The following is a 57,671-nucleotide window of genomic DNA, read 5'->3' as shown; positions in this document are numbered from 1 at the left end:
AGGAGCTCTCCCGGATGCAGCGCCGCTTCGTCTCGGACGTCTCGCACGAGCTGCGCACCCCGCTGACGACCGTGCGGATGGCCGCCGACGTCATCCACGACGCCCGCGTCGACTTCGACCCCGTGACCGCGCGCTCGGCGGAGCTGCTCGCCGGGCAGCTGGACCGCTTCGAGTCGCTGCTCGCGGACCTGCTGGAGATCAGCCGCTTCGACGCCGGCGCCGCCGACCTCCAGGCCGAGCCCATCGACCTGCGGGACGTCGTACGCCGCGTCATCGACGGCGCCGAACCGCTGGCCGAGCACAAGGGGACCCGGATCCGGGTCCTCGGCGACACCCAGCCCGTCATCGCCGAGGCCGACGCCCGGCGCGTGGAGCGGGTGCTGCGCAACCTCGTCGTCAACGCCGTGGAGCACGGCGAGGGCCGGGACGTGGTGGTACGGCTCGCGTCCGCGGGCGGGGCCGTCGCCGTGGCCGTACGGGACTACGGCGTCGGGCTCAAGCCCGGCGAGGCCACCCGCGTCTTCAACCGCTTCTGGCGGGCCGACCCGGCGCGGGCCCGCACGACCGGCGGTACCGGCCTCGGCCTGTCCATCGCCGTCGAGGACGCCCGGCTGCACGGCGGCTGGCTCCAGGCGTGGGGCGAGCCGGGCGGCGGGTCGCAGTTCCGCCTGACCCTGCCGCGCACGGCGGACGAGCCGCTGCGCGGGTCGCCGATCCCGCTGGAGCCCGAGGACTCCCGGGCCAACCGGGCCAGGGCCGCCGCCGAGGCGGCCGGCAGCGCGGCGCCCGCCCGGCCCGCGGAGGGCGGCGACCGGTCGGGCATACCGCCCAGGTCGCCGATGGCCGGGGCGATGCCCGTACCGGCCGATCCGACCGCCCTGCCGGGGAACGGAGCCCGCGTCGTGGCCCGGCCCGCCGAAGACGCGCCCGCCGTGCAGGCGGAGATGGAGGACGGACCCGATGGACGCTGAGCCCACGAGCGCGCGCATCGCACGGGCGCTCGCCCTCGGCGGGGTCGCCCTGCTGCTGGCCGGCTGCGCCACGATGCCCACCCACGGCGAGATCCGTTCCGTGCAGGGCTCGCAGGGGGTCGACTCGCAGGTGCGGGTGTTCGGCGTGCCGCCCGCCGACAAGGCCATGCCGGACGAGATCGTCAAGGGCTTCCTGGAGGCCATGACCAGCGACGACCCTCAGCTGGAGACGGCTCGCAAGTACCTCACCGAAAGTGCCGCGAAGGGCTGGAAGCCCGGCTCCACGGTCACCGTGCTCAAGTCGGGCCTCGGCCGCTCGCAGGTCACCAGCGAGAAGGACCCCGACGGGCCCCGCTCGAAGGTGACCGGCGAGAAGCTCGCCACCGTCGACGAACGCAGCGCGTACCAGCCGGAGATCGGCGGCGCGAAGTACGAGTGGGTGCTCCAGCTCGTCCAGGAGAACAAGCAGTGGCGGATCGCGAACCCGCCCCAGAGCCTCGTGCTCAGCGAGTCCGACTTCCAACGCATCTACATGCCCGTCAACAAGTACTACTTCGCGGGCGGCGCGCTCGTCGCCGACCCCGTCTACGTGCGCCAGCGCGCCGACCCGGACTCGCGCATGGACCCGACCACGCAGACCGTGCAGTCGCTGCTCTCCGGGCCCTCCAACTGGCTCGGCCCGGTCGTCGAGTCCAGCTTCCCGACGGGCACGGAACTGCGCGAGGGCACCAAGTCCCTTTCGTACGACGGCCAGAACACGCTGCGCGTGCCGCTCAACGAGAAGGCGGAGCACGTCACGCAGCCGCAGTGCAAGAAGATGGCCACCCAACTCCTGTACTCCGTCAAGGACCTGACAGGCTCCCGGCTCGACCAGGTCGAACTGCTGCACTCCGACGGCAAGTCCTCGCTGTGCTCGGTGAACGACTCGACGGCGGCCACGATCGCCGGGCGGCCCAGGGCCCCCGAGTACCAGTACTTCGTCGACAACGAGAAGCGACTGGTCCGCATGAAGATCGAGAACGCGAGCGAGGACCAGCAGCCGAAGGCCGAGCCGGTGCCGGGGCCGCTGAGCACCCCCGCCCCGTTCTCGATCAGCTCGGCCGCCGTGACGTACGACGAGAGGCGCGCGGCCGTGGTGTCGGAGGACGGGCACGGCCTGTACGTGGTGCCGATGTCCGGGGTCGGACCCATGCCGCAGGTGCCGGTCGTCACGAGCAAGGGGGCCAAGGCAACGGACACCCTGACCGCGCCCAGCTGGGACGCGGCGGGCGATCTGTGGGTCGCGGACCGGGATCCGCAGCACCCCGGGCTGTGGCGGGTGCCGGGCGGGGTCGGGACCCCGGAGAAGGTGCAGGTGGCGGGGCTCAACGAGCGGAGGATCACCGCGCTGAAGGCTTCCGCCGACGGGGTGCGGATCGCGCTCCTGCTGGAGGAGAACGGTCGCCACACCCTGTGGGTGGGGCGGATCGAGCGGCCCGACGCCAAGACGAACGCGGAGTCGGTGTCGGTGCGCGAGCTGCGCCCGGCGGCCCCGCAGATGGCGGACGTGACGGCGATGAGCTGGGCACCGCGCGGCCGGCTGCTGGTGGTGGGCCGGGAGAGCCGCGGGGTCGTGCAGGCGCGTTACATGCTGGCCGACGGTTCGATGGTCGCGGCGACTCTGCCCGGGGCCGCGGGGCTGGCGGCGGTCGCGGCTGCCGTCTCCGAGGAGGAGTCGAAGCCCAAGCCGGTGGTGGGCTACTCCAGCGACGGCATCGTGTGGCTGCCGCCGGGGGCGCAGTGGCGCACGGTGGCGGCCGGCGGCCAGGCTCCGGTGTACCCGGGCTGATCGACCGCCGGACCTCGTACGACCCGCCTTTTCGTGGTCGTCCACAGGGGTGGCGGGGGTGGGTGGGGTCGGGCAGGGTGGAGCCATGCGGGGGTGGTGGCAGGAGCTGGCCGGGCTGGTCCTGCCGGACGACTGCGCGGGCTGTGGCGCCGCCCGGGTGCTGCTGTGCGAGCGCTGCCGGGAGGCGCTGAGCGGGGCCGGGGCGGGGCTTGTACGGCCCTCGCCGGCGCCCGAGGGTCTGCCGGTGGTGCACGCGGCCGCCGTCTACGAGGGTCCCGTACGGGCGGTGCTCCTGGCCCACAAGGAGCGCGGGGCGCTGCCGCTGGCCGGGGCGCTGGGCCGCGCCCTGGCGGCGGCGGTCCTCGCGGGCGCGGAAGGGCCCGGGGAGGGGTTAGGCGGGAGGCCTGGCGAGGGGGAGCTGGTCCTGGTGCCCGTTCCCTCGGCGCGGCGGCGGGTCCGGGCGCGCGGGCACGACCCGGCGCGCAGGATCGCGCTGGCCGCGGCGGGGCGGCTGCGGCGGGCCGGTGTGCCCGCGCACGTGGCGCCCGTACTGCGGCTGCGGCGGGCGGTGGCGGACCAGGCGGGGCTGGGGGCCCGGCAGCGCCGGGAGAACCTCGCGGGGGCGCTGGAGGTGCGCCGGGACGGGGTGCGCGCGGTGGCGGGCGCGGCCGTCGTACTGGTCGACGACCTGGTCACCACCGGGGCCACCCTGGCGGAGGCGGCCAGGGCCCTGCGCGCGGCGGATCGGGGGGCGACCGGAGGCGCCCCGAGGGCCGCCGTGGTCGCCGCGACCTCCGGCTACTCGAAGAGAGCAAAAGTCTCGTGAATACATTTGGAACTGCTGGGGAAGGCCCATCGTTGCAGGTAGTAAGAGAGATCAGTGACGGGATCGGAAGAACGTCCCGGTAGCGGGTGCCGACAACCGCCATAGAGGGATATGTTCGGTTGTAAGGACTGGCGAGCCTAGGGCCCACGCATCGCGGTCTCTCGACTCCGAAGTCGGTGGGGTGTAGATCTTGCCGATGGGGGAGGAGGAGGTGGAAGTCGCCAAGTCCGTGGCTCCGGCCTTCACCGGAGCCTGGTGCGAAAGGGAGACGCTTCGCCCCATGAGGCGGAGCTATCCGGGAACGGAGTTCTGCGTGGACATCGTCGTCAAGGGCCGTAAGACCGAAGTGCCCGAGCGGTTCCGCAAGCACGTGGCCGAGAAGCTGAATCCTGAGCGGATCACCAAGTACGACGGCAAGGTGATCAGCGTGGACGTCGAGGTGTCCAAGGAGCACAACCCGCGTCAGGCCGACCGTTCCGACCGCGTGGAGATCACCCTCCGCACGCGGGGCCCGGTGATCCGTGCCGAGGCTGCGGCCACCGACCCGTACGCGGCGCTGGACCTGGCTCAGGACAAGCTGGAGGCCCGGCTGCGCAAGCAGCACGACAAGCGCTACACGCGCCGCGGCAGCGGACGTCTCTCGGCGGCGGAGGTCGCCGACGTCGTACCGGGTGCCGCAACACTCAACGGCAGTGGCCAGCCGGTCGGCGAGGAGAAGACGAACGGGGTACCGATCACCCGGATCGGATCCATCGAGGTGCAGGGCGAAGGCCCCCTCATCGTCCGCGAGAAGACCCACTCGGCCGCACCCATGTCGCTCGACCAGGCCCTTTACGAGATGGAACTGGTCGGCCACGACTTTTATCTGTTCGTCGACGCCGAGACCAAGCTGCCCAGCGTCGTCTACCGCCGTCATGCATACGACTACGGCGTCATCCACGTGAACCCCGACGGAGCCTCCAGCTCGGAGGAACCGCGAGGCGGCGCCGGCGGCGCGCTCGGCGGCTGACACCGACCATTCGTTGCCCCTGCGGTTCGCTCATGCGTCCGCAGGGGCACCTGTGCGACGGGTATGCGCCATGCCTGGCCGTCGGACGCCCCCGTGTCGTGGTGCGGGCATGGAATCATGGCGGTCAGTCAACCGATGGCGGTGTTCGTCCGGTTGGTCCGGCGGTTGGGCACATGCAGGGGGAGGAACGATGGCGGACAGCTTCGGGCCGGTACGCGGTGACGGCGGCGCGGACTGTCGTGACGCGGACGGGGCGGCTTCGGGGGAAGCGGCCGGTTCGCGGGGCGGGGAACCCATCCGGGTGCTCGTGGTCGACGACCACGCGCTGTTCCGGCGCGGGCTGGAGATCGTCCTCGCGCAGGAGGAGGACATCCAGGTCGTCGGCGAGGCCGGGGACGGGGCGGAGGCCGTGGACAAGGCGGCCGATCTGCTCCCGGACATCGTGCTGATGGACGTGCGGATGCCCAGGCGCGGCGGGATCGAAGCGTGCACCTCGATCAAGGAGGTGGCACCCTCCGCGAAGATCATCATGCTGACGATCAGCGACGAGGAGGCCGACCTCTACGACGCGATCAAGGCGGGCGCGACCGGGTACCTCCTGAAGGAGATCTCGACCGACGAGGTGGCGACGGCGATCCGCGCGGTCGCGGACGGGCAGTCGCAGATCAGCCCGTCGATGGCGTCGAAGCTGCTCACCGAGTTCAAGTCGATGATCCAGCGGACCGACGAGCGCCGGCTGGTGCCGGCGCCGAGGCTGACGGACCGGGAGCTGGAGGTCCTGAAGCTGGTCGCCACCGGCATGAACAACCGGGACATCGCCAAGGAGTTGTTCATCTCCGAGAACACCGTGAAGAACCACGTCCGCAACATCCTGGAGAAGCTGCAGCTGCACTCCAGGATGGAGGCCGTGGTCTACGCGATGCGGGAGAAGATCCTCGAGATCCGTTGACCTACCGGAGCGCGGCCAGTTCCGCCGTGACGGCCGCCGCCTCCGCGGGGGTGCCGGCCCGCTCCACGCGGACCGCCTCGCAACCCACCCACTCCGCGGCCTCCCGCAGGGCCTGCGCCATGGCGGGGGCCGCCTTGGGCGTGGTCAGGGAGAGCTGCCGGGCGACCAGGGTGCGGCCCTCGCGGGCCGGGTCGACGCGGCCCTGGAGCAGGCCGCCGGCCAGCAGCGGCATCGCGAAGTACCCGTGTATCCGCTTCGGCTTGGGGACGTACGCCTCCAGGCGGTGGGTGAAGCCGAAGATCCTCTCCGTGCGCGGCCGGTCCCACACCAGGGAGTCGAACGGCGAGAGCAGCGTGGTGCGGTGGCGGCCCCGGGGGACGGTGGCCAGCGCCGCCGGGTCGGCCCAGGCCGGCTTCCCCCAGCCCTCCACCTCGACGGGGACCAGCCCGGAATCCGCGACCACCGCGTCGAACTCCTCGCCCTTCAGGCGGTGGTAGTCGGCGATGTCGGCGCGGGTGCCGACGCCGAGGGACCGCCCGGCCAGCGCGACGAGGCGGCGCAGGCACTCGCGGTCGTCGAGGTCGTCGTGGAGCAGGGCGTCGGGGACGGCGCGCTCGGGCAGGTCGTACACCCGCTTCCAACCACGGCGCTCACTGCACACCACCTCGCCGGTGTCGAGCAGCCACTCCACCGCGATCTTGGTCTCGGACCATTCGAACCACTCGCCGCCGTTCTTGGCGCCGCCGAGTTCCGTGGAGGTCAGCGGGCCGTCGACCTTCAGGCGGTCCAGGACCGCCTTCGTCGAGCGTTCCTTGTCCTGGAGGACGTGCCAGCGGTGACCGCGGGCCCGGCGGGCGCGGCGCCGGAAGGCGAAATGCGGCCATTCCTCGATGGGCAGGATGCAGGCGGCGTGCGACCAGTACTCGAAGGCGTGGCGGTCCGACCAGTACGCCTTCTCGACCGTGTCCCGGCCGACCGCGCCCAGGCGCGCGTACGGGATCAGCTCGTGCGAGCGGGCCAGGACGGAGATGGTGTCGAGCTGTACGGCGCCCAGGTGGCGCAGGACGCCGCGGACCCCGCCGCGGCGGTCGGGCGCCCCGAGGAAGCCCTGCGCGCGCAGCGCGATCCGGCGGGCCTCGTCGGCGGAGAGGGACAGGGTCGGCGGCGGCAGGCTGGTCATGCGCCGAAGCCTAGGGCCCGGCACTGACAGCGGGCCCGTACGGCAGCCGGGAGGGCAGGCCGAGGTCGGACGGGAGCAGCGCGCCGGCCCAGCAGTCCATCAGCGCGCCGTCGTGTTCCATTCCGGCGCGCTGGACGCCCTCGATCACGAATCCCGCACGCTCGGCGACGGCGCGGGAGCCGTCGTTGCCGACCCCGGCGCGCCAGACCAGTCGTACGACGCCCGCCTCGGTGAAGGCCCAGCGGGCGACGGCCCTCAGGGCCTCGGTCATGTAGCCGCGGCCCCGGTGACCGGCGACGGTCCAGTACCCGACCTCGTGGGTGTACGTACCCGTCTTGTGCACGGCGACCGTGGCGACGAGCGGGCCGTCGGCCCCGAGCCGGACGGCGAAGTCGTAGGCGTTGTCCTCGCGCCACCCGGCCGGGACGCGCTGCGTCACGTACGTCTCCGCGTGTGCGGGCTCGTAGGGGACGGGCACCGAGATCCAGCGCTGGATCTCGGGGTCCTGGCAGGCTGCGTGCACCTCGGCGGCGTCCCCGGGCACGTGGGGGCGCAGCACGAGGCGGTCGGTGCACAGGGTGATCGGTTCCATGACCTGCGATCCGTGGAGGGCTAGCGGGCGGAGGACGGCAGGTAGGGCAGCGCCGGGGTCAGGCCGAGGTCCGACGGCAGCAGGGCGCCCACCCAGGAGTCGCGCACGGTGCCGGAGCGGTGCAGGGAGGCCCGCAGGAGCCCCTCGATGCGGAAACCCGCCTTCTCGGCGACGGCCCGCGAGCCGGCGTTGCCGACCTCGGCGCGCCACTCCAGGCGTACGGCGCCCAGCTCGGTGAAGGCCCAGCGGGCGACGGCGGTGACGGCCTCGGTCATGTAGCCGTGGCCGCGGTGCTCCTTGGTCGCCCAGTAGCCGATCTCGTACGACTTCTCCCCGAAGGTCTCGTGGACGTGGACGCCGACGGCGGCGACCAGCGGGCCGCCCTCGCCGAGGCGGACGGCGAAGGAATAGCCCGTGTCGGCGCGCCAGCCGTTCGGCACCAGCTCGCCGACGAAGGCGCGGGCGTGCTCGCGCGCGTAGGGGGAGGGCACCATCGTCCAGCGCTGGATGTCCGGGTCCTGGACGGCCGCGAACACCTCGTCCTCGTCGGCGGGGGTGAACGGCCGCAGGTCGAGCCGGTCCGTGGTCAGTGTCGTGGGCTCCATGAGCGGATTCTGCTGCCATGGCGTGTCGCCGGGCGAACACTTTTCGGGAATCTCGCGGAGGAAGCGGCACCTTCCGTGTCACCCGTACGTTCTCAATACGGGCACCCGCGCCCTCGCGGCTACGGCGGACCTCCCGGCGCGACCACGTCCTCGCTTACGATGGCCGTTACGGTGGGGCCCACCTGCCGTGCCCGTGTACGTAAAGTGCCCAGGCCCGACCGGCAAGGAGACAAACCTCGGTGTCCGTCTTCAACAAGCTCATGCGTGCAGGCGAAGGCAAGATCCTGCGCAAACTGCACCGCATCGCGGACCAGGTCAACTCCATCGAAGAGGACTTCGTCAACCTCTCCGACGCCGAGTTGCGGGCGCTCACTGACGAGTACAAGCAGCGCTACCAGGACGGCGAGAGCCTGGACGACCTGCTGCCCGAGGCCTTCGCCACGGTGCGCGAGGCCGCGAAGCGCGTGCTCGGCCAGCGTCACTACGACGTACAGATCATGGGTGGCGCGGCGCTGCACCTCGGCTACGTGGCCGAGATGAAGACCGGTGAGGGCAAGACCCTCGTCGGCACGCTGCCCGCCTACCTGAACGCGCTGTCCGGCGAGGGCGTCCACCTGATCACGGTGAACGACTACCTGGCCGAGCGCGACTCCGAGATGATGGGCCGCGTCCACAAGTTCCTGGGCCTGTCCATCGGCTGCATCCTGGCGAACATGTCGCCGGCGCAGCGCCGCGAGCAGTACGCCTGCGACATCACCTACGGCACGAACAACGAGTTCGGCTTCGACTACCTGCGCGACAACATGGCCTGGTCGCAGGACGAGCTCGTCCAGCGCGGCCACAACTTCGCCGTGGTCGACGAGGTCGACTCGATCCTCGTCGACGAGGCCCGCACCCCGCTGATCATCTCCGGTCCGGCGGACCAGGCCACGAAGTGGTACGCGGACTTCGCCAAGCTCGTGACCCGCCTGACCAAGGGCGAGGCCGGTCAGCCGCTCAAGGGCATCGAGGAGACCGGCGACTACGAGGTCGACGAGAAGAAGCGCACGGTCGGCATCCACGAGGCCGGTGTCGCCAAGGTCGAGGACTGGCTCGGCATCGAGAACCTCTACGAGTCGGTGAACACCCCGCTCGTCGGCTACCTGAACAACGCCATCAAGGCGAAGGAACTGTTCAAGAAGGACAAGGACTACGTCGTCATCGACGGCGAAGTCATGATCGTCGACGAGCACACCGGCCGTATCCTCGCCGGCCGCCGCTACAACGAGGGCATGCACCAGGCGATCGAGGCGAAGGAAGGGGTGGACATCAAGGACGAGAACCAGACCCTCGCCACGATCACCCTGCAGAACTTCTTCCGCCTGTACTCGAAGCTGTCGGGCATGACCGGTACGGCCATGACCGAGGCCGCCGAGTTCCACCAGATCTACAAGCTCGGCGTCGTCCCGATCCCGACGAACCGGCCGATGCAGCGCGTGGACCAGGCCGACCTGATCTACCGCACCGAGGTCGCCAAGTTCGCCGCCGTCGTCGACGACATCGCGGAGAAGCACGAGAAGGGCCAGCCGATCCTCGTCGGCACGACGTCGGTCGAGAAGTCCGAGTACCTCTCCCAGCAGCTGTCCAAGCGCGGCATCCCGCACGAGGTCCTCAACGCCAAGCAGCACGAGCGCGAGGCCGTGATCGTGGCCCAGGCCGGTCGCCGCGGCGCCGTCACCGTCGCCACGAACATGGCCGGCCGCGGTACCGACATCAAGCTCGGCGGCAACCCGGACGACCTCGCCGAGGCCGAGCTGCGCCAGCAGGGCCTGGACCCGGAGGAGCACATCGAGGAGTGGGCGCACGCCCTCCCCGCGGCGCTCACCCGGGCCGAGGCCGCCGTGAAGGCCGAGTTCGAGGACGTCAAGGCCCTCGGCGGGCTGTACGTGCTGGGCACCGAGCGTCACGAGTCGCGCCGTATCGACAACCAGCTGCGCGGCCGCTCCGGCCGACAGGGCGACCCGGGCGAGTCCCGCTTCTACCTGTCGCTGGGCGACGACCTGATGCGCCTGTTCAAGGCCCAGATGGTCGAGCGCGTCATGGCCATGGCGAACGTGCCGGACGACGTGCCGATCGAGAACAAGATGGTGACGCGCGCGATCGCGTCGGCCCAGTCGCAGGTCGAGACCCAGAACTTCGAGACGCGCAAGAACGTCCTGAAGTACGACGAGGTCCTCAACAGCCAGCGTGAGGTTATCTACCGCGAGCGCCGCCGCGTCCTGGAGGGCGAGGACCTCCAGGACCAGGTCCGCTTCATGATGGACGACACGATCGACGCGTACATCGCGGCCGAGACGGTCGAGGGCTTCGCCGAGGAGTGGGACCTGGAGCGCCTGTGGGGCGCCTTCAAGCAGCTCTACCCGGTGAAGGTCACCATCGACGAGCTGGAGGACGCGGCGGGCGACCGCGCGGGCATCACCGCCGAGTTCATCGCGGAGTCCGTCAAGGACGACATCCACGAGCAGTACGCGGCGCGCGAGAAGGCGCTCGGCTCCGACATCATGCGCGAGCTGGAGCGGCGCGTGGTGCTGTCGGTGCTGGACCGCAAGTGGCGCGAGCACCTGTACGAGATGGACTACCTGCAGGAGGGCATCGGCCTGCGGGCGATGGCCCAGAAGGACCCGCTGGTCGAGTACCAGCGCGAGGGCTTCGACATGTTCAACGCCATGCAGGAGGGCATCAAGGAGGAGTCCGTCGGCTACCTGTTCAACCTGGAGGTCCAGGTCGAGCAGCAGGTCGAGGAGGTTCCGGTGCAGGACGCGGCGCCGTCGCTGACGAAGGAGCCGGTGCCGGCGGCGCGTCCGGAGATCCGGGCGAAGGGGCTGGACGCTCCGCAGCGGCCGGACCGGCTGCACTTCTCCGCGCCGACCGTCGACGGGGAGGGCGGGGTCGTCGAGGGCGACTTCGACGATGCCGATTCCGACGGCTCGGGTGACGGGCTGACGCGGGCGGAGCGGCGGAAGGCGGCCAAGGCCTCTGGTGGGCGCCGCCGCAAGAAGTGACCCCTGCGGGGTCGTCGAGTTCGTCGGCCGGGGCCGGACACCATCGATGGTGTCCGGCCCCGGCCGCGTTGCGGTCGCCTCAAACGCCGGCGGGGCTGGGTTTGTCCCCGGCGGGGCTGGAGTTGCCCGGGCCGTGGAGTTCCACCGCTGCGCAGCGCCAGCGGAGGTCCGGGCCCTGTTCGAGGCGGAAGGCCATCGCCGTGATGCGGTCGCCCGTCGCGATGCGGGCGAAGGCCTCGATGACGCCCGGGCCCGGGGTGAAGCGGCCGCACTGGCGGATGACCGGGCTGTGGCGGGCGCGGAGGTGGTCCGCCGGGGCCAGGGTGATCAGCTGCTCGTACGCGGGGCCGACGGTGTGGCCGAGGAGCGAGTGGACCGGGCGGCGGCCGCTGACCACCGCGAGCAGCCGGTCGGCGAACCAGTGGTGCGGGCCGAGCCGTACGGTGCGCGGAGGGCGGCGCTGGTCGTTGCGGCCCGCCGGGCGGGTGCGGCTCCGGGCCCCGGGGCGGCGGCGGGCGGCTTCCCCGCCGATCGTCGTGCGCAGCGTCGTGTCCATGGCGGTCTGCCCCCGTCAGGCCGGGCCCGGTTCGGTACCGGGCGGTAACTTGATGGGGATCTTCTACGGCCGTCGATCACGTTCCGCAATCGCCCGGACCGTTCGGGTGGCCTTCGGGGGCGGTTCACCTATCCGAGTGCGCGGCGGTGCCGCCCGAGGCTGCCGCCCGACTCCGGCCGGTACGGGGGTGGACGGGGGCGAAGGGAGGTCGGACGCCCCGAAGGGGGACGGCGGCGGTCCCCCACTCGGACGCAGGGTGACAGTCGTATCCTGGGGGCGTTTCCGACTACCGAAAGCAGCCGGCCATGCGCGTGTACGTCCCCCTGACCCTCCCCGGGCTCGCCGAGGCGCACAAGGCGGGTGAGCTGGGGCCCGCCCCGCTGCGTGCGTACGCCGTCACGCCCGGGCTTCGCGAGTGGTACGTGTCCGACGACATCGAGGAGCTGGAGTACGCCGCCCTCAGCCGGGCCGCCGCCGCCTCCCTGCGGATGCTGGCGGGGGAGGAGTCCGCTCCGCGCAAGCGGGTCGTCGTCGCGCTCGACGTGGACGACAAGGCCGTCACCTCCACCCCCGGGGTCGACGAGGCCACTCTCGGGCAGGTCGGCCTGGCCGCCGCCGTGCGGCTGACCGTGGCCGCCGCCGTGCACGTGGACGCCGATGACGCCCGGGAGGACGTGGCCGCCGCGGCGGCCGCGCTGGAGGCCGCCGACGGCGGGGACGACGACGCGCAGTTCACCGTGGACGGGGCCGAGGACCACGAGCTGCTGTGGTTCGGGGTGCAGGAGATTCCGGGGCTGCTGCGATGACGAGCCAAAATGCCCACATTGTGTGGGATTGGAACGGAACGCTGCTGCACGACATCGACGCCGTCATCACCGCGACCAACGCCTCCTTCGCCGAGCTCGGCTTCGCGCCGATCACCCTGGAGACGTACCGCGACCTGTACGTCGTGCCGGTGCCCAAGTTCTACGAGCGGCTCATGGGGCGGCTGCCCACCGATGAGGAATGGGTCGTCATGGACGACACCTTCCACCGGCACTACTGGGCCGCCGCCGCGGACTCCGGGCTCGCCGACGGCGCCCGAGAGCTGCTCCGGGACTGGCAGCGGGCCGGGCTCACCCAGTCCCTGCTGTCCCTCGCGCCCCACGAGAAGCTCGTCCCGCTCGTCAAGGCGCACGGCATCGACGGGCACTTCCTGCGCGTTGACGGCCGGACGGGGCCCTCGCACACCTCCAAGGCGGGGCACCTCGTACGCCACATGGCCGCACTGGACGGGACGGGTGTGACCGCCGGCCGTACGGTCCTCATCGGAGACGCCGTCGACGACGCGCTCGCGGCCGCCCACGTCGGCGCCAGGGCCGTGCTGTACACGGGCGGGTCCCACAGTCGCGCCAGTCTGGAATCGGCCGGTGTACCCGTCGTGGACAGCCTGGCAGAGGCTGTTCGGACAGCTCGGGAACTGGCCGAATAGCGTCTTGACGGGCCGGCTGCGAGCCGCCTGCACGGACTCACGGCACAGTCGCTGGCCAGAGTGTCAAAGTTCCACCCCGAGATTTGTACAGATGCAGTGAATGACGACCTGGGGGTGGGGCGAGATAGCCTAGTACCCGTGATCAGCGCGATAGTCATCGGCGGCACTGGAGCCTCCGGCATGCGCCCGGCGTACGACCGTACCCGGGCCTTCGCTGATTCCCGCTGCCGGGACTCCCTGCCGAACGTGGCTGATTCCCTCCCGGCGGCCTCCCCCGACGACCTAGCGTCGATATCGATCACTGACGGACGTCCCGCCCCCGGGCGGCACTCCGTCATTCCTTCCTTCACCTACGTCACGCAATGGCGCGCGACAGGAGCCAGAGGACATGCAGACCAAGCTGGACGAAGCAAAGGCCGAGCTGCTCGCACGGGCGGCCCGGGTAGCTGAGAACAGCCCGGCCGGGGGGCTACTTCCGACTGGGTCCGAGCAGGGAGAGCGTCCAGACAAGGACACGGTGCTCTCCTACCTCCAGCGCTACTACCTGCACACGGCCCCCGAGGACCTCTCGGACCGCGACCCGGTCGACGTGTTCGGGGCGGCGCTCTCGCACTACCGCCTCGCCGAGAACCGTCCGCAGGGCACCGCGAACGTGCGCGTGCAGACGCCCACGGTGGAGGAGAACGGCTGGACCTCCAGCCACTCGGTCGTCGAGGTCGTCACCGACGACATGCCCTTCCTCGTGGACTCCGTCACCAACGAGCTGTCCCGCCAGGGCCGCGGCATCCACGTCGTGATCCACCCGCAGGTCGTGGTCCGCCGTGACGTCACCGGCAAGCTCATCGAGATCCTCGGCCCCGACTGCGACGCGCACGGCCCCCGTACCGCGCGCCCCCACGACTCCCTCGTCGAGTCCTGGATCCACGTCGAGATCGACCGCGAGACCGACCGCGCCGACCTCAAGCAGATCACCGTCGACCTGCTGCGCGTCCTGTCCGACGTCCGCGAGTCCGTCGAGGACTGGGAGAAGATGCGCGACGCCGCGCTGCGCATCGCCGACGGCCTGCCCGACGAGCCCACCGCCCCGGACCTGCGCGAGTACGAGCTCGAAGAGGCCCGCGAGCTGCTGCGCTGGCTCGCCGACGACCACTTCACCTTCCTCGGCTACCGCGAGTACAACCTCGTCGACGGGGACGCCCTGTCCGCCGTGCCCGGCACCGGCCTCGGCATCCTGCGCTCCGACCCGCACCACAGCGGCAAGGAGGACGGCCACCCCGTCTCGCCGTCCTTCAACCGGCTGCCGGCCGACGCCCGGGCCAAGGCCCGCGAGCACCGCCTGCTGGTGCTCACCAAGGCCAACAGCCGCTCCACCGTGCACCGCCCCTCGTACCTCGACTACGTGGGTGTCAAGAAGTTCGACGCCGACGGCAACGTCGTCGGCGAGCGCCGCTTCCTCGGCCTGTTCTCCTCCGCCGCGTACACCGAGTCCGTGCGCCGCGTGCCGGTCATCCGCCGCAAGGTCGCCGAGGTCCTGGAGCGGGCCGGCTTCTCGCCGTCCAGCCACGACGGCCGCGACCTGACGCAGATCCTGGAGACCTACCCGCGCGACGAGCTGTTCCAGACCCCGGTCGACCAGCTCCAGTCCATCGTCACCTCCGTCCTCTACCTCCAGGAACGCCGCCGGCTGCGGCTGTACCTGCGCCAGGACGAGTACGGGCGCTACTACTCGGCGCTCGTCTACCTGCCGCGCGACCGCTTCACCACCGGTGTGCGGCTGCGCCTGATGGACATCCTGCGCGAGGAACTCGGCGGCATCAGCGTCGACTTCACCGCCTGGAACACCGAGTCGATCCTCTCCCGCATCCACTTCGTCATCCGCGTCCCGCAGGGCAAGGAACTCCCGGTCCTGACCGAGGCCGACGTCGAGCGCATCGAGGCCCGCCTCGTCGACGCCGCCCGCTCCTGGGCCGACGGCTTCTCCGAGGCCCTGGTCGCCGAGCTCGGCGAGGAGCGCGCCGCCGAACTGCTGCGCCGCTACGGCACCTCCTTCCCCGAGGGCTACAAGGCCGACCACTCGCCGCGCGCGGCCGTGGCCGACCTGTGCCACCTGGAGAAGCTCTCCGCCAGCGACCGCCCGTTCGCGCTCTCCCTGTACGAGCCGGTCGGCGCGGGCCCCGGCGAGCGCCGCTTCAAGATCTACCGGACCGGTGAGCAGGTCTCGCTGTCCGCGGTCCTGCCGGTGCTCCAGCGCCTGGGCGTCGAGGTCACCGACGAGCGCCCGTACGAGCTGCGCCGCTCCGACCGGGTCAGCGCCTGGATCTACGACTTCGGTCTGCGGATGCCGCTGTCCACCGGCAACGGGGACAACTACCTCGGCGACGACGCCCGCGAGCGGTTCCAGGAGGCCTTCGCGGCCGTGTGGATCGGCGACGCGGAGAACGACAACTTCAACAGCCTCGTGCTGGGCGCCGGGCTCACCTGGCGGCAGGCCGTCGTCCTGCGCGCGTACGCCAAGTACATGCGCCAGGCCGGCTCCACCTTCAGCCAGGACTACATGGAGGACACCCTCCGCAACAACGTCCACACCACCCGGCTGCTGGTCTCCCTCTTCGAGGCGCGGATGTCGCCCGGCCGCCAGGCCGCCGGCAGCGAGCTCGTCGACGCCATGTTGGAGGAACTGGACGGGGCCCTGGACCAGGTCGCCTCGCTCGACGAGGACCGCATCCTGCGCTCCTTCCTGACGCTGATCAAGGCGACCCTGCGGACCAACTTCTTCCAGATGAACGAGGCGGGCGAGCCCCACTCGTACGTGTCGATGAAGTTCGACCCGCAGGCCATCCCGGACCTGCCGGCGCCGCGCCCGGCCTTCGAGATCTGGGTGTACTCCCCGCGCGTCGAGGGCGTCCACCTGCGCTTCGGCAAGGTCGCCCGAGGCGGCCTGCGCTGGTCCGACCGCCGCGAGGACTTCCGTACGGAGATCCTCGGCCTGGTCAAGGCGCAGATGGTGAAGAACACCGTCATCGTGCCCGTCGGCGCCAAGGGCGGCTTCGTAGCGAAGAACCTCCCGGACCCGTCCGTGGACCGCGACGCGTGGCTCGCCGAGGGCATCGCCTCGTACAAGATCTTCATCTCGGCGCTGCTCGACATCACCGACAACATGGTCGCCGGCGAGGTCGTGCCGCCGAAGGGCGTCGTCCGCCACGACGAGGACGACACCTACCTCGTCGTCGCCGCCGACAAGGGCACCGCCACCTTCTCCGACATCGCCAACGGGGTCGCCGAGTCCTACGGCTTCTGGCTGGGCGACGCCTTCGCGTCGGGCGGCTCGGCCGGCTACGACCACAAGGGCATGGGCATCACGGCCCGCGGCGCGTGGGAGTCCGTCAAGCGGCACTTCCGCGAGCTGGGTCACGACACGCAGGCCCAGGACTTCACGGTCGTCGGCGTCGGCGACATGTCCGGTGACGTGTTCGGCAACGGCATGCTGCTCTCCGAGCACATCCGCCTCGTGGCCGCCTTCGACCACCGGCACATCTTCATCGACCCGAACCCGGACGCGGCCACCTCGTACACCGAGCGCCGCCGCCTGTTCGACCTGCCGCGCTCCTCGTGGGCCGACTACGACACCTCGCTGATCTCGGCGGGCGGCGGCGTCCACCCGCGCAGCGCGAAGGCCGTCCCGATCACCGCGCAGGTCCGCGAGGCCCTGGGCATCGAGGCGGGCGTCACCAAGATGACCCCGGCCGACCTGATGAAGGCGATCCTGCAGTCCCCGGTGGACCTGCTGTGGAACGGCGGCATCGGCACGTACGTCAAGGCCACGGCCGAGACGCACGCGGACGTCGGCGACAAGGCCAACGACGCCATCCGCGTCAACGGCTCCGAGATCCGGGCCAAGGTCATCGGCGAGGGCGGCAACCTCGGTCTGACCCAGCTCGGCCGCATCGAGTTCGCCCACCACGGCGGCAAGGTCAACACCGACGCCATCGACAACAGCGCGGGCGTGGACACCTCCGACCACGAGGTGAACATCAAGATCCTGCTCAACGCGGTCGTCGCCGACGGGGACATGACCGTCAAGCAGCGCAACAAGCTGCTCGCCGAGATGACCGACGAGGTCGGCACGCTGGTCCTGCGCAACAACTACGCGCAGAACACGGCGCTCGCCAACGGGTCCGCCCAGGCCCCGAGCCTGCTCCACGCCCAGCAGCGCTTCATGCGCCGCCTGGAGAGCGAGGGGCTGCTCAACCGCGAGCTGGAGTTCTTGCCCACGGACCGCCAGATCCGCGAGCTGCTCAACACCGGCAAGGGCCTGACCCAGCCGGAACTGGCCGTCCTGTTCGCCTACACCAAGATCACGGTGGCGGACGAGCTCATCCACACCGAGCTCCCGGACGACCCGTACCTGCGCCGCCTGCTCCACGCGTACTTCCCGGGCGCCCTGCTCAGGAAGTTCCCGGAGCAGATCGACGCGCACGCGCTGCGCCGGGAGATCATCACCACGCTCCTGGTCAACGACACCGTCAACACCGGTGGTTCGACCTTCCTGCACCGCCTGCGCGAGGAGACCGGGGCCTCCCTGGAGGAGATCGTCCGGGCGCAGCTCTCCGCGCGTGAGATCTTCGGCCTGGCCGAGGTGTGGGACGCGGTGGAGGCGCTGGACAACAAGGTCGCCGCCGACGTCCAGACCCGGGTGCGGCTGCACTCGCGCCGTCTGGTCGAGCGCGGTACCCGCTGGCTGCTGAACAACCGGCCGCAGCCGCTCCAGATCACCGAGACCGTGGAGCTCTTCCAGGCCCGGGTGGAGCAGGTGTGGGCCGAGCTGCCGAAGCTGGTGCGCGGCGCCGACCTGGAGTGGTACCAGTCGGTGCTGGACGAGCTGACCGGCGAGGGCGTGCCGGAGGAGCTCGCGGCGAAGGTGGCCGGTTTCTCGTCGGCCTTCCCGACGCTGGACATCGTCGCCATCGCGGACCGCACGGGCGTGGACCCGCTGGGCGTCGCCGAGGTCTACTACGACCTCGCCGACCGCCTGGACATCACCCAGCTGATGGACCGGATCATCGAGCTGCCGCGGTCCGACCGCTGGCAGTCCATGGCCCGCGCCTCCATCCGCGAGGACCTCTTCGCGGCGCACGCGGCCCTCACCGCGGACGTGCTGTCGGTGGGCGACGGGGAAGCGACTCCGGAGGAGCGGTTCAAGGCCTGGGAGGAGAAGAACGCGGCGCTGATCGGGCGCGCGCGGACGACCCTGGACGAGATCCGGGGGTCGGACGACTTCGACCTGGCGAACCTGTCGGTGGCGATGCGGACGATGCGGTCGCTGCTGCGCGCGCACAGCTAGTCGCTTCTGCGGAACGGGCCGGGCCCGGGACCTTGGTGGTCCCGGGCCCGGCCCGTTCGTGCAACCGCTCGCGGGCGGGTGCCGCGCCGCTGCGGGGGCTCCGCCCCCGGACCCCCGCGCCTCAAACGCCGGCGGGGCCGGATTCAGCGGCCCGCGGTGAACTCCTCGTACGCGTCGCAGACTTCGTCCGCGGGGCCGTCCATGCGCATGACGCCCGCCTCCAGCCAGATCGCGCGGTCGCAGGTTTCGCGGACCGTGCCGATGCCGTGGCTGACCAGGAAGACCGTGCCGGCGTGTTCGCGCAGCTCCTCGATGCGGGCCTGGCTGCGCCGCTGGAAGGCGGCGTCGCCGGTGGCCAGGGCCTCGTCGATCATCAGGACGTCGTGGTCCTTGGCGGCGGCGATGGAGAACCGGAGGCGGGCGCCCATGCCCGAGGAGTACGTGCGCATGGGCAGCGAGATGAAGTCGCCCTTCTCGTTGATCCCCGAGAAGTCGACGATGCCCTGGTAGCGCTCCTTGATCTGATCGCGGGTCATGCCCATGGCGAGGCCGCCGAGGACGACGTTGCGTTCGCCCGTCAGGTCGTTCATCAGGGCGGCGTTCACGCCGAGCAGGGACGGCTGGCCGTGCGAGTAGATCCGGCCCCGCGCGACCGGCTGGAGGCCCGCGATGGCGGCCAGCAGGGTGGACTTCCCCGAGCCGTTCGTGCCGATGAGACCGATGGCCTCGCCCTTGTACGCGGTGAAGGTGACGCCCTTGACGGCGTGCACCTCGCGGATGCCGGGGGCGGGTTTGCGGGAGAACAGCCGGCTCAGGGCCGCGGTGGCGCCGCCCTTGCGGCCGCCGCCGTTGACCTTGTAGACGACGTGGACCCCGTCCGCGATGACGGTGGGCACGCGGGTGTCGGTGGGGGTGGGGGTGGTGGTGAGTTCAGCCACGGCCGTACTCCTCCTCGGCCTTCCAGAAGTAGATGAACCCGCCGACTCCGGCGAGCAGGGCCCAGCCGATGGCGATCAGCCATGCGTGGTGGGGGAGCGAGTGCGCCTGGAAGCTGTCGATCAGCGAGAAGCGCATCAGGTCGATGTAGACGGCCGCCGGGTTGAGCTTGAGCAGCATCGACACCCAGTGCGGCAGCTGGCCCGACTGGAGCATCGTGTCGATGGACCACATGACGCCCGAGGAGTACATCCACGTCCGCAGCACGAAGGGCATCAGCTGGCTGACGTCCGGGCTCTTGCTGCCGATCCGCGCCATGATCATGGCGACGCCGGCGGCGAAGACGGCCATGAGGAGGAGGGTGGGGACCGCCAGCAGCCAGGCCCAGCCCGGCGTCTGGCCCAGGACGAGCAGCAGGATCACCAGCGCGCCCATGGTGACGAGCAGCTGCTGGAAGAGCTGGACGACGGTGGAGATCGGCAGGCTCGCCCGGGGGAAGTGCAGGGCGCGGACCAGGCCGAGGTTGCTGTGGACGGAGCGGGTTCCGGCGTTGATGGAACTGCCGATGAAGTCCCAGACGAAGACGCCGGTGATCAGGAACGGCACGTAGTCGGGCACGCCGTGGCTGGCGCGCATGACGATGCCGAAGATGAAGTAGTAGACCGCCGCGTTGAGGAGCGGGGTCACCAGGTGCCAGACCTGGCCGAGCTTCTCGGTGCTGTACTGCGCCTGCATGCGGGCGGTCGCCAACGCCGTCACGAAGTGGCGGCGGCCCCAGAGTTCCGCGATGTAGCGGGGGAGGGTGGGGCGGGCGCCGCTGAGGGTCAGGCCGTGGGCGGCCGCGAGCTCCGCGAGCTGGGCGGAGGTGGGGCGGGAGGCCTTCGGGGATTCGGGGTGCGCGGGTGCCGTCGAGGTGGTCACGAGGGTCGCTTTCGCCGGGGTCGGGGCGTCCGCGGCGATGGGACGGGTCCGTATCGTCGCTACGGCGAGAGTAGGACGCGTTACGTCGGAACGCAACCGTTTCGTCGTTACGTGACACGGTTATGCTCTGTGCATGACCACGGACCCTGCCGCTTCCGCCGCCGCTTCCGCCGCCGCGTCCTCCTCGTCCGCCCGCAGGGCCCCCGCCGGGGCAGCCGTCCTGCGGGAGGACGTGACCGAGGCGATCCGCGCCGCGGTGGTGGAGGAACTGGCCTCCGTCGGCTTCGCCCGGATGTCGATCGAGGGGATCGCGCGGCGCGCGGGCGTCGGCAAGACCGCGGTGTACCGGCGGTGGAAGTCGAAGCTGCACCTGGTGCTGGACCTGGTGGGCGCCTTCGCGGTGGACGGGCTGCCGGTGCCGGCGACGGGGTCGCTGTACGGGGACGTACGGGCCCTGCTGGAGGTCATGTCGCACGTGCTGCGGCACCCGGTGGCGTCGGCGGTCATCCCCGACCTGCTGGTCGAGGCGGCGCGGAACCCGGAGATCGCGGACGCGGTGCGGGGTGCGTTGCTGGACGGGCAGAAGCGCATGGCGGAGGGGATCGTCTCCGCCGCCGTCGCGCGGGGTGAGCTCACCGAAGGGACGTGCCCGGACCGGGCGCTCGACCTGGCGATCGGGCCGCTCTACTGGCGGCAGGTCGTGGTTCGGGACTCCGTCCCCGCGAGTTACCTGGACGAGCTGGCGCGGTCGGTGGTGGCAGGGCTCCGAGCCGCCTGACCCTTGCGGGTCGCCTGAGCGGGCGGGTCCCTCACATGACGCTGCGGGCGGCCTGAGCGGGCGGGATCGGTGGGCGCGGGGGTTGCCGCTGCGCGGAGCCGGTCCCCTACCCGCCCTTCCACCGTTCCCCGGGGCTCCGCCCCGGACCCCGCTCCTCGAACGCCGGAGGGGCTGGAGTTGTCCTCGGCCGGGCCGGAACCCCTGGGTGCCGCGCAGTGGCAGCTCGGCCCATCGGCGAGTAGCGGATCACGGCCAGAGCGACGGGCTCAGCGAGGGCAGTGGGGGTTCGCGGAGCGGGCCCCCGGTCGCCGCCGGGCAGGGGCGCCGGTCCTCCGGCGGGACGACCGCCGGGACCGGGTCCGGCTCGCCGAGGAAGACGCGGCGGACCACCCGCTCCGCCGCGTGCCCGTCGTCGTACGAACAGAACCGCGCGCGGAACGCCGCACGCAGCTGCGCCGAGCGCGAGCCCTGCCAGTGACCCGTGCCGAAGATGTCCACCAGCTCGTCCTCGGTCCGGGCGATCGCGCCCGGTGGGCAGGCCCGCAGGTCGAAGTAGGTGCCGCGGGCCGCCTCGTACGCCTCCCAGTCGTCCGCGTGGATCACGATCGGCCGGTCCAGCGCCGCGTAGTCGAACATCAGGGACGAGTAGTCGGTGACGAGCGCGTCCGAGGCCAGGCAGAGTTCCTCCACCGAGGGGTGGGAGGAGACGTCGATGAGGCGCGGGTGCGGCTCCGCCGTCGCCGGGGCGTCCGCGTACGTGAGGTGGGTGCGGGTCAGCAGCACGAAGCGCGGCCCCAGATCGCGCAGGACCCGTTCGAAGTCGAGGTGGTCGGGGCGGCTGCGCCGGTAGTCGCGGTGCGTGGGGGCGTACAGGATCGCCGTCGATCCGGCCGGGATGCCGAGGCGTTCGCGCAGCTCCAGGACCTCGGAGCGGGTGGCCCGGTGGAAGGGGTCGTTGCGCGGGTAGCCGTATTCGAGGGTGGTGTAGGAGGCGGGGACCGCCTTCTCCCACACCAGGGTGGAGTGCCGGTTCGCCGACAGCAGGTAGTCCCACTGGTCGGCGCCCCGCAGCAGGCCCGCGAAGTCCGGGGTGGGGGTGGCGGCCGGTCGGTCCTGGAGGTCGAGGCCGACCCGCTTGAGCGGGGTGCCGTGCTGGGTCTGGAGGAGGACCTGGCCCGGGCGTTTGACCAGGGCGCGCTCGAAGTTGACGTTCGTGGTGAGGTACGTGGCCCTGGCCAGGGCCGTCCAGTACGCCGCCGAGCCCGGCCGCAGCGCCGTCGTCTCGCGGGGCAGGGTCGCCTCGTGCCCGGGGTCGCAGATCCACGCCGTCCGCATCCCCGGCGCCAGCTCCCGCAGCTTCGCCTCGATCGCCGCCGGGTTGCAGGCGTAGCCGCCGTGCCAGTACGCGGAGAAGACCGCCAGCTCGGGGCGGAGCGGGAGCAGGCGCTGGGTGCGGTAGTGCAGGCGCAGGGCGCTCTCCCGCAGCCCCCGCCCGAGGGCGGCGGCGCCGCGGCCGCTCGCCAGGGCGGCCGAGCGCAACACCGACAGCAGCCGGTACGTGCGCCGCGCGCCCAGCCGCATCAGGGCGTGGCGCAGCCGGTCGGCGCGGGACAGGGAGAGGGGCAGCGCTCCGGCGCGGACCGGGGCCCGGTAGCGGCGCAGGAGGGTCGAGGCCCGCTGGAAGAACTCGGCCCGGCAGGCGCGCGGGAGGCGGCGCGGGTCGGCGTACAGGGTGCAGAAGTGCTCGGCCATCCGCCGGTGCACGGCGGGGCGCCAGCGCTCCAGCTCGGGGCGGCCGGCGAGGTGGCCGAAGACCCGGTCGTACTGGTCGAAGACGTCGAGGTGGCGGCGGCCGGCCGTGGTCGGGATCGAGCCGGCGCGGCGTCGGCGGTGGTGCACGCAGACCCGGTCCAGGACGGCGACGGACTCGGCGGCCGGCAGCGCCCGATAGGTCCAGGGGGTGTCCTCGTAGAAGCCGGGCGGGAACTCCAGGCCCTCGCGTTCCACGTACTCGCGCCGGTAGGCCTTGTCCCACGCCGCCGTCGGCATGCCGAGGAGGGCCGGGCGGTCGGCGAGGCGGAAGCTTGCCGGGCCCTCCTCGGAGAGGCGGTGCGGGAGGCCGCCCCGGACCGGCTCGCCCGTCCAGGAGGTGTGCGCGTGGTCGTACACCAGGACGTCGGGGGAGCCGGTGGCCTTCAGCCGGTCGGTGACGGCCTGCAGGGCGCCGGGGGTGAGGACGTCGTCGCCGTCGAGGAAGACCAGGTAGTCACCGCCGGCCCGGGCCAGGCCCGCGTTGCGGGCGGGGCCCGGGCCGAGGTTGTGCGGCAGGTGCACGGCGGTCACGCGCGGGTCCCGGGCCGCGTACTCGTCGATGATCGAACCGCAGGCGTCCGGGGAGGCGTCGTCGACCGCGATCAGCTCCAGATCCGGGTACGACTGCGTCAGGACCGAGTCCAGACTCTCCTGGAGGTAGGCCTGGACCTTGTACGCGGGCACGATGACGCTGAACCGGGGCACGGCACATCCAGGGGTCGGCACGGGCATATTGCCCAGGAACCCCCGGCGTGACGATCGGGTTACGCAGAGTGCGCCATTCGGGTCACGGAGCGTCAACACCCCACGTCAGGTAGGCCGGTGGGGCTATTTGACCGCGCCCGCCATCACCCCCGTGACGAACTGCCGCTGGAAGGCGAAGAAGACGACGAGCGGCACCACCATCGACAGGAAGGCGCCGGGCGCCAACACGTCGATGTTGTTCCCGAACTGCCGTACCTGCTGCTGGAGCGCGACCGTCACGGGCGGGTTCGCCGAGTCCGCGAAGACCAGCGCGACCAGCATGTCGTTCCACACCCACAGGAACTGGAAGATGCCGAGCGAGGCGATCGCCGGGCCGCCCAGCGGCAGTACCACCCGGGCGAACAGCCGCAGTTCGCCCGCTCCGTCGAGGCGGGCCGCCTCCAGCAGCTCGCGCGGGATCTCCGCGAAGAAGTTGCGCAGCAGGAAGATCGCGAAGGGCAGTCCGAAGGCGGTGTGGAAGAGGACGACGCCCGCGGTGGTCTCGAACAGGCCGATGGAGCCGAAGAGTTCGGAGACCGGGATCAGCGCCACCTGCACGGGGACGACCAGCAGCCCGACGACGAGGAGGAACAGCCAGTCCCGGCCGGGGAACTCCAGCCAGGCGAAGGCGTATCCGGCGAACGCGCCCAGGGTCACCACCAGGAGGGTGGCGGGGACGGCGATCGCGAACGTGCTGAGCAGGGAGTGGGTGATGGTCTCGTTGGCGAGCAGCCGCTCGTAGTTGCCGGTGGTCAGCCGGGCGGGCGCCGTCAGCACCTGCCACCAGCCGCCCCCGTTCAGGTCGGTGGGGGACAGGAACGAGGAAACCAGCAGTCCGAGGGTGGGCAGCAGCCAGAACAGTGCGGCCAGGACGAGGAAGACCCGCACGGCCCCGCTCGCCGCCCGTGCCGCGAGGCCCCCCGCGGCGAGCCCGGCCCGTGGGGGTTTCACGTCCCCGGGTGCCACCGCCGTCGCACCGGAACGGGTCATCGGGATCCCTCCTTGCGGAGCCGGCGGATGTTCACGAGCATCACGGGCACCACCAGCACCAGCAGTAGGACGGCGATGGCACTGCCCAGGCCCGGGTCGGCGTCCGTGCCGAAGGAGGTGCGGTACAGCTGGAGCGCCAGGACGTTCGCGTCGTCCTGCACCGCTCCCGGCGCGATCACGAAGACCAGGTCGAAGACCTTCATGACGTTGATGACGAGCGTGACGAGCACGACCACCAGTACGGGCGCCAGCACCGGCACGGTGATCCGGCGGAACACCTGCCACTCGTTCGCCCCGTCCACCCGCGCGGCCTCCATCAACTCCCGGGGCACGGCTGCCAGCCCGGCCCCGATCAGCACCATCGCGAAACCGGCCCACATCCACACGTACGCCCCGATGACCGCCGGGGTGACGAGCGCGGGGCCCAGCCACTCCACCCCCGCGTACGCCTCCCGGAAGTTGGAGGCGGGCAGGCGCAGCACGGCGCCGTCGGCCGCCGCGGGCAGGGTGAAGGTGCCGTCGGCGCGGGTCGTCGCCGAGGCCACGACCCTGCCGTCCTTGACCGCCTCGATCCGCATGCCGGAGAACGCGGACTCGCTCGGGTCGACCGCGTTCGTCCGCCCGCCGCCGCCCCGGGTGAAGTCCTGCCAGGCCGTCCCGGTGACCTTGCCCGGCTCGGCGGCCGCGGCCTTCGCCGTACGGGTGCCCTCGGGCAGGGACTCCGGGGCGACGCCGACCAGCGGGAGCACGGCCGGGGTGCCCGCCCTGACCGGATCGCGGGTCACGAAGGCGCCCCCGTCGGCCGGGACCAGCGGGGAGTCCCGGCCCGGACGGGCCTTCGGGAACGCCGAGGACTCCGCGAAGGTGTCGTGCACCCCGACCCAGACCGCGTTGGCGATGCCCCGGTCCGGGTCGTGGTCGTAGACCAGCCGGAAGATGATGCCCGCCGCCAGCATCGAGATCGCCATCGGCATGAAGACCAACAGCTTGAACGCCGTTCCCCAGCGCACCCGTTCGGTCAGCACCGCGAAGATCAGGCCGAGGGCGGTGGCCGTCGTCGGCGCCAGGACCACCCACACCGCCGTGTTCTTCAGGGCGGTGCGGATCGTGCCGTCCCGGAGGATCTCGCGGTAGTTGCCGGTGCCCACGAAGGTGTCGCCGGAGCGGTCGAAGAGGCTGCGGTAGACCGAGTAGCCGATCGGGTGCACGACGAGCGCGCCCAGCAGGACGAGCGCCGGGAGGAGGAACGCCGCCGCGATCAGGCGGCGGCGCCGGGCCTCCCGGGAGGTGGCCGCCACCGGGATCAGTTCCCGTAGGCCTTGGCCGCGTCCGCCTCCAGTTTCGCCTGCGTGCCCGCCACGTCCGACGGGTTCGCGAGGAAGTCCTGGAGGGCCTTCCACTCGCCCGCGCCCGGGGTCCCGCCGAAGGCGGACGGGGCCTGGTCCGACATGTCGAAGCGGAAGTCGTCGCCCGCCGCGATCAGGGCCTTGGCGATGTCGCGCTGGATGTCGTTGGGGTAGGCGCCCGGGTTCACCGCCCGGTTCGGGGAGACGAACCCGCCCTCGCGGGCCTGGATCTCCGCCGCGTCCGCCGACGCCAGGAAGGTCAGCAGCGCCTGCGCGCCCTTCGAGGGCTTCAGCGCGACCGCCACGTCACCGCCCGAGACCACCGGAGGCTTCGCGCCGACCGCCGGGAAGGGGAAGGCGAGGGCGTCCTTGCCCACCTTCGCCTCCGTCTGCGCGATGTTCACCGCCACGAAGTCGCCCTCATAGACCATCGCGGCCGCCGGCCGGTCCCCGCCGGTGAAGGTCTGCGTCACCGACTTCGGGAACTCCGTGGCGAGGGCCCCGCTCGGCCCGCCCGCCAGGAAGTCCTTGCGCCCGAAGAGCTCGGCGAGCGTGGTCAGCGCCTGTTTGACGCTGTCGTCCGTCCACTTGATCTGATGCTTCGCCAGCTGGTCGTACTTCTCCGGCCCCGCCTGCGAGAGGTAGACGTTCTCGAACCAGTCGGTCAGCGTCCAGCCGTCCGCGCCGGCCACGGAAACCGCCGGGGTACCGGAGGCGGAGAGGGTGTCCGCCGCCGTCAGCAGCTCCTTCCACGTCTTCGGCGGTTGCACGCCGGCCGCCTCGAAGGCCTTCGCGTTGTACCAGACCAGCGACTTGTTGGCGGCCTTGTAGTAGACGCCGTACTGGGTGCCGTCGACCGCGCCGAGCTTCTTCCAGCCCGGCGAGTAGTTCGCGTCGAGCTGGGCCTGGGCCTCCGGGCCCACCGGCTGCGCCCACTTGTTCTGCACGGCCGAGACCAGCGCCCCGACCTGGGGGAGCAGCGCCACGTCCGGCGGGGCGCCGCCCGCGATCTTCGTGCCGAGGAAGGTGACGATCGGGTCCTGAGCCGGGACGAAGGTGACCGTCGCACCCGTCCGCTTCTCGAACTCCTTCAGGACCTTCGTGAAGTTCGCCTGCTCCGGGCCCGTCCAGACGGCGGCGACCTCCAGCTTCTCGCCGGGCAGCTTCGGTAACTGCACCCGAGGCGAGGCCGTCCCGCCCTGGGGTGCCTCCGACGCGCCGTCCTTCGTCGTGGACCCGCCGCCGCCGTCGCCGCACGCGCCGAGCACGAGCGCGCCCGCCGCGGCCAGCGCCGCCCAGGTGAGTGTCGTACGGCCCGTTCCGTGCTCGCGCATGGTTCTGCCCCCGATGCCCGCTGTGTGTCCTGGAGTGTGTCCTGGACCACAAGGTCTACGCCGACTCGCGCACCCCGCGCAATACCGCCTCGCGGGGGACGCGGCCGCGTCTACGGGGACGGCGGGAACAGCACGGGCACCGCCGAGACCAGGTGCGAGGCCCGGTCCAGGGCGCTGGCCAGCAGCGCGAGGTCGGTCGGCCCGTTGCCCAGTTCACGCACCGGGCGGCGGGCCGGAGGGTCACCCATCCGCTCCCATTCCACCGGGACCACAGTGGGCCGCAAGGTCGCCGTCCGGGGGATCCGGCCGGTCACCCTGCCCGCCTGGAAGGGCACCGTCCGCCCGTCGGAGTGCCGCAGCAGGCCGCGGCCGGGCCCCGGCTGGTCGGGGGCGTCCAACTCCACCCGAAGGGTGGTCAGCCGGGCGAGAAGGGTGTCGGCCGTCCGGTCCGGGCGGGCGCTCGTGGCCACCAGGTGCACGCCCAGCCGGGCGCCCTCGCGGGCCACCGCCTCCAGCGCCCGCACCACCGAACCGGCGGCGGGCCGGCCCGTGGCGCCGAGCCCCGGCGCGACCAGCGCGTCGAAGTCGTCCACCAGCACCACCAGCCGGGGCAGCGGACTGGGCCCCGCCGGATCGGTACGGGTCGCCGAGGAGCGCAGCCGCAGCGTGCCCGTGCGCTGGGGGTCGAGGTCACCGCGCAGCTCGCCCGCACTGGGCCTGCGGGGGGACACCATCCGGTCGGCGAGCTCCCGGCCGCCGTACTCCCGGCCGATCTGCTCCCGGGCCGCGTGCCACTCCGCGAACGGCACCCCGTCCAGCAACTCGGCGCGACGCTTGAGCTCCGCGCCCAGCGCCTGCGCGAACTCCCTCATGCGCAGCGGATCGGAGGCCACCAGATGGGCGGAGACGTGCGGGAGTTCCGTGCACGGCAGCAGGCCGTCCCCGCGTTCGCCGCCGGCGCCGTCGAGCAGGACCAGCCCGAGCCGGTCGGGCCGGGCCGCCGCCGACAGGGAGGCCGCGACCGAACGCAGCAGCTCCGTACGGCCGCTGCCGGCGGGCCCCTCGATGAGCAGGTGCGGCCCGTCGTTGACCAGCTCGGCGCCGACGGGACCGCGCCGGCCTCCGCCCAGCACGATCTCGGCGAGGCCGCCCACGCCCTGCCCCTGGTCGGTGGCGGCGGCCCAACGGGCCATCAGGGAGGCCGGGGTGGCCCGGGCCAGCCCCAGCTCGTCCAGCAGCCGCGCGGTGGCGGGCAGCGCGGCGGCGGCCGGACGGTAGGTCTCCGCGGAGCCCTCGGTGGTGCGCAGGGGCGCCAACGCCCGCGCGAACCGCTCGGCCCAGGCGGCGGAGACGGCGTCGGCGGTGGCGGTGGCCCCGGCGGGCACCGGGCGACCGCCACCGGTGGTGAAGGTCCGTACGGCCGTGGCCACGTCCCCGCTGAGCAGGGCGACCGCGCCGCAGTCCCGGAAGGCCGGGGAGCTCGCGCAGGCGGCCTCGTACGTCTCGGCGACCGGGGAGGCGGGGGTCGAGGCCGGGGCCTCGGCGAGCGCGAGGACGTGGATCCCGGCGGCCGGACCGTGCGAGGCGATCCGCCCGGTGAGGTCCCGGAGCGGGCCCGCGCCGGGATCGCCGTCGAGGACGAGCAGGGTGTACGGGCCCTCGTACACGGCGGCGGCCCGCCGGACCTGGTCCGCGTCGGCGGCGGCCCAGTGCGGGCCGAGGGGGCCGTCGTCGAGGCGCCGGGTCAGCTCGCCCGTGCGGGCGGTCGCCTGATCGCGGTCGTACGCGAGGAGCAGCCGGCAGTCCTGGCCGTGCGCGGGCCGCACGTGGGGCAGCCAGCCGAGCCAGCCCCAGTCGCGGCGGCGGTCGACGAGCCCGCGGGCACGGTCGGTGGACAGCAGTACGATCTCCAGCTGCCCGGGCGCGTGCAACGCGGCGACCTGGGCGATCACCCAGCGGGCGACCCCGGTCAGCCGGGCCCGAGGCCCGGCCACGCCGAGCCCCCCGACGGCGGGCAGCGACACCCGGCACCCGGCGCCGAGCCCGACCTCCAGCAGCCGGGGGTGTCCGGCCGCACGCGACCACAGGCGCTCGGTGGGCGCCAGCGCCGCCAGCAGCAGCGCGGCGGGGTCGTCGGCGTCGGGCACGACGGCCGCCGCGGCCGGCTCCCGCGGCTCCTCGGCGACGTCCTCCCCGCGCACCCACTTGCGCGCCCAGGCGCCTATCCCCTTGCGACGGGCCTTTCCGGGGGGCGTCCCGGGGCCGTTGGCCCCTGCGGTCTCCGGCTCCCCGCCGGACCCGGCCGCGCCCTGCGGCGCCCCGCCGTGCCGGCTCCCGCCGTGGGGTGCGAAGGCCGGGTCCGCGACCCGCCCGGCGCCGCCGGTGGCTTCCGTGCCGTCCGGCGTGCCGCCGGGGGCGGGCCAGCCGGCCGCGCCCCGCGCCGTGGCGCCGTGGGTCCCGGGGCCGTGCCCCGAGTCCCGCCCGGCGCCGCCGGTGGCGTCGCCGTCGGGCCCGCCGCCGTGTCCGGGGCGTCCGGCCGCGCCGGGACCGGCGGGGCCGTTGGCGCCGGGGGCGTCCGGGGAGCCGCCCTCGGGGGTGCCGGTCGGGCCCTCGCGGCCCGGGGCGCCGGTCGTGAGGGAGAGGTGGCCCTCCAGGTCCGGGGTGACCGGGCGGAGGGCGGCCGTGGTCGGAGGGGCCAGGCGGAGGGTGGACTCGCCGACCCGGAGCAGGGCTCCCGGGGTCAGGGCGACCGGCTGCGGGCCCACCGGGGCGCCGTCCAGCGTGGTGCCGTTCGTGGAATCCAGGTCGGCCACGGCCACCCGCCCGTCCCGCAGCACCGTCACCGCGCAGTGCAGCCGCGAGACGTCCGGGTCGTCCAGCGGGACGTCGGCGTCGGCGGAGCGGCCGACCCGGATCTGCCCGCTGTGCAGCAGGTGGACCCCGCCCGCGTCGGGTCCGGCGACCACGTGCAGCTCGGGGGCGCCGAGGCTCTCGTCCGGCAGGACGTCCGGCACCGGCACGTTCAGGGAGAGCACCGCCCCGTCGACGAGCGGCGGCTCTCCCAGGACCCGCCGCTGGAGGTCGAGCCGCTCCGCACCGGCGTAGAGCACGACCGTGCCCCCGGTGTCGGGTCCGCCCACGGTCGCCGCCAGCCCGGAGGCCACCGCGGCGAGCACGGTGCCGACGGGCGCGGTGACGAGCACGTCACAGCCGGCGGGGGCGCTCGCGGTCTGGTGGCCGCTGCGCGACCCGAGGACGGTCAGCCGGATCTGCATCGCCGTCAGCGGTCCCTTCTGCGCGGTGGGCGCGGTGTGTGCGCCCGGCAGGGGATGGACCGGACGGGCATGGCTGCCCGCTCGTCGCCCCCCGCCCGGCACGGACGCGTCGTCCGGTCAGGTCTGCCGGAAGGCGGGGCTCCCGTCCCGTGCCTTCCGTACGTGTGCATCCTCGCACCTGTTACGGACAACACGCCCGACACCCGCCGATAAATGATCTTGATCGATCAGGGGGCGGGCCCGACCAGGCCGAATACAGAGCAGAAACGCCAGGGGCATACGCCCCGAACCTCACCCTTCGTACATACGTGCGGCAACCAACCTCACGTGACCCGCGTCTTCCACGGGGACACCCCCTAGAGTGGGCCGGAAAAACCGATCGGGACGTCGAAGCGGCACAGCGGATCGACACAGCCGATCGACACAGCAAGCAGGGGAGCGCGAGACGTGCGGCCAGTCGGCAGCAAGTACCTGCTCGAGGAGCCGCTCGGGCGCGGCGCCACGGGCACTGTCTGGCGTGCCCGCCAGAGGGAGGCCGCGGGCGCCGAGGCGGCCGTGGCCGGACAGCCCGGCGAGACCGTGGCCATCAAGGTCCTCAAGGAGGAGCTGGCCCAGGACGCGGACATCGTCATGCGCTTCCTGCGGGAGCGCTCGGTCCTGCTGCGCCTGACCCACCCCAACATCGTCCGCACCCGCGACCTCGTCGTCGAGGGTGATCTGCTCGCCCTCGTCATGGACCTGATCGACGGCCCGGACCTGCACAAGTACCTCCGCGAGAACGGGCCCTTCAGCCCGGTCGCCGCGAGCCTGCTGACCGCCCAGATCGCGGACGCGCTCGCCGCCAGCCACGCGGACGGCGTCGTCCACCGCGACCTGAAGCCCGCGAACGTGCTGCTCGACGAGCGCGGCGGCCAGATGAAGCCGATGCTCACCGACTTCGGCATCGCCCGCCTCGCGGACTCCCCGGGCCTGACCCGCACCCACGAGTTCGTCGGCACCCCGGCCTACGTCGCACCCGAGTCCGCCGAGGGCCGCCCGCAGACCTCCGCCGTCGACATCTACGGCGCCGGCATCCTGCTCTACGAGCTGCTCACCGGCCGCCCGCCGTTCGCCGGCGGCACCGCCCTCGAAGTGCTGCACCGCCACCTCAGCGAGGAGCCCCAGCGCCCCTCGACCGTGCCCGAACCGCTGTGGACGGTCGTCGAGCGCTGCCTGCGCAAGGAGCCGAACGAGCGCCCCAGCGCCGTGAGCCTGGCCCGCGCCCTGCGCGTGGTCGCCTCCGGCATCGGCGTGCACTCCTCGGCCGCCGACGTCGAGGCCGCGCTCGGGGTCGGCGCGCTGCTCGCCCCCGACCCCTCCCCGGCGCCGGTTCCCGAGACCCCCGGCGCCGCCGACGCCACCCAGGTGCTCCCGGCCGGCGCGGCCGCCGCCGCGCCCCTGGGGGCGTACGACCCGAACGCGATGACCAGCGTCATGCCGCCGGTCGGCGGCGCCGACGCGACCACGGTGCTGCCCACCGGGTCGGCTGGGCAGGGCGGTGGCCCGGGCGCCGACCCGACCTCGGTCATGCCGCCCGTGCAGCGGCCGGACCAGCCGCACCCGTGGCAGTCGCAGCTCCAGGCCGCGCGCGACCGCAACGAGCAGACGCAGATGCACTACCTCGACCCGAGCGAGGACCCGCTGCGCCGCCGTCCGCAGCGCCAGGCGCCCCCGCCGCCGCAGCACCGGCCCCAGCAGCCCCCGCAGCAGCAGCCGTACCGGCAGGCCCCGCCGCAGCAGCAGCCTCCCCAGTACCGCCAGCCGCAGCCGCAGCACCAGCAGTACGCGCCCCCGCCGCCGCAGCACTACCAGCCGCAGCACCAGCCCCAGCAGCGTCAGCCGCAGCCGTACCAGCAGCCTCAGGCGCCGCAGCAGCCCCAGTACCGCCAGCCGCAGCAGCAGCCCCCGCAGGCTCCGCCGCAGCAGGCCCCGCGGGAGCCCCGCGAGCCGCGCCGCCGCAGCGCCAACCCGGTGCGGATCCCCGGCCTCGGCTGCCTCAAGGGCTGCCTGGTGCTGATCCTGCTGTTCTTCGTCGCGGGCTGGCTGATCTGGGAGTTCACCCCGCTCCAGGAGTGGGTCGGCACCGGCAGGGGCTGGTTCGACCAGCTGTGGACCTGGGGCTCCGACGCCGTCGACTGGGTCAGCACGATCGGGGACGCGGCCGGGTCGGCGGGGTCCAACAAGCCCTGAACCGGACCTTGTAGCGCCGAGTTCGTGGATTTGTCGACTTCTGGGGCGAGTTTTCGCCCTCAGAAGTGAAGGTCACCGCGAATCGGGGCCCCTGCCGGCCTCCAACCCCCACCCGGCCGCGTAGCTTTGGTGCGTACGCCAGCCGCTGAGGGAGCAGTCGTGGCACGGAAGATCGGCAGCCGGTACACCGCGCACCAGATCCTGGGGCGCGGCAGCGCGGGCACGGTGTGGCTGGGCGAGGGGCCTGACGGGCCCGTCGCCGTCAAACTGCTGCGCGAGGACCTCGCGTCCGACCAGGAACTGGTCGGACGGTTCGTCCAGGAGCGCAGCGCGCTGCTCGGCCTGGAACATCCGCACGTGGTCTCCGTCCGGGACCTCGTCGTCGACGGCAACGACCTCGCGCTCGTCATGGACCTCGTACGCGGTACGGACCTGCGCACGCGCCTCGACCGCGAGCGGCGGCTCGCCCCCGAGGCGGCTGTCGCGATCGTCGCGGACGTGGCCGACGCGCTGGCCGCCGCGCACGCGGCCGGGGTCGTCCACCGGGACGTCAAGCCCGAGAACGTCCTGCTCGACATGCAGGGCCCGCTCGGCCCGGGCGGCGCGCATCCGGCGCTGCTCACCGACTTCGGCGTGGCCAAGCTGATCGACTCGCCGAAGCGGGCCGCCGGGGTCCGCGCGTCCGCACCCACCACCCGGATCATCGGCACCCCGGACTATCTGGCCCCGGAGATCGTCGAGGGACTGCCCCCGCGGGCGGCGGTCGACATCTACGCCCTGGCCACGGTCCTGTACGAGCTGCTGGCCGGTTTCACGCCGTTCGGCGGGGGCCACCCGGGGGCGGTGCTGCGGCGGCACGTCACGGAGACCGTCGTCCCGCTGCCCGGGATCCCCGACGAGCTGTGGCAGCTGATGGTGCAGTGCCTGGCGAAGGCCCCCGCGTCCAGGCTCCGCGCCTCGGAACTGTCGGTCCGCCTGCGGGACCTGCTGCCGCTGCTGTCCGGGATGCCGCCGCTGGACGTGGACGAGCCGGACGACGCGGAGCCGGAACCGGACCCCGCGGAGGAGCCGGCCGCCGCGGATCCGGTGCGGCGGCGCGGCGTGGTCCCGCTGGTGCCCGGCTCGGCCACGGACTCCAACCGGGACACCCACACCTCGATGCGGGTGCCGGGGCCGGACGAGTTGGCGGGCGGCGCGCTGGGCACGGCCCGCGTGCCGCGGCCGGCGGGCGGCCACCGGCCCGGCTCCGCCCGACACCGTGCGGAGGCCGCCCGCAAGCGGCGGCTGATCCTGTCGACCTCCGCGGTCGTGCTGGCGGCGGTGCTCGGGCTGGGCACGTGGTTCGCCGTCTCGGGCGACGACGCGCCGCCGGCCCGCCAGGACAAGCACTCCAGCCCCCGCACCCCGTAACCCTGCGGCCCGCCTCCCGGGGCTCCGCCCCAGACCCCGCGCCTCAAACGCCGGCGGGGCTGGTTTTGCCTCCGGCGGCGCCTCAAACGCCGGCGGGGCTGGATTTGCCCAGCGGGGCCGGGTTTGCCTCCGGCGATTGAGGAGCGGGGGTTCGGGGCGGAGCCCCGGGGGTTTCCAGCCGCACGGCCCCCGACCCGCCGCGCACGGGCCCGGGCGGAGCCGGTGGCGGGGGTGTGGGGGCCGCCCCGCTAAGCCGGGACGACCAGCTGGGGGTGCCAGCGCCGCGCCACGGCCGGGTGGGCTCGGATCCACCCCTTCAGCTCGTTGCGGCCGTACTCGGCGTGCAACGGGTTCGACGCGTCGTGCACGACGCCCGGCGCGGTCCGCAGGTACGCACCCGGCACCGTGTCGATCACCGCGTCCAGCCGCGGGTTGTAGAAGAACGGCACCGAGTACCGCTCCACCGCCCCCGGCGGGCTCACCACCCGGTGGTCCGTCGCCGTCAGGTAGCCCTCCGTGGCGATCTCCAGCAACTCGCCCAGGTTGACCACGAAGGCCCCCGGCAGCGGCGGGACGTCGAGGTAACCCCCGTCCCGGACCACCTGGAGGCCGCCCACCGAGTCCTGGAGGAGCAGCGTGAGGAAGCCGTAGTCCTTGTGCGCGCCGACCCCCTGGTCCGCCCCCGACGGCGCCGACCCCGGGTAGCGGATCAGCTTGGTGTGCAGGTGGGGGCGGTCCGCGAAGGCCGCGTCGAAGAAGTCCGCCGGGGCGCCGATCGAGACGAGGAGCTCCTTGAGCAGCCGGTGGGCCACCGCCGCGAGGCGCGACTGCCAGTCCAGGACGACCGTACGGAGCTCCGGGAGCGCGGCCGGCCACTGGTTCGGGCCCTCCAGCCACAGGTACGCCGGGTCGCCCGGCCCCAGCACCGGCGCCGGCCGCTCCGCGCCGACGTCCAGCTGGTCCCGCCAGTCGGAGGCCCCGCCCGTCAGCTCGTGCCCGATCCGGGTGTAGCCGCGGAAGTGCGGCGAGTTCAGATTGCTCACGGCGAGCCGGTCGGCCTCCGGGAGGGCGAAGAAGGCCCTGGTCAGCTCCAGGATCCGGGCGCTGTCCGCGGCGGTGACGCCGTGCCCGGTCAGGTGCAGGAACCCGGTGTCCCTGGCCGCCGCGTGCAGCTGCTTCAGGAAGTCGGCCCGCCGGGCGGGATCGTCGGCCTGGGAGAGGTCCAGGACGGGGAGGGAGGGCGTCGAGGAAGTCGAGGAGGTCGGGGTGTGCGCGGACGGCATGACGGCTCCGTTTCGGGATGTCACGGGGTCCTGTTCCCCATCGGGTGGCGGGGGCCGCGGGTGGGGTGGGCCGCCGGCAGGGATGGCGCCGGGACCGCTGGGCCGCGTACAGGACCAAGTCGGATCGGGGCGGATCAGGCTTGGGACAGGTCCGGCGGCAGACAGGTCGTCGTCGTGACACGCATGTGGTCCACATGGCGGCGCTTGACGAGGAGAACGGTCATACGCTGAGCGTACGCCCGTGCGACCCGCCGTCGGTACGGGTGAATCGGCCTGCCCGGACGGCCCCGCCCGAGGACCGGCTACGCTGGACCCGTGGCAGTCGTCGATGTTTCCGAAGAGCTGAAGTCCCTCTCCTCGACCATGGGGTCGATCGAGGCCGTCCTGGACCTCGACAAGCTGAGGGCAGATATCGCCGTGCTCGAGGAGCAGGCCGCCGCGCCGTCCCTGTGGGACGACCCGGAGGCCGCCCAGAAGATCACGAGCAAGCTTTCGCACCTCCAGGCGGAGGTCCGCAAGACCGAGACCCTGCGCGGGCGCATCGACGACCTCGCGGTGCTGTTCGAGCTCGCCCAGGAGATGGACGACGCGGACACCCTCGCCGAGGCCGAGACGGAGCTGGTCTCCGTGCGCAAGGCGCTGGACGAGATGGAGGTCCGGACCCTGCTCTCCGGCGAGTACGCCGAGCGCGAGGCCCTGGTCAACATCCGCGCCGAGGCCGGCGGCGTGGACGCCTCCGACTTCGCGGAGCGCCTCCAGCGCATGTACCTGCGCTGGGCCGAGCGTCACGGGTACTCCACCGAGATCTACGAGACCTCGTACGCGGAAGAGGCCGGCATCAAGTCGACCACCTTCGTGGTCAAGGCCCCCTACGCGTACGGAACGCTCTCCGTCGAGCAGGGCACCCACCGCCTCGTGCGCATCTCGCCCTTCGACAACCAGGGTCGCCGCCAGACCTCCTTCGCGGGCGTCGAGGTGCTCCCGGTCGTCGAGACCAGCGACCACGTCGAGATCGACGAGTCCGAGCTGCGCGTGGACGTCTACCGCGCCTCCGGCCCCGGCGGCCAGGGCGTCAACACGACCGACTCGGCGGTGCGCATCACGCACATCCCGACCGGCATCGTGGTCTCCTGCCAGAACGAGCGCTCGCAGATCCAGAACAAGGCCAGCGCCATGAACGTCCTCCAGGCCAAGCTGCTCGAGCGGCGCCGCCAGGAGGAGCAGGCCAAGATGGACGCCCTCAAGGACGGCGGCAGCTCCTGGGGCAACCAGATGCGCTCCTACGTCCTGCACCCGTACCAGATGGTCAAGGACCTGCGGACGGAGTTCGAGGTCGGCAACCCGCAGGCCGTGCTCGACGGCGAGATCGACGGCTTCCTGGAGGCCGGAATCCGCTGGCGCAAGCAGCAGGAGCAGACCGCGTAAGGCGGCGTGGCCCGCCAACGGCGTGAAACAGACGGAAGGGCCCGGACACCACTGGTGTCCGGGCCCTTCCGTCGTTCACGGCATGTGAGCGCCACGCCTAAGCGGTCTGCTGGGCCACCAGCACGAGCGCCGCCACGAGGATCACCATGAGCACGATGAGCATCGCCGGATTCAGGCCGGAGAAGGGGCCTTCCTGCTGCTGGAGGCGCTCCCTGTTCGCCCGGCACACCGGGCACCGGCCCTGGCTGACGGGTGCGGCGCAGTTCGCGCACACGAGCCGGTCATATGTCATGCGCTCCTCCTCTCGTCCTCTCGGTCCTCTTACGCGTGTACAACGGCACGGAGAACCGGTCCGTTCCCCCTACCACTGTGCCGGCTCCGAAGACATTCGGCGCGGCCCGTCCGGGCAATCGCGGTCACAGACCCTCCGGACCCGGGGACATATGGGGCAACTCCGGTTGCCGGGTCCACACCTCGCGCCCGTTCGCGTATGGTCACGCACACCTACTCCCGGCGACCGTGGTGCACCCGTGATCCGATTCGACAGTGTCTCCAAGTCCTACCCGAAGCAGAGCCGTCCCGCACTCAGAGAAGTCTCCCTCGACATCGCGAAGGGCGAGTTCGTCTTCCTCGTCGGCTCCTCCGGCTCCGGCAAGTCCACGTTCCTGCGCCTGATCCTGCGCGAGGAGCGGGCGAGCCACGGCCAGGTGCACGTCCTGGGCAAGGACCTCGCCAAGCTCTCCAACTGGAAGGTCCCGCAGATGCGGCGCCAGCTGGGGACCGTCTTCCAGGACTTCCGCCTCCTCCCCAACAAGACGGTGGCCGAGAACGTCGCCTTCGCGCAGGAGGTCATCGGCAAGCCGAGGGGCGAGATCCGCAAGGCCGTCCCACAGGTCCTGGAGCTCGTGGGCCTCGGCGGCAAGGAGGACCGCATGCCCGGCGAGCTCTCCGGTGGTGAGCAGCAGCGCGTGGCCATCGCCCGCGCCTTCGTCAACCGGCCGGCCCTCCTCATCGCGGACGAGCCCACCGGCAACCTCGACCCCCAGACCTCGGTCGGGATCATGAAGCTGCTGGACCGGATCAACCGGACCGGCACGACCGTGATCATGGCCACGCACGACCAGCAGATCGTGGACCAGATGCGCAAGCGCGTCATCGAACTCGAACAGGGCCGACTCGTACGCGACCAGTCGCGCGGCGTCTACGGCTACCAGCACTGAAAGGCCCTTGAGACGTCATGCGCGCCCAGTTCGTCATGTCGGAGATCGGCGTCGGTCTCCGACGCAATCTCACCATGACCTTCGCGGTCATCATCTCCGTGGCCCTCTCGCTGGCCCTCTTCGGCAGCTCCCTGCTCATGCGCGAGCAGGTGAGCAAGATGAAGGGCTACTGGTACGACAAGGCCAACGTCACGCTCTACCTCTGCAACAAGCAGGACGCCCAGGAGGCGAGCGAGGCCGCGACCAAGAAGCCCGACGGTTCGCCGGCGGCCGCCTCGGGCGTCGCCACCTGCGCCAAGGGCGCGGTCACCGACGACCAGAAGAAGCAGATCGAGTCCGAGCTCAAGCAGATGTCCCTGGTGAAGTCCGTCGCCTACGAATCGGCGGACGAGGCCTACAAGCACTACCAGGAGCGGTTCGGCAACACGCCCCTGGCCTCCTCCATCACCCCGGACCAGATGCAGGAGTCCTTCCGGGTCAAGCTGAAGGACCCGGAGAAGTACAAGGTCGTCACCTCCGCCTTCGTGGGCCGCGACGGCATCCACACCGTCGACGACCAGCGCCAGGCCATCGACGACCTGTTCCGGATCCTCAACTACCTCAACATCGGCGCGCTCGCCATCATGCTGATCATGCTGGTCGTGGCGCTGCTGCTGATCGTCAACACCGTGCGCGTCTCCGCCTTCAGCCGCAGGCGCGAGACCGGGATCATGCGGCTGGTCGGCGCGTCCAGCTTCTACATCCAGGTCCCCTTCATCATGGAGGCCGCCGTCGCCGGGCTCATCGGCGCGCTCTTCGCGTGCGCCATGCTCGTCTCCGGCCAGTACTTCGTGATCGACCACGGCGTGGGCCTGCGCTACAAGATCCAGCTCATCGACTTCCTGGGCTGGTCCGCGGTGATCGGCAAGCTCCCGTACGTCCTCTTCATCGGACTGCTGATGCCGTCCGTTGCGGCCTTCGTGGCCCTGCGCAAGTACCTGAAGGTGTGACGAGCGCCCCGCGAGCGGTCCGGGCAACCACCCGTACCGCGGCGGGGCTTGTCCTAGACTCGGCGCCATGCTGGGCTTGCCGAGTATTCCCGCCTCCAGTCTCCGGCCCCGCGACCTGCGTCGCGGGGCCGTCTTGACGTTGGCCTTCCTCGCGTCCGTCACCGCGGCCGCGGGCACCGGCTGCTGGGACCGGGCCGAGGGCTCCACCGCCCTGGTGGCGGAGGTCGAGCCGCCCCGCACGGCGGGCACCGCCGACCGCGAGGCCGTGGCCCGGGCCGTCGCCGAGGCGGTGGCCGAGGGCAAGTCCGGCAAGAACGCCGCCCAGGAGGAGGTCAGCCGCAGCGGCGACCGCTGGGGCACCGTCTACGACCAGGGCGAGTACGCGGCCTTCGCCGAGGGCCTCGACGGCCGCTGGACCGGTGTCGGGCTGTGGGCCCAGCGGGCCCGCGACGGCCGGATCCAGGTAGACAAGGTCCAGCCCGACAGCCCCGCCGCCCGCGCCGGCCTGCGCGCGGGGGACCGGCTGATGAGTGTCGACGGGCACGCCGTGACCGGCCTGGCCGTGGGCGACGTGATCTCCCTGCTGCGCGGCGAGGCCGGCACACCGGTCGTGTTGAACCTGAGCCGTGACGGCGCGGACCTGACCGAGACCGTCCGCCGTGAGCAGCTGCGGACCGAACCGGTGACCGTACGGCAGATCGCGGGCGGCATCACCGTGATCAAGGTGGCCGGCTTCACCCGCGGGGCCGGGGAGCGGGTCAAGGCCGCCGTCCGCGCCGCCCCTCCCGGCGGCGGGGTCATGCTCGACCTGCGCGGCAACCCGGGCGGGCTGGTCACCGAGGCGGTGACCGCTGCCTCCGCCTTCCTGGACGGCGGACTGGTGGCCACCTACGACGTACGGGGGGAGCAGCGCGCCCTCTACGCGGCCCCGGGCGGGGACACGACGCGGCCGCTGGTGACCCTCGTCGACGGCGGCACGATGAGCGCGGCCGAATTGGTCACGGGCGCCCTCCAGGACCGCGGCCGGGCCGTGGCGGTGGGCAGCCACACCTTCGGCAAGGGCTCCGTCCAGATGCCGACCGAACTCCCCGACGGCTCGGTCGCCGAACTGACGGTCGGCACGTACCGCACGCCGGGCGGCCGCAGCCTTGACGGCGGCGGGATCACTCCCGACGTGGCGGCGGGCGAGCGGGTCGAGGAGCGGGCGGCTGCGGTATTGGGTGGCCTGGGGGTGGGTCCGTAGTGCGAAAATGACCGCACTATGGCTAAGGAAAAAGGGCGCAAGCTGATCGCCCAGAACAAGAAGGCGCGTCACGACTACGCGATCCTCGACACCTACGAGTGCGGTCTCGTGCTCACGGGCACCGAGGTCAAGTCCCTGCGCCAGGGTCGGGCCTCGCTGGTCGACGGCTTCGTGTCGGTGGAGAGCAACGAGGCGTGGCTCTACAACGTGCACGTGCCGGAGTACAGCCAGGGCACCTGGACCAACCACAGCGCCCGCCGCAAGCGCAAGCTCCTCATGCACCGCGAGGAGATCGACAAGCTGGCGCGCAAGGCGGAGGAGGCCGGTCACACGGTCGTGCCGCTGTCCCTGTACTTCAAGGACGGCCGGGCGAAGGTGGAGATCGCGCTGGCGAAGGGCAAGAAGGAGTACGACAAGCGCCAGACGCTCCGCGAGAAGCAGGACACCCGCGAGACCCAGCGCACGATCTCGGCGATCCGTCGCAAGCAGCGGGGCACGGTTTAACCTCCTGGCACGCGGTGGTCCACTTCGCGTACCATGGCGGCAGCACCACCCCCTCGGGGGCGGCGCAGCTTGATAAATCAACATGGGGATGATCGGTTTCGACAGCGGATGTCGATGCAGGGGAAGCGAGCCGAGGAAGCGGCAATGATCTCGTAAACCACCTGTCGCAAAAAATAATCGCCAACACCAAGAGCGATAACTCCCGCTTCACCCTCGCTGCCTAATAACAGTGAGCTGAAGCCTCTGTGAGGAGCGTCAGCCCGGAAGTGGTCCCGGTCCGGATCCTGGCGTCAATTAGGGATCTAAACCTCTAGCCCCAGTCACGGGGGGTAGGGGGAAAACAAACAGTGACTGAGCCCGTCGGAGACTTGTCCGTGTGATCTCCGGGGCCGAGAAAAGCGCAGCGGAATGCGCTCGGAGAAGCCCTGCTTCTGCACCGTTGGACGCGGGTTCGATTCCCGCCATCTCCACTCATCCCATGTGGGCGAAGGCCCCGCAGTCTCCGGACTGCGGGGCCTTCGTCATGTGGGGGTGCCGTCGGCCGTGATGACTTCGATCGCACAGCGCGGCTTCTGGACGCCTCGTTTGATGCGCACGTCCGCCGTCAACAGGGGGACACCCAGTGCCTCGGCGAGGGCGACGTATGTGGCGTCGTAGGCGGAGAGGTTGGCGTACAGCTTTCGGATCCGAGGAAGCAGCGGCCCCGTCTCGTGCCGCTGTATGCGCAGCCCTTGATACGTCTTGAAGCGCTCGTCGAGGCTCGTGGGGTCGATTTTGGCGCCGCGCGCCATGCCGAGGAGGGCGGACGCGACCTCGGTGTCCAGGAGGTAGGGAGCGGCGAGCGTGTCTTCCTCGCTGATGCGCCGGCGGGCGGCGGCGCCGCGGGAGCCCCTGTCGGTGAGGAACAGGACCAGGGTGGAGGAGTCCACGACGATCAACGGCCCGCCCTGCCTGCGTCGATGGCGTCGAGGACGTCCTGGATGTCGATGTCCTCCGCGGCGTAACGCTCGGCGCGGTCGGCCATTTCGGCGAGCGTGGGCTGGGTGGCGTCTCTGGTGACAAGGCCGAGCAGGTAGCTCTGGAGGGACTGTCCGGCCTCGGCGGCGCGGACCTTTATGCGGCGGGCGACGTCATCGGGGACTTCCCGGATCGTGAACGCAGTCATGACTGCATTTTATCGTCAATGTAGTCATTTCGCAGTCGCTTCGCGGTCGCGTGCCACGGCCTCCATCAGTCGCTGTGCGTTGACCGGAGAGTGCAGCAGGTAGACGGTCTCCTGCCAGGAGTCGTAGTCGTCGGCGGACATGAGTACGGCGTCGCCGTTCTCAGAGGTGATGCGTACGGGGGCGTGGTCGGTGTTGACGCGTTCGATCAGGTGGAACAGGGCCGCCCTGGCTTCGTCGGCGCTCATGGGCACGGCGTCCTCCTCTCCGAGTGGTACGAACTCATGGTCCATGGCCGGTACCGGAGTCGTCCAACGGGCGAAGGCCCCGCAGCCGGGTCGCGGCTGTAGGGCCTTCGTCAGGTGGGGCCGGGCGTCAGGAGCAGTACGGGATCTTGTTGAGGTTCAGCGCGTAGCGGGCGGCGATCCAGCCGCGGCCGTCGTCGAGCTTGTACCAGACCGAATTGCCGTCGACGTTCTGGCCGTTGACCTTGCACTGCACGTTGACCACCGTGCCGTTGGACACCGTGCCGAGCTTCCCGTACTGGGTGCCCGGACCGGAGCGGACGCCGAGGCTCTTGCCCGGCTTGACGATGCGGGCCTTCGGCTGGTGCGAGGGCTTCGGGGGCTTGTGGTCCTGGGGCGGCTTGTGGTGGTGCGGCGGCTTGTTGTCGTGGTGGTGGCCGCACTTGCAGTCGCCCGGCTTGCCCTTGTCGCCCTTGGGGCCGGTCGGTCCGGTCGGTCCGGTCGGTCCGGTCGCGCCGGTGGCGCCCGTCGGGCCCTGGGGGCCGCCGGACGGCCCGGTCGGGCCGGTCGGGCCGGTGTCGCCCGTCGGTCCCTGCGGGCCGGTTTCACCGGTGGCGCCCTGCGGGCCGGTGTCGCCCGTGGCGCCCTGGGGTCCGGTGTCGCCGGTCGGTCCCTGCGGGCCCGTGTCGCCGGTGGCGCCCTGGGGTCCGGTGTCGCCGGTCGGTCCCTGCGGGCCCGTGTCGCCCTGCGGGCCCTGGGGGCCGGTGGGGCCGGTCGGTCCGGGCGGGCCGGGCTTGCCGGGCTTGCCGTGGTGGCCGTCGTGTCCGGGCTTCCCGTCGTGGCCGTGGTGGCCGTCGTCTCCCTTGTCGCCCTTGGGGCCCTTCGGGCCGGTCACCGGGGTGGAGACGGCGAACAGGGCGGGGGTCTCGGTGCCGGCCGCCCACTCGCCGCCGCCCAGCGTCGTGCCCTCCGGAGCGTTCTTGTCCACCCGTACGACCACGCCGAGCTGCGTCTGGGCCTTCGCCGGGAAGCGGAAGCCGGCGCGGGTGCCCGCGTTGCAGGTCAGTCGGCGGGCATCGGCCGACCGCGTGCACGAGGTCGCCGCGCGCTTGCCGTCCCAGTAGAACCGGGCCTCGGGGAAGGTCGTCCGTTCCGGGGCGGTGATCCGGAAGGTGCTGCTCAGGGCCGGTTGCGACCCGCCGAGGGCCGCGATGACGACACGGCCCGTCTTGCCGGGGGCGATCGAGGGCAGGTAGGGCTGGGAGAACCGGATGTTCGACGAGTCGGCCAGGGCCGGAACGGCCGGCACCAGAGCGGTCGCGGTGACGGCCGCGACGATCAGGGCCGAGGATACGGAGCGGGAAGCAGACAGCAAGGGGTGTTCCTCCGCACAGGGAGAGGCGTTGGGGGAAGACATCCCAGTTATTGCCGATCATGAGCGGCGCCGGTGAGTACCACGCGGGCACGATCACCCGGCCGCCGGATCAAATATGATTCTTCGCCCGCTCCTTCGCCCGCTCCTTCGCCCGCTCCTTCGGCCGGACCGTCGCCGTGGCCCCCAGGGCCGCCAGCGCGGCCGCCGCGGGCAGCAGGTACGCCGCCCGCGGGCCGGCGTGGTCGACCACCAGGCCCGCACCGGCCGAACCGGCCGCGATCCCGGCGAGGATGGCGGTGACCGCGAGGGTCATGCCCTCGTTCAGCCGGCCCTCGGGGGTGAGGGCGTGGACCCGGGACATCGCCGTGACCATCGTCGGGGCCGTCGCCATCCCGGCGAGCAGCAGCGCCGCGCAAAAGGCGGCCAGGGAGCCGCTGTTCGCCGCCGCCCACGGCAGGGTCATCAGCGCGGCGAGCACGGTCACGCAGGTCCACAGCGACCGCGGGCGCAGGGTCCCGTAGAGCAGGCCGGCCGCACAGGAGCCCGCCGCCTGGAGGGCCAGCACCAGGCCGGAGGCCGCGCCGAGCCCGCGCTGTTCGAGGTGGGCGATGGAGGAGACCTCCATGGAGCCGAAGACCACTCCCAGGGCAAGGAAGAGGAGCAGCAGCGGGGCCAGGGCGCGCAGCGGGGAGCCGCGCCGGGGCGCCGCCGTCACCGGGGGTTCCGTGGAGCGCCGGGAGACGAAGACCAGCATGCCGGTGAGGAGCAGGGCCGCCCCGGCGAGGGTGCCCGCCTCGGGGAAGACGGAGGTGCAGAGCAGGGCCGCCAGGACCGGGCCGAGCATGAAGGAGAGCTCGTCGGCGGCCTGTTCGAAGGACATCGCCGTGTGGTGGGCGGCCGGGGAGCCGCGCAGCAGGTGAGTCCAGCGGGCCCGGGACAGCCCGCCGATGTTGGGGGTGGTCGCGGTCGCGGCGTAGGAGGCGAAGAGGGTCCAGGAGGGGGCGCCGGTACGGACGCACACGATCAGGCAGAGCGAGCCGAGGACCGCGATCAGCGTCGCGGGCAGGGCGATCCGGGCCTGCCCGTGGCGGTCGACGAGCCGAGCGGTCCACGGCGCGACCAGGGCGGTGGCGGCCAGGCCGGTCGCGGTGACCGCGCCGGCGAGGGCGTACGAGCCGCGCTGGCCGGCGATCATCATGACCGCGCTGACCCCGAACATGCCCATGGGGAGCCGCGCGAGGAGGTTCCCGGCGGTGAAGGCGCGGGTTCCCGGGAGGGCGAACAGGCGGCCGTACGGCCCGCGCGGCCGGGTCCGGGGCCGGGCCGGGGCCGCGGCGGGGGCGGGGGCGGTGATGACGAGGGTCGTGCCGGTGACGGCCATACGGGGGGAGCGGGCAGTGGTGGCGGCAGTCGGAGCGGTGGTGGTGGCGGGCATGGGAAGAGCCTCGCGCCGGGCGGCCCTCGCGGTCCAACACCTGTTCGGGGCCCATTCACATCATCGTGTTGTTAGTCTCCGGGAGTGATAGCCCGTGATGTGGAACCCCGCCTGCTGCGCGGGTTCGTCGCCGTCGCCGAGGAACTGCACTTCACCCGCGCCGCCGCCCGCCTCTACATCGCCCAGCAGGCCCTCAGCCGGGACGTCCGCCGGCTCGAACGGACCCTGGGCGCCACCCTGTTCGTACGCACCACCCGCGCCGTCGAGCTGACCCCCGACGGCGAGCGGCTGCTGGCCCCGGCCCGGCGGGTGCTCGCCGCGCACGAGGAACTGGCCGCCGTCTTCACCGCCCCCCGCGCCCTCCTCGTCGACCTCAACACCGACGGGCCCTGCACCCCCAGGACCGTACTGGAGCGGGCCCGCGAACTCGCCCCGGACTGCGAACTGATGGCCCGCTTCGAGAGCGGGCTCACCCACGCCGCCGGCGAGATCGCCGCGGGCCGCCTCGACGTGGCCTTCGGGTACGCGGACGGACTGGACCCGGCGCTGCGGGCGGGGCTCGCGGTGATGCCCGTACGGTACGAGCCGCTCGCCGTGCTGCTGCCCGAGGGGCACCCGCTGGCCGGGCTGGAATCCGTACCGCTGGACGCGCTGGCCGGGGAGACCGTGTACGCGGGCGCCGGGAACCCGCGGACCGCCGAGTGGACGCGGCTGGCGCACGAGCTGTTCGCCGGGCGGGGCATCGCACTCGCGCCGCCCGCGCCGGTGGCGATGGGCAAGGAGGAGTTCCGCCGGGTCATGGCCAAGACCCGCAACCCGGTCCTGGTGACCGTGGACTTCCTCGACATGCCCGCCTCCGTGAAGCGGCCGCTGACCGACCCGGTGCCGCTGTCCCCGCTGTCCATGGTCTGGCGCGAGGGCCTCACCCATCCCGGACTGGACGCCCTGCGCGCCGCTGCCGCCGGCCTCGCCGCCGACCGCGACTGGCTGGAACTCCCGCCCGACGGTTGGCTGCCGAAGGGACCCATCCGACTCACACCCCGCCCCGGCGGCGGGTGAGAGCAAGGTTTCCCGGCGGTCATCCGGCGGAGACCGGGGCCGAAACGCGGCGTTCCTACGGTCGTCACCACGGACGCGACAGCTGTGGAGGCGTGTGATGACCGGTACGACCGCACCGCGCAAGGGGGGCCGCTGGATCGAGCGGTGGGACCCCGAGGACGAGACCTTCTGGAAGGAGACCGGCGAGCGGACCGCCCGCCGCAACCTGGTCTACTCCGTGTTCTCCGAACACATCGGGTTCTCGATCTGGTCGCTCTGGTCCGTGATGGTCCTCTTCATGGGACCCAAGTACGGGATCGACCCGGCCGGGAAGTTCTTCCTGATCGCCACCGCCACCTTCGTGGGCGCGTTCGTCCGGGTGCCCTACACCTTCGCCGTCGCCCGCTTCGGCGGCCGGAACTGGACCGTCTTCAGCGCCGTGCTGCTGCTCGCCCCGACCACGGCCGCGCTCGTGGTCATGGAGCCCGGCACCTCCTACGGCACCTTCCTCCTGGTGGCAGCCCTCACGGGGGTCGGCGGCGGCAACTTCGCCTCCTCGATGACGAACATCAACGCCTTCTTCCCGCTCCGCAAGAAGGGCTGGGCGCTCGGCCTGAACGCCGGCGGCGGCAACATCGGCGTACCCGTGATGTGGCTCGCCGGACTGCTGGTCATCGCCACCGCCGGGGCCACGCACCCGCGGATCCTGCTCGGCGCCTACATCCCGCTGATCGTGATCGCGGCGGCGCTGGCGTACGCACGGATGGACAACCTGGCGCCCGTGCGCAACGACACGGGCGCGGTCCGCGAGGCGGTCAAGGACGCGCACACCTGGATCATGTCCTTCCTCTACATCGGCACCTTCGGGTCCTTCATCGGATACAGCTTCGCCTTCGGGCTCGTCCTCCAGACCCAGTTCGGCCGCACCCCGCTCCAGGCCGCCTCGCTGACCTTCATCGGACCGCTGCTCGGCTCGCTGATCCGACCGGTGGGCGGCGCGCTCGCGGACCGCTTCGGCGGGGCGCGGATCACCCTGGGGACGTTCGTGGCCATGGCGGCGGCGACCGGAGTCGTCGTCTTGGCCTCGCAGCGGCACTCGCTGCCCGTCTTCCTCGTCGGGTTCGTGGCGCTGTTCGTACTGAGCGGGCTCGGCAATGGCTCCACGTACAAGATGATCCCCGGCATCTTCCAGGCCAAGGCACTGGCGCGGGGCATGGGCGGCGAGGCCGCGGCCGCCTACGGGCGACGGCTCTCCGGGGCCTCCATGGGGCTGATCGGGGCCGTCGGAGCGCTGGGCGGGCTCGGCATCAACCTGGTCTTCCGGGAGGCCTTCCTCAGCTCCGGATCGGGCACGGCGGCCTTCGTCACCTTCCTCGGCTTCTACGCCGCGTGCTGCACGGTGACGTGGGCGGTATACCTTCGCCGGTCGGTCGCCCCGCCGCTGCCGGAAGCCGGGGTCGAGGCGAAGCCGCAGCTCACGTCGGTGTAACCGCGGTGAAATACGGGTGAACCGAGCCTGACACGCCACCTTGGCAGGCTCGGTTCACCCGTACCGCCCCCCTGCGTCACCGCGTCACAAGGCAGGTCACGATGGACGACACCCAGACCGGTCCGACCGGCCCCCTCGCGGGCTTCACCGTCGGCGTCACCGCCGCCCGGCGGGCGGACGAACTCATCGCCCTGCTGCGGCGGCGCGGGGCCGCCGTCGTGCACGCGCCGGCGCTGCGGATCGTGCCGCTGGCCGACGACAGCGAACTGCTCGCCTCCACCAAGGAACTCATCGGCTGCGCACCGGACGCCGTGGTCGCCACCACCGCGATCGGCTTCCGCGGCTGGATCGAGGCCGCCGACGGGTGGGGCATCGGCGAAGAGCTGCTGGAGCGGCTGCGGGCCGCCGAACTGCTGGCGCGCGGACCGAAGGTGAAGGGCGCCATCCGCGCCGCCGGGCTCGTGGAGACCTGGTCACCGGACTCGGAATCGCTCGCCGAGGTACTGGAACGACTCCTGGCGGCCGGGGTCGCCGGGCGGCGGATCGCGCTCCAGCTGCACGGGGAACCGCTGCCCGGCTTCGTCGAGGCGCTGCGGGCCGGCGGGGCCGACGTGGTGGTCGTCCCCGTGTACCGGTGGATGGCGCCGGAGGACCTCGCGCCGCTGGACCGTCTGCTGGACGCGGTGATCGGCGGCGGGGTCGACGCGGTCAGCTTCACCTCCGCCCCGGCGGCGGCCTCGCTGCTGTCCCGGGCCGAGGAACGGGGCGTACGGGAATCCCTGCTGGAGGCGCTGCGGGGCGGGGTGCTGTCCGCGTGCGTGGGGCCGGTGACCGCCCTGCCGCTCCAGGCCGCCGGAGTGGACACCGTGCAGCCGGAACGCTTCCGGCTCGGCCCGCTCGTCCAGCTGCTGTGCAGGGAACTGCCGGGTCGCGCGAAGGTCCTGCCGCTGGCCGGGCACCGGGTGGAGATCCGCGGGCAGGCCGTACTGGTCGACGCGGAGCTGAGGCCCGTGCCTCCGGCCGGGATGGCACTGCTGCGGGTGCTCGCCCGGCGGCCGGGGTGGGTGGTGTCCCGCGCGGAGCTGCTGCGGGCACTGCCGGGGGCGGGCCGCGACGAGCACGCGGTCGAGACGGCGATGGCCCGGCTGCGGGTGGCGCTGGGGGCGCCGAAGCTGATCCAGACGGTGGTCAAGCGGGGGTACCGGCTGTCGCTCGACGCGGGCGGGGAGGTCAAGTACGGGGACGCGCCCACGCGTCAGGGGCTAGCGTGAAGGAATGATCTTCAACGGGGTTGAGATGAGGGGCCTGGAACTCGGTGACGCCGCCGCCCTGGCCGAGGCGCTCAAGCGGAACCGGGCGTACATGCAGGCGTACGAGCCGATCAGACCCGACGCCTACTACACCGAGGCGGGGCAGCTGGACCGCATCGAGGGCATGCTCGCCGACCGGGACGGGGGCCGGCTGGCCCCGTGGCTGCTCGTCGACACGGCGGGCGGCGAGGTGGTCGGCGCCATCAATCTGGGGTCCATCGTGTTCGGAGCGCTGTGCAGCGGCGGGGTGGGCTACTGGGTCGACACGGCCTGGCACGGGAAGGGGCTGGCGTCGGCCGCCCTGGCGGAGCTCCTCCGGGTGGCCCGCGAGGAGCTCGGGCTGCACCGGGTGGAGGCCGGGACGCTGATCGACAACAAGGCCTCCCAGCGGGTCCTGCAGAAGGCGGGCTTCGAGGAGTACGGCCTCGCGCCCGGCTACCTCAACATCAACGGCGTCTGGCGCGACCACCGCCTCTTCCAACGCCTGCTCCACGACGAGCCGCTGGGGGCGTAGCGGGGGTTTGGCGGGAGCGCGGAGCGGGCGTGGCCGGATGGCAACGCACGGGTGTGTGACGGACCGGTTCGGGGGCTTCCGCATGTGCGCGCGGGGCGGCAGTCTGGTGGGGCGCCCCACGACGCGAGGCGGTGACGTGCATGCGGTTCGACTCAGGGCGGGTCTGCCTGGACCTGGTGGCCACCGAGCGCATCCGGGACGGCGACGGGCTGCGGACCTGGCTCGCCGGCGCCGGTCTGGTCCCCGACCGGACGCCGCTCGCACGCGTCGGCCCCGACTGGGTGGCGGCCTTCCAGGCCCTGAGCCGGGACGTCGAGGCACTCGTACGGGCCGAACTCGACGGCGCCGAACCGGAAGAGGCGGCCCTCGCCCGCGTCAACGCCCTGGCGGCGGGACCACCCCCCGGGCTGTGCGCCGTACGGGACCAGGACGGGCACCTCGTACGGGAGTTGTGCGGCGGAGTGGAATGCGGGGCACTGCTCGCGGCGGTCGCCCGCGACGCCGTGGAACTGCTGACCGACCCGGGCGACCTCGCCCTGCTGCGCGCCTGCGCGGGCGACGGCTGCGCCAGGCTCTACCTCGACACGTCCCGGGGCCACCGCCGCCGCTGGTGCTCCAGCGAACTGTGCGGCAACCGGGAACGCGTGGCCCGCCACCGCCGCCGGGCGCGGGCGGGGGTCGGGACGTAGGACGCCGTCGTCTCACGGCGCCGGGGCCCGGGGGAGACGCCCTCCGGGGCCTGCCCCCAACGGACGCACCCCCCTCCCGGAACGACGCCCGCCACGACCCCACCCGACCCGTACCGGATCCGGCGTGCGGACAGGGGGCCCGTTCGCGTACGGTTGACGGTCGCCCATGCACGTCAGAAGGGGGCCTTGGTGGCCGCGCAGAATGCCGCTGTCGACAACACGGCGGATTCCGTCCGCGATCGGGAGATCGCGGTCGAGCAGACGCATCTCGACCAGGTGTACCGGCGCCTCGAGGAGAAGATCCACGAGGCCGAGTTCCTCATGAACGACGCCGCCAAGCGCGGCCAGGTCGGCACGCCCGGGGCCCTGGCCGAGCGGGACGCGCAGGTCTTCCGGGCCGGTATCCACCTGAACCGGTTGAACAACGAGTTCGAGGACTTCCTCTTCGGGCGGATCGACCTGGTCCTCGGCAAGGACGGCGAGCGCGGCCCGGACGGCGCCTACACCTCCATCGAGCCCGCCGACGACGCGATCCGCGCGGACCTGACCGCCGAGATCGCCGAAACCCTGCACATCGGCCGGATAGGAGTCCTGGACTCCGACTACTCGCCGCTGGTCATCGACTGGCGGGCACCGGCCGCCGCGCCGTTCTACCGCTCGACCCCGAAGGACCCGGGCCGCGTCGTACGGCGACGCGTGATCCGCTCCAAGGGACGCAAGGTGCTGGGCGTCGAGGACGACCTGATGCGCCCGGAGCTCACCGCCTTCCTCGGCGGCGAGGAACTGCCCGCGATCGGCGACGGCGCGCTGATGGCCGCGCTCGGACGGGCCCGTACGCACTCCATGCGGGACATCGTCTCCTCCATCCAGGCCGAGCAGGACATGGTCATCCGCGCCCCCGCCACCTCGGTGGCCGAGGTCGCGGGCGGGCCGGGCACCGGCAAGACGGCGGTCGCCCTGCACCGGGCCGCCTACCTGCTCTACCAGGACCGGCGGCGCTATTCCGGCGGCATCCTGATCGTCTCGCCGACCCCGCTGCTCGTCGCGTACACCGAGGGCGTCCTGCCCTCGCTCGGCGAGGAGGGCCAGGTCGCCATCCGGGCGCTCGGCTCGCTGGTCGACGGCGCGGAGGCGACCACGTACGACGATCCGCCCGTGGCCCGCGTCAAGGGCTCCTCGCGGATGCTCAAGGTGCTGCGCAAGGCCGTGCGCGGAGCCCTCGAAATGGGCAACGCCCCCGACCGGCTGCGCGTGGTGGCCTTCGGCCGTCGCCAGGAGCTGGAGGCCGACGAGCTGAACCGGATCCGGCACAACGTGCTCGGCGGCAGCGCGCCCGTGAACCTGCTGCGCCCGCGCGCCCGCAAGCTGCTGCTCGACGCGCTGTACGCGAAGACGGGCGGCGCGAGCCGGCACAGCGATCCGGAACTGGCCGCCGAGCTGCGCTCCGCCTTCGACGAGGACATCTCGACGGAGGACGTGTTCATCGACTTCCTCAACGCCTGGTGGCCAGAGCTGACCCCGCGCACCGTCCTCGCCGCGATGGCCGACGAGCGGCGGCTCGGCCGCTGGTCGCGCCGGGACCTGAACCCCCGCGAGGTCCGCCAGCTGGCCCGCTCGCTGCGCCGCGTCGGCCCGGACGGCAAGGGCCCGCTGTCGGTGCACGACGTCGCGCTGCTCGACGAGCTCCAGCAGCTGCTGGGCGCGCCCGCGCGGCCGAAGCGGAAGCGGGAGATGGACCCGCTCGACCAGCTCAGCGGGCTGGAGGAGCTGATGCCGACCCGCGAGGAGACCCAGTGGGAGCGGGCCGAGCGGCTCGCGGCGGAGCGCACCGAGTACGCGCACGTCATCGTCGACGAGGCCCAGGACCTGACGCCGATGCAGTGGCGGATGGTGGGCCGGCGGGGCCGGACCGGCACCTGGACGGTGGTGGGCGACCCGGCGCAGTCCTCGTGGACCGACCCGGACGAGGCGGCGGCCGCCCGCGACGAGGCCCTGGGCAGCCGGCCGCGCCGGCGGTTCACGCTGACGGTCAACTACCGCAACCCGGCGGAGGTCGCCGAGGTCGCGGCCCGGGTGCTGCGGCTGGCGATGCCGGGGATGGAGCCGCCGTCGGCGGTGCGCTCCACGGGCCTGGAGCCCCGCTTCACGGCCGCGGACGGCGATCTGGGCTCCGTGGTCAGGGAGGAGACGCGGCGCCTCCTGGAGCAGGTGGACGGCACCGTGGGCGTGGTCGTGGCGATGGACCGGCGGGCGGAGGCCGCGGGCTGGCTCGCGGACCTCGGCGAGCGGGCGGTGGCGCTGGGCAGCCTGGAGGCCAAGGGCCTGGAGTACGACGCCACGGTGGTCGTCTCCCCGGCGGAGATCGCGGACGAGTCCGCGGCGGGCCTGCGGGTGCTGTACGTGGCGCTGACGCGCGCGACGCAGCAGCTGACGGTGGTGTCGGCGGCGGATCGGGACGAGCCCGACGCGGACGGCGTGCCGGCGCTCCTGCGGAGCCCGGACGGGGCCTAGCGTCGGGCGGGCCGCCCGCCCGACGCACGGCCGGCCCGCCGCCCGCCCGCCCGGCCGAGGCTTTGACGGCGCTGCCCTCACGAGGGCTCTCGGGGCGGGGCCGTGGCCGAGCTCCGCTGCCGGGGCTCCGCCCCGGACCCCGCGCCTCAAACGCCGGCGGGGCTGGATTTCGCCGGCGTCGGCCTGGAAGCGCGGGCGGTGCCGCGGGGCGGGATTTGGCCGGTGGCGGCCTGGAGGTGCGGGCGTTGTCGAGGGGCCGGATTTCGCCTGCGGCGGCTGGGAGGTGCGGGCGGTGTCGGGGTGGGATTTGGCCGGCGGCGGCCTGGAGGTGTGGGCGGTGCGGCCGGAGGTGCCGGCGGCGGGGGGCGGAGGTGGGGTCGGTACGGCCGGTTGGGGCGCGGCCAGACGCATGGTCCCGGAAAACGGCTTCCGCACCGGGGATGACATCGGGCGATCCTTTGTTAGCCTGGGTACGGCACCGACTCGATCCAAGCCCCCGGGCCCAACCTTCGTCGCTTAGAGCGACCACTTGCCGCGAGGCGAGCATGGCGGGTCGGTGTCACAGACGTACGAATCACCAGGTCCGCGTCCCCCATCCGTGGGGGGCGCGGACCTGTTTTGTATGGACCCCCCATTCCGAACCCCCTCAGTTATCTCGTATGGTGGAAGAGTCTTTCCGAAGTTTGTAGCTGGTTACCTTGTACCGGCTGGTAGGTGGGACGATCGGACAACAGGTCCTGCCGCACCTGTCATCGTTTGGGCGGTGCCGCGCGGGACCCTGCGTGTACAGCGAACCAGGGACAGAAGAGGAAACACGGCCATGGCAACGGCGCCCAGCGTCTCGTATTCGATGACGGTCCGCCTGGAAGTGCCCGCGAGCGGAACCGCGGTCTCCCAGCTCACCACCGCCGTGGAGTCCTCCGGCGGTTCGGTCACCGGCCTCGACGTGACCGCTTCCGGCCACGAGAAGCTCCGGATCGACGTCACCATCGCCGCCACCTCCACCGCGCACGCCGACGAGATCGTCGAGAAGCTCCGCGGGATCGAGGGCGTCAGCCTCGGCAAGGTCTCCGACCGTACCTTCCTGATGCACCTCGGCGGCAAGATCGAGATGTCGTCCAAGCACCCCATCCGCAACCGTGACGACCTCTCGATGATCTACACCCCGGGCGTGGCCCGCGTGTGCACGGCCATCGCCGAGAACCCCGAGGACGCGCGCCGCCTCACCATCAAGCGCAACTCCGTCGCAGTCGTGACGGACGGCTCCGCCGTCCTGGGCCTGGGCAACATCGGCCCGATGGCCGCCCTGCCCGTCATGGAGGGCAAGGCCGCCCTCTTCAAGCGCTTCGCGGGCATCGACGCGTGGCCGATCTGCCTCGACACGCAGGACGCGGACGAGATCGTCGCCATCGTCAAGGCCATCGCCCCGGGCTTCGCCGGCATCAACCTGGAGGACATCTCCGCGCCGCGCTGCTTCGAGATCGAGGCCCGACTGCGCGAGGCCCTGGACATCCCCGTCTTCCACGACGACCAGCACGGCACCGCCATCGTGGTCCTCGCCGCCCTGACGAACGCACTTCGCGTGGTGGGCAAGGCAGTTGGCGACATCAAGGTCGTCATGTCCGGCGCCGGCGCGGCCGGTACGGCCATCCTCAAGCTGCTCCTCGCGGCGGGCGTCAAGAACGCCGTCAGCGCCGACATCCACGGTGTCGTGCACGCGGACCGCCCCGACCTCGTCGACGCCGCCGCCGACTCCCCGCTGCGCTGGATCGCCGACAACACCAACCCCGAGGGCTACACGGGCACTCTGAAGGAGGCCGTGGTCGGCGCCGACGTGTTCATCGGCGTCTCGGCCCCGAACGTGCTCTCCGGCGAGGACGTCGCCGCCATGGCGGAAGGCGCGATCGTGTTCGCGCTCGCGAACCCGGACCCCGAGGTGGACCCGGCGGTGGCCCGTCAGACCGCCGCCGTCGTCGCCACCGGCCGCTCCGACTTCCCGAACCAGATCAACAACGTGCTGGTCTTCCCGGGTGTCTTCCGCGGTCTGCTCGACGCCCAGTCGCGGACGGTCAACACCGACATGATGCTGGCGGCCGCGACCGCCCTCGCCGACGTCGTCGGCCAGGACGAGCTGAACGCGAACTACATCATCCCGTCGGTCTTCAACGACAAGGTGGCCGGCGCGGTCGCCGGCGCCGTCCGCAAGGCCGCCACGAACGCCTGAGCGTGCGGGCCGGGTCGAGCCGCCTCCCGCCGCCGGGTCGGCCGCCCCGGCCGACGGGGCCGATGGGTCGTCAGGGCCGTGACGGTCGTCTGTGACGGCCCTCACGGCCCGCCGTTCCCGGCGCGTCGCGAGATGCGGGCCCGGTGGGCCGCCTCTAGGGTTGCGGGGATGCCCTCGGGCTCCGCTGTCCGCGTCCGCGTCGTGCGCAAGGGTGTGGACGGAGCGTCACCGAGGCGTGACTGTGGCGCTTTTCGTGTGACCCCGGCGGGTGCCGGATTGGCTTTCCCGCCGCTGGTGGGGGCAGGATGCGTAACCGGGCGAGAGGGTCTGACGTTCAGACCCGGGTCCGGGGACTGTCCTAGGGCCCTGGCAGCATCGGCTTCGATCTCACGCCTCTAAGGCAAGTTGAACACGGGAGTACAACATGAACCGCAGTGAGCTGGTGGCCGCTCTGTCCGAGCGCGCCGAGGTGACCCGCAAGGACGCCGACGCCGTTCTGGCCGCGCTCGCCGAGACCGTCGGCGAGATTGTCGCCAAGGGCGACGAGAAGGTCACCATCCCCGGCTTCCTGACCTTCGAGCGCACCCACCGTGCCGCTCGCACCGCGCGCAACCCGCAGACCGGCGACCCCATCCAGATCCCGGCCGGCTACAGCGTGAAGGTCTCCGCGGGCTCCAAGCTCAAGGAAGCCGCCAAGGGCAAGTAGTACGCCCTTGTGCCGAGGCCCGCACAGGGCCTCGGGACGGCAGTGGTACGAAGAACGGCCAGGGCGGCCGCCCCCGAGCGGGGCGGCCGCCCTTCGGCCTTCCAGGGGCCCTCCCAGGCCCTCCCAGGCCCTTGCAGGGCCTTCTCCAGGCACTCCCGTGCCCTTCCCGCGCGCTTCCGGGCCTTCGCCGCGCCCTCCCGCGCGTTTCCGGGCCCTCCTGTGCGCTTCCGCGCACTTCGGGGCCTCCCGGGGCGCCCCGCGCCTCCGGGGCGCCGGTGAGGCCCCGTCAGGCCCTTTGCAGGGCAAAGGGAAAGCCCCCCGGGCCCTGTGCGGGGCCCGGGGGGCTTTCGTCCGTACCGGCTGGGCCGTACGGGTCAGACCAGGTCGCCGCCCGGGAGTTCGACCTTCGCGCCGAGCTCGACGAGCTTCTCCATGAAGTTCTCGTAGCCGCGGTTGATCAGGTCGATGCCGTGGACGCGCGAGGTGCCCTCGGCCGCCAGCGCCGCGATCAGGTACGAGAAGCCGCCGCGCAGGTCGGGGATGACCAGGTCGGCGCCCTGCAGCTTGGTGGGGCCGGAGACGACCGCCGAGTGCAGGAAGTTGCGCTGGCCGAAGCGGCAGGCGCTGCCGCCCAGGCACTCGCGGTACAGCTGGATGTGAGCACCCATCTGGTTGAGCGCCGAGGTGAAGCCGAGCCGGGACTCGTAGACCGTCTCGTGGACGATCGAGAGGCCGGAGGCCTGCGTCAGGGCCACGACCAGCGGCTGCTGCCAGTCGGTCTGGAAGCCGGGGTGGACGTCGGTCTCCAGCGCGATGGCGTTGAGCGGGCCGCCCGGGTGCCAGAAGCGGATGCCGTCGTCGTCGATCTCGAAGGCGCCGCCGACCTTCCGGTACGTGTTCAGGAAGGTCATCATCGAGCGCTGCTGGGCGCCGCGCACGTAGATGTTGCCGCCGGTGGCCAGGGCCGCGGAAGCCCAGGAAGCGGCCTCCAGGCGGTCCGGGAGCGCCTTGTGGTTGTAACCGCCGAGACGCTCGACACCGGTGATCCGGATGGTCCGGTCGGTGTCCATGGAGATGATCGCGCCCATCTTCTGCAGTACGCAGATGAGGTCCTCGATCTCCGGTTCCACGGCGGCGTTGCTGAGCTCGGTGACGCCCTCGGCCAGGACGGCCGTCAGCAGCACCTGCTCGGTCGAGCCGACCGAGGGATAGGGCAGGCGGATCTTGCAGCCGCGCAGTCGCTGCGGGGCCTCCAGGTACTGGCCGCCCTCGCGCTTCTCGATGGTCGCGCCGAACTGGCGGAGCACCTCGAAGTGGAAGTCGATCGGACGGCCGCCGATGTCGCAGCCGCCGAGGCCCGGGATGAAGGCGTGGCCGAGGCGGTGCAGCAGCGGACCGCAGAAGAGGATCGGGATGCGCGACGAACCCGCGTGGGCGTCGATGTCGGCGACGTTCGCGCTCTCGACGTGGGAGGGGTCGAGCACCAGCTCGCCCGGCTCCTCGCCGGGACGGACCGTCACCCCGTGCAGCTGGAGCAGCCCGCGGACGACCCGGACGTCACGGATGTCGGGAACGTTGCGCAGCCGGCTGGGTTCACTGCCGAGCAGCGCGGCGACCATGGCCTTGGGCACGAGGTTCTTCGCACCGCGGACTCGGATCTCGCCCTCGAGCGGGGTGCCGCCGTGGACAAGCAGTACATCGTCACTGATGCCGGTCATGAATCTCGCGTTCCGGAGAGGGGGTGGGCGGGGGGCGAGTGACAAGGGTAAGGGCCACCACCCCCTTGTTCGTAAGGGTGACGTGGCCGTAGGACTGTCATGAATTCGGTACAACACCCTCCGTATCCACCACATGGCGGAGCGTCGCGTTCCGGCTGTGCCGGCCGCGCGCCCTCCCCGCTGCTGCGGTGCGCCCTGAGCTGCGTACGATTCGATCTCGCCGTCGGCTCCCCGCGACGGGCGAATGTGCGGGATCATGTCGGCATGACCGAGGTGTCCTCCCTCACAGGGCGGCTGCTCGTGGCCACCCCCGCCCTCGCGGACCCGAACTTCGACCGCGCGGTGGTGCTGCTGCTCGACCACGACGAGCAGGGCTCGCTCGGCGTGGTCCTCAACCGGCCGACTCCCGTGGGCGTCGGCGACGTACTGCTGCCCTGGGCGCCGCT

Annotated in this window: 45 protein-coding genes and 1 other RNA gene (2 of these 46 running past the window's edge); 27 read left to right on the top strand and 19 right to left on the bottom strand. The window is 72.3% G+C overall.

What is annotated here, in order from left to right:
* The 5 genes from mtrB to ACFYZL_RS14525 form a co-directional block, all read left to right on the top strand.
* Positions 1–971, top strand: the end of a protein-coding gene (gene mtrB / locus ACFYZL_RS14545; protein ID WP_384753413.1) for an MtrAB system histidine kinase MtrB. The gene continues 982 nt to the left of window position 1, outside the view; the window shows 971 of its 1,953 coding nt (coding positions 983–1,953); its start codon lies beyond the left edge, outside the window; the stop codon is at positions 969–971.
* On the top strand, positions 961–2,799 hold the full coding sequence (locus ACFYZL_RS14540) for an LpqB family beta-propeller domain-containing protein (protein ID WP_384753415.1): 1,839 nt from the start codon (positions 961–963) through the stop codon (positions 2,797–2,799). The genes mtrB and ACFYZL_RS14540 overlap by 11 nt, the downstream gene beginning before the upstream one ends.
* Before the next feature lie 85 nt (positions 2,800–2,884).
* Positions 2,885–3,625, top strand: coding sequence for a ComF family protein (locus ACFYZL_RS14535; protein ID WP_384753418.1), 741 nt, complete (start codon positions 2,885–2,887; stop codon positions 3,623–3,625).
* Between the two features lie 313 nt (positions 3,626–3,938).
* Positions 3,939–4,634 carry a ribosome hibernation-promoting factor, HPF/YfiA family gene (gene hpf, locus ACFYZL_RS14530; protein WP_384753431.1) on the top strand — a complete coding sequence of 232 codons (696 nt, stop codon included), beginning with the start codon at positions 3,939–3,941 and terminating at the stop codon, positions 4,632–4,634.
* Positions 4,635–4,824: 190 nt separating this feature from the next.
* Positions 4,825–5,583 carry a response regulator gene (locus ACFYZL_RS14525; protein WP_376660117.1) on the top strand — a complete coding sequence of 253 codons (759 nt, stop codon included), beginning with the start codon at positions 4,825–4,827 and terminating at the stop codon, positions 5,581–5,583.
* Between the two features lies 1 nt (position 5,584).
* Here ACFYZL_RS14525 and ACFYZL_RS14520 read toward each other — a convergent pair whose 3' ends face one another.
* The 3 genes from ACFYZL_RS14520 to ACFYZL_RS14510 are packed head-to-tail and all read right to left on the bottom strand — an operon-like array spanning position 5,585 to position 7,960.
* Positions 5,585–6,763, bottom strand: coding sequence for a winged helix-turn-helix domain-containing protein (locus ACFYZL_RS14520; protein WP_388679045.1), 1,179 nt, complete (start codon positions 6,761–6,763; stop codon positions 5,585–5,587).
* A gap of 10 nt (positions 6,764–6,773) precedes the next feature.
* On the bottom strand, positions 6,774–7,355 hold the full coding sequence (locus ACFYZL_RS14515) for a GNAT family N-acetyltransferase (protein ID WP_388679042.1): 582 nt from the start codon (positions 7,353–7,355) through the stop codon (positions 6,774–6,776).
* A gap of 20 nt (positions 7,356–7,375) precedes the next feature.
* Positions 7,376–7,960: a GNAT family N-acetyltransferase gene (locus ACFYZL_RS14510; protein ID WP_384753425.1), complete on the bottom strand. Its 585-nt coding sequence runs from the start codon at positions 7,958–7,960 to the stop codon at positions 7,376–7,378.
* 239 nt (positions 7,961–8,199) lie between these two features.
* On the opposite strand from ACFYZL_RS14510, the gene secA reads away from it, so the two are divergent.
* A complete protein-coding gene (gene secA, locus ACFYZL_RS14505) occupies positions 8,200–11,001 on the top strand; it encodes a preprotein translocase subunit SecA (RefSeq protein WP_388679038.1) in 2,802 nt (933 codons plus the stop codon).
* Between the two features lie 79 nt (positions 11,002–11,080).
* Here secA and ACFYZL_RS14500 read toward each other — a convergent pair whose 3' ends face one another.
* On the bottom strand, positions 11,081–11,557 hold the full coding sequence (locus ACFYZL_RS14500; RefSeq protein WP_384757999.1) for an Rv3235 family protein: 477 nt from the start codon (positions 11,555–11,557) through the stop codon (positions 11,081–11,083).
* A 305-nt stretch (positions 11,558–11,862) separates the two neighbouring features.
* Between ACFYZL_RS14500 and ACFYZL_RS14495 the strand changes: the two genes are divergently transcribed.
* From ACFYZL_RS14495 to ACFYZL_RS14485, 3 genes are all read left to right on the top strand, one after another.
* Positions 11,863–12,363 (top strand): DUF6912 family protein, encoded by a 501-nt coding sequence (locus ACFYZL_RS14495; protein WP_384758002.1) that lies wholly within the window; start codon positions 11,863–11,865, stop codon positions 12,361–12,363.
* Positions 12,360–13,028, top strand: a complete 669-nt coding sequence (locus ACFYZL_RS14490; RefSeq protein ID WP_384758005.1) for an HAD family hydrolase — start codon at positions 12,360–12,362, stop codon at positions 13,026–13,028. The genes ACFYZL_RS14495 and ACFYZL_RS14490 overlap by 4 nt, the downstream gene beginning before the upstream one ends.
* 388 nt (positions 13,029–13,416) lie before the next feature.
* Positions 13,417–18,369 (top strand): NAD-glutamate dehydrogenase, encoded by a 4,953-nt coding sequence (locus tag ACFYZL_RS14485; protein ID WP_384758008.1) that lies wholly within the window; start codon positions 13,417–13,419, stop codon positions 18,367–18,369.
* A 143-nt stretch (positions 18,370–18,512) separates the two neighbouring features.
* Here ACFYZL_RS14485 and ACFYZL_RS14480 read toward each other — a convergent pair whose 3' ends face one another.
* Positions 18,513–19,307, bottom strand: coding sequence for an ABC transporter ATP-binding protein (locus ACFYZL_RS14480; protein ID WP_384757038.1), 795 nt, complete (start codon positions 19,305–19,307; stop codon positions 18,513–18,515).
* Positions 19,300–20,226, bottom strand: coding sequence for an ABC transporter permease (locus ACFYZL_RS14475; protein ID WP_384757040.1), 927 nt, complete (start codon positions 20,224–20,226; stop codon positions 19,300–19,302). Before ACFYZL_RS14475 ends, ACFYZL_RS14480 begins: the two co-directional genes overlap by 8 nt.
* 133 nt (positions 20,227–20,359) lie before the next feature.
* On the opposite strand from ACFYZL_RS14475, the gene ACFYZL_RS14470 reads away from it, so the two are divergent.
* On the top strand, positions 20,360–21,004 hold the full coding sequence (locus tag ACFYZL_RS14470) for a TetR/AcrR family transcriptional regulator (RefSeq protein ID WP_384757042.1): 645 nt from the start codon (positions 20,360–20,362) through the stop codon (positions 21,002–21,004).
* Positions 21,005–21,250: 246 nt separating this feature from the next.
* Here the strand turns inward: ACFYZL_RS14470 and ACFYZL_RS14465 are convergent, their stop codons facing one another.
* From ACFYZL_RS14465 to ACFYZL_RS14445, 5 genes are all read right to left on the bottom strand, one after another.
* Positions 21,251–23,521, bottom strand: coding sequence for a CDP-glycerol glycerophosphotransferase family protein (locus ACFYZL_RS14465; RefSeq protein ID WP_384757044.1), 2,271 nt, complete (start codon positions 23,519–23,521; stop codon positions 21,251–21,253).
* A gap of 123 nt (positions 23,522–23,644) precedes the next feature.
* Positions 23,645–24,550, bottom strand: coding sequence for a carbohydrate ABC transporter permease (locus ACFYZL_RS14460; RefSeq protein WP_388679029.1), 906 nt, complete (start codon positions 24,548–24,550; stop codon positions 23,645–23,647).
* Positions 24,547–25,857 (bottom strand): carbohydrate ABC transporter permease, encoded by a 1,311-nt coding sequence (locus ACFYZL_RS14455; RefSeq protein WP_388679081.1) that lies wholly within the window; start codon positions 25,855–25,857, stop codon positions 24,547–24,549. The genes ACFYZL_RS14460 and ACFYZL_RS14455 overlap by 4 nt, the downstream gene beginning before the upstream one ends.
* A complete protein-coding gene (locus tag ACFYZL_RS14450) occupies positions 25,854–27,230 on the bottom strand; it encodes an ABC transporter substrate-binding protein (protein WP_388679026.1) in 1,377 nt (458 codons plus the stop codon). Before ACFYZL_RS14450 ends, ACFYZL_RS14455 begins: the two co-directional genes overlap by 4 nt.
* A gap of 110 nt (positions 27,231–27,340) precedes the next feature.
* A complete protein-coding gene (locus ACFYZL_RS14445) occupies positions 27,341–30,505 on the bottom strand; it encodes an FHA domain-containing protein (protein WP_388679023.1) in 3,165 nt (1,054 codons plus the stop codon).
* Positions 30,506–30,952: 447 nt separating this feature from the next.
* Here ACFYZL_RS14445 and ACFYZL_RS14440 point away from each other — a divergent pair, with 447 nt between their 5' ends.
* Together ACFYZL_RS14440 and ACFYZL_RS14435 are read left to right on the top strand one after the other, a co-directional pair.
* Positions 30,953–32,734: a serine/threonine-protein kinase gene (locus ACFYZL_RS14440; protein WP_384758928.1), complete on the top strand. Its 1,782-nt coding sequence runs from the start codon at positions 30,953–30,955 to the stop codon at positions 32,732–32,734.
* A 159-nt stretch (positions 32,735–32,893) separates the two neighbouring features.
* Entirely contained in the window at positions 32,894–34,144 is a 1,251-nt protein-coding gene (locus ACFYZL_RS14435; protein WP_388679020.1) for a serine/threonine-protein kinase, read from the top strand.
* Positions 34,145–34,392: 248 nt separating this feature from the next.
* Here ACFYZL_RS14435 and ACFYZL_RS14430 read toward each other — a convergent pair whose 3' ends face one another.
* On the bottom strand, positions 34,393–35,427 hold the full coding sequence (locus ACFYZL_RS14430) for an isopenicillin N synthase family dioxygenase (protein ID WP_388679078.1): 1,035 nt from the start codon (positions 35,425–35,427) through the stop codon (positions 34,393–34,395).
* A gap of 315 nt (positions 35,428–35,742) precedes the next feature.
* Between ACFYZL_RS14430 and prfB the strand changes: the two genes are divergently transcribed.
* A complete protein-coding gene (prfB, locus tag ACFYZL_RS14425; RefSeq protein WP_384755313.1) occupies positions 35,743–36,852 on the top strand; it encodes a peptide chain release factor 2 in 1,110 nt (369 codons plus the stop codon).
* Positions 36,853–36,949: 97 nt separating this feature from the next.
* Here the strand turns inward: prfB and ACFYZL_RS14420 are convergent, their stop codons facing one another.
* Positions 36,950–37,144 (bottom strand): hypothetical protein, encoded by a 195-nt coding sequence (locus tag ACFYZL_RS14420; protein WP_384583702.1) that lies wholly within the window; start codon positions 37,142–37,144, stop codon positions 36,950–36,952.
* Positions 37,145–37,382: 238 nt separating this feature from the next.
* Here ACFYZL_RS14420 and ftsE point away from each other — a divergent pair, with 238 nt between their 5' ends.
* The 5 genes from ftsE to ssrA all read left to right on the top strand — a co-directional run bounded on the left by ftsE (position 37,383) and on the right by ssrA (position 41,281).
* Positions 37,383–38,072: a cell division ATP-binding protein FtsE gene (gene ftsE, locus ACFYZL_RS14415; protein ID WP_030771648.1), complete on the top strand. Its 690-nt coding sequence runs from the start codon at positions 37,383–37,385 to the stop codon at positions 38,070–38,072.
* Positions 38,073–38,089: 17 nt separating this feature from the next.
* A complete protein-coding gene (gene ftsX / locus ACFYZL_RS14410) occupies positions 38,090–39,061 on the top strand; it encodes a permease-like cell division protein FtsX (RefSeq protein WP_384755316.1) in 972 nt (323 codons plus the stop codon).
* Positions 39,062–39,128: 67 nt separating this feature from the next.
* The gene (locus tag ACFYZL_RS14405) at positions 39,129–40,304 is read left to right on the top strand and encodes a S41 family peptidase (RefSeq protein WP_384755318.1); all 1,176 of its coding nucleotides are present in this window, start codon (positions 39,129–39,131) and stop codon (positions 40,302–40,304) included.
* 18 nt (positions 40,305–40,322) lie between these two features.
* Positions 40,323–40,808, top strand: a complete 486-nt coding sequence (gene smpB / locus ACFYZL_RS14400) for an SsrA-binding protein SmpB (RefSeq protein WP_376662476.1) — start codon at positions 40,323–40,325, stop codon at positions 40,806–40,808.
* A gap of 84 nt (positions 40,809–40,892) precedes the next feature.
* Positions 40,893–41,281: a transfer-messenger RNA gene (gene ssrA / locus ACFYZL_RS14395) on the top strand.
* 48 nt (positions 41,282–41,329) lie between these two features.
* Here the strand turns inward: ssrA and ACFYZL_RS14390 are convergent.
* From ACFYZL_RS14390 to ACFYZL_RS14370, 5 genes are all read right to left on the bottom strand, one after another.
* Complete coding sequence (locus tag ACFYZL_RS14390) at positions 41,330–41,737, bottom strand: type II toxin-antitoxin system VapC family toxin (protein ID WP_384755337.1); 408 nt, start codon at positions 41,735–41,737, stop codon at positions 41,330–41,332.
* Positions 41,738–41,742: 5 nt separating this feature from the next.
* Positions 41,743–41,973 (bottom strand): antitoxin, encoded by a 231-nt coding sequence (locus ACFYZL_RS14385; protein ID WP_388679013.1) that lies wholly within the window; start codon positions 41,971–41,973, stop codon positions 41,743–41,745.
* Positions 41,974–41,997: 24 nt separating this feature from the next.
* A complete protein-coding gene (locus ACFYZL_RS14380) occupies positions 41,998–42,225 on the bottom strand; it encodes a type II toxin-antitoxin system Phd/YefM family antitoxin (protein ID WP_384755340.1) in 228 nt (75 codons plus the stop codon).
* A gap of 121 nt (positions 42,226–42,346) precedes the next feature.
* Positions 42,347–43,591 (bottom strand): SH3 domain-containing protein, encoded by a 1,245-nt coding sequence (locus tag ACFYZL_RS14375; RefSeq protein WP_388679011.1) that lies wholly within the window; start codon positions 43,589–43,591, stop codon positions 42,347–42,349.
* A 109-nt stretch (positions 43,592–43,700) separates the two neighbouring features.
* Complete coding sequence (locus ACFYZL_RS14370) at positions 43,701–45,026, bottom strand: MFS transporter (protein ID WP_388679008.1); 1,326 nt, start codon at positions 45,024–45,026, stop codon at positions 43,701–43,703.
* 84 nt (positions 45,027–45,110) lie between these two features.
* Between ACFYZL_RS14370 and ACFYZL_RS14365 the strand changes: the two genes are divergently transcribed.
* The 8 genes from ACFYZL_RS14365 (at position 45,111) to ACFYZL_RS14330 (ending at position 55,507) form a co-directional block, all read left to right on the top strand.
* The gene (locus ACFYZL_RS14365; RefSeq protein ID WP_388679005.1) at positions 45,111–46,085 is read left to right on the top strand and encodes a LysR family transcriptional regulator; all 975 of its coding nucleotides are present in this window, start codon (positions 45,111–45,113) and stop codon (positions 46,083–46,085) included.
* A gap of 97 nt (positions 46,086–46,182) precedes the next feature.
* Positions 46,183–47,553, top strand: a complete 1,371-nt coding sequence (locus ACFYZL_RS14360; RefSeq protein WP_388679002.1) for a nitrate/nitrite transporter — start codon at positions 46,183–46,185, stop codon at positions 47,551–47,553.
* 101 nt (positions 47,554–47,654) lie between these two features.
* Positions 47,655–48,824, top strand: a complete 1,170-nt coding sequence (locus tag ACFYZL_RS14355) for a uroporphyrinogen-III synthase (RefSeq protein WP_388678999.1) — start codon at positions 47,655–47,657, stop codon at positions 48,822–48,824.
* A 4-nt stretch (positions 48,825–48,828) separates the two neighbouring features.
* On the top strand, positions 48,829–49,377 hold the full coding sequence (locus ACFYZL_RS14350; protein ID WP_384758870.1) for a GNAT family N-acetyltransferase: 549 nt from the start codon (positions 48,829–48,831) through the stop codon (positions 49,375–49,377).
* A gap of 140 nt (positions 49,378–49,517) precedes the next feature.
* Positions 49,518–50,066 (top strand): CGNR zinc finger domain-containing protein, encoded by a 549-nt coding sequence (locus tag ACFYZL_RS14345; protein ID WP_384758873.1) that lies wholly within the window; start codon positions 49,518–49,520, stop codon positions 50,064–50,066.
* A 189-nt stretch (positions 50,067–50,255) separates the two neighbouring features.
* Entirely contained in the window at positions 50,256–52,577 is a 2,322-nt protein-coding gene (locus ACFYZL_RS14340; protein ID WP_388678994.1) for a HelD family protein, read from the top strand.
* A gap of 820 nt (positions 52,578–53,397) precedes the next feature.
* Entirely contained in the window at positions 53,398–54,801 is a 1,404-nt protein-coding gene (locus tag ACFYZL_RS14335) for an NAD-dependent malic enzyme (RefSeq protein WP_384754435.1), read from the top strand.
* A gap of 424 nt (positions 54,802–55,225) precedes the next feature.
* On the top strand, positions 55,226–55,507 hold the full coding sequence (locus ACFYZL_RS14330; RefSeq protein WP_007264399.1) for an HU family DNA-binding protein: 282 nt from the start codon (positions 55,226–55,228) through the stop codon (positions 55,505–55,507).
* A 374-nt stretch (positions 55,508–55,881) separates the two neighbouring features.
* On the opposite strand, the gene murA is transcribed toward ACFYZL_RS14330, so the two are convergent.
* On the bottom strand, positions 55,882–57,225 hold the full coding sequence (gene murA, locus ACFYZL_RS14325; protein WP_384754433.1) for a UDP-N-acetylglucosamine 1-carboxyvinyltransferase: 1,344 nt from the start codon (positions 57,223–57,225) through the stop codon (positions 55,882–55,884).
* A gap of 264 nt (positions 57,226–57,489) precedes the next feature.
* On the opposite strand from murA, the gene ACFYZL_RS14320 reads away from it, so the two are divergent.
* Positions 57,490–57,671 carry the 5' end (the start) of a YqgE/AlgH family protein gene (locus tag ACFYZL_RS14320; protein ID WP_384583754.1) on the top strand. Its footprint extends 379 nt past the window's final position, so the window shows 182 of its 561 coding nt (coding positions 1–182); its start codon is at positions 57,490–57,492; the stop codon falls past the right edge of the window.

Origin of the sequence: Streptomyces sp. NPDC001717 (assembly GCF_042892775.1) — a bacterium.
GTDB lineage: Bacteria > Actinomycetota > Actinomycetes > Streptomycetales > Streptomycetaceae > Streptomyces.
Note: the sequence above shows the minus strand (reverse complement) of the source record. Positions and strands in the feature narration are given on the sequence as shown.

Excerpts from the sequence above, each read along its gene's own strand:
- ACFYZL_RS14345 (WP_384758873.1), top strand. The coding sequence starts at position 49,518 with ATGCGGTTCGACTCAGGGCGGGTCTGCCTGGACCTGGTGGCCACCGAG.
- ACFYZL_RS14330 (WP_007264399.1), top strand. The coding sequence starts at position 55,226 with ATGAACCGCAGTGAGCTGGTGGCCGCTCTGTCCGAGCGCGCCGAGGTG.
- ACFYZL_RS14490 (WP_384758005.1), top strand. The coding sequence starts at position 12,360 with ATGACGAGCCAAAATGCCCACATTGTGTGGGATTGGAACGGAACGCTG.
- ACFYZL_RS14405 (WP_384755318.1), top strand. The coding sequence starts at position 39,129 with ATGCTGGGCTTGCCGAGTATTCCCGCCTCCAGTCTCCGGCCCCGCGAC.
- ACFYZL_RS14370 (WP_388679008.1), bottom strand. The coding sequence starts at position 45,026 with ATGCCCGCCACCACCACCGCTCCGACTGCCGCCACCACTGCCCGCTCC.
- ACFYZL_RS14420 (WP_384583702.1), bottom strand. The coding sequence starts at position 37,144 with ATGACATATGACCGGCTCGTGTGCGCGAACTGCGCCGCACCCGTCAGC.
- smpB (WP_376662476.1), top strand. The coding sequence starts at position 40,323 with ATGGCTAAGGAAAAAGGGCGCAAGCTGATCGCCCAGAACAAGAAGGCG.
- ACFYZL_RS14470 (WP_384757042.1), top strand. The coding sequence starts at position 20,360 with ATGACCACGGACCCTGCCGCTTCCGCCGCCGCTTCCGCCGCCGCGTCC.
- ACFYZL_RS14355 (WP_388678999.1), top strand. The coding sequence starts at position 47,655 with ATGGACGACACCCAGACCGGTCCGACCGGCCCCCTCGCGGGCTTCACC.
- ACFYZL_RS14460 (WP_388679029.1), bottom strand. The coding sequence starts at position 24,550 with ATGACCCGTTCCGGTGCGACGGCGGTGGCACCCGGGGACGTGAAACCC.
- ACFYZL_RS14485 (WP_384758008.1), top strand. The coding sequence starts at position 13,417 with ATGCAGACCAAGCTGGACGAAGCAAAGGCCGAGCTGCTCGCACGGGCG.
- ACFYZL_RS14515 (WP_388679042.1), bottom strand. The coding sequence starts at position 7,355 with ATGGAACCGATCACCCTGTGCACCGACCGCCTCGTGCTGCGCCCCCAC.
- ACFYZL_RS14445 (WP_388679023.1), bottom strand. The coding sequence starts at position 30,505 with ATGCAGATCCGGCTGACCGTCCTCGGGTCGCGCAGCGGCCACCAGACC.
- ACFYZL_RS14535 (WP_384753418.1), top strand. The coding sequence starts at position 2,885 with ATGCGGGGGTGGTGGCAGGAGCTGGCCGGGCTGGTCCTGCCGGACGAC.
- ACFYZL_RS14450 (WP_388679026.1), bottom strand. The coding sequence starts at position 27,230 with ATGCGCGAGCACGGAACGGGCCGTACGACACTCACCTGGGCGGCGCTG.
- ACFYZL_RS14430 (WP_388679078.1), bottom strand. The coding sequence starts at position 35,427 with ATGCCGTCCGCGCACACCCCGACCTCCTCGACTTCCTCGACGCCCTCC.
- ACFYZL_RS14335 (WP_384754435.1), top strand. The coding sequence starts at position 53,398 with ATGGCAACGGCGCCCAGCGTCTCGTATTCGATGACGGTCCGCCTGGAA.
- ACFYZL_RS14350 (WP_384758870.1), top strand. The coding sequence starts at position 48,829 with ATGATCTTCAACGGGGTTGAGATGAGGGGCCTGGAACTCGGTGACGCC.
- ftsX (WP_384755316.1), top strand. The coding sequence starts at position 38,090 with ATGCGCGCCCAGTTCGTCATGTCGGAGATCGGCGTCGGTCTCCGACGC.
- ACFYZL_RS14360 (WP_388679002.1), top strand. The coding sequence starts at position 46,183 with ATGACCGGTACGACCGCACCGCGCAAGGGGGGCCGCTGGATCGAGCGG.
- ACFYZL_RS14495 (WP_384758002.1), top strand. The coding sequence starts at position 11,863 with ATGCGCGTGTACGTCCCCCTGACCCTCCCCGGGCTCGCCGAGGCGCAC.
- ACFYZL_RS14520 (WP_388679045.1), bottom strand. The coding sequence starts at position 6,763 with ATGACCAGCCTGCCGCCGCCGACCCTGTCCCTCTCCGCCGACGAGGCC.
- ACFYZL_RS14510 (WP_384753425.1), bottom strand. The coding sequence starts at position 7,960 with ATGGAGCCCACGACACTGACCACGGACCGGCTCGACCTGCGGCCGTTC.
- ACFYZL_RS14525 (WP_376660117.1), top strand. The coding sequence starts at position 4,825 with ATGGCGGACAGCTTCGGGCCGGTACGCGGTGACGGCGGCGCGGACTGT.
- ACFYZL_RS14500 (WP_384757999.1), bottom strand. The coding sequence starts at position 11,557 with ATGGACACGACGCTGCGCACGACGATCGGCGGGGAAGCCGCCCGCCGC.
- murA (WP_384754433.1), bottom strand. The coding sequence starts at position 57,225 with ATGACCGGCATCAGTGACGATGTACTGCTTGTCCACGGCGGCACCCCG.
- ACFYZL_RS14540 (WP_384753415.1), top strand. The coding sequence starts at position 961 with ATGGACGCTGAGCCCACGAGCGCGCGCATCGCACGGGCGCTCGCCCTC.
- ACFYZL_RS14385 (WP_388679013.1), bottom strand. The coding sequence starts at position 41,973 with ATGACTGCGTTCACGATCCGGGAAGTCCCCGATGACGTCGCCCGCCGC.